Source organism: Arthrobacter glacialis, assembly GCF_002909415.1.
GTDB lineage: Bacteria > Actinomycetota > Actinomycetes > Actinomycetales > Micrococcaceae > Specibacter > Specibacter glacialis.
Window position 1 is genome coordinate 55,292 of the sequence record NZ_PPXB01000008.1, and the last position, 57,671, is coordinate 112,962.

44 protein-coding genes, 2 tRNA genes and 1 pseudogene are annotated in these 57,671 nt (G+C 62.7%); 26 read left to right on the top strand and 21 right to left on the bottom strand.

What is annotated here, in order from left to right; genetic code table 11:
- Positions 1 to 22: 22 nt before the first annotated feature.
- From CVS28_RS11230 to CVS28_RS11240, 4 genes are all read right to left on the bottom strand, one after another.
- The gene (locus CVS28_RS11230; RefSeq protein ID WP_103466964.1) at positions 23 to 760 is read right to left on the bottom strand and encodes an amino acid ABC transporter ATP-binding protein; all 738 of its coding nucleotides are present in this window, start codon (positions 758 to 760) and stop codon (positions 23 to 25) included.
- A 3-nt stretch (positions 761 to 763) separates the two neighbouring features.
- Positions 764 to 1,522: an amino acid ABC transporter permease gene (locus tag CVS28_RS19925; RefSeq protein ID WP_103466965.1), complete on the bottom strand. Its 759-nt coding sequence runs from the start codon at positions 1,520 to 1,522 to the stop codon at positions 764 to 766.
- Positions 1,523 to 1,525: 3 nt separating this feature from the next.
- Positions 1,526 to 2,461, bottom strand: coding sequence for an ABC transporter substrate-binding protein (locus CVS28_RS19930; protein WP_103466966.1), 936 nt, complete (start codon positions 2,459 to 2,461; stop codon positions 1,526 to 1,528).
- 365 nt (positions 2,462 to 2,826) lie between these two features.
- Complete coding sequence (locus tag CVS28_RS11240; RefSeq protein ID WP_103481563.1) at positions 2,827 to 3,513, bottom strand: 3'-5' exonuclease; 687 nt, start codon at positions 3,511 to 3,513, stop codon at positions 2,827 to 2,829.
- A gap of 68 nt (positions 3,514 to 3,581) precedes the next feature.
- Here CVS28_RS11240 and CVS28_RS11245 point away from each other — a divergent pair, with 68 nt between their 5' ends.
- The 3 genes from CVS28_RS11245 to CVS28_RS11255 are packed head-to-tail and all read left to right on the top strand — an operon-like array spanning position 3,582 to position 10,818.
- Complete coding sequence (locus tag CVS28_RS11245; RefSeq protein WP_103481564.1) at positions 3,582 to 4,022, top strand: MGMT family protein; 441 nt, start codon at positions 3,582 to 3,584, stop codon at positions 4,020 to 4,022.
- Positions 4,019 to 7,357 (top strand): ATP-dependent helicase, encoded by a 3,339-nt coding sequence (locus CVS28_RS11250; RefSeq protein WP_103481565.1) that lies wholly within the window; start codon positions 4,019 to 4,021, stop codon positions 7,355 to 7,357. The genes CVS28_RS11245 and CVS28_RS11250 overlap by 4 nt, the downstream gene beginning before the upstream one ends.
- A complete protein-coding gene (locus CVS28_RS11255; RefSeq protein ID WP_103481566.1) occupies positions 7,354 to 10,818 on the top strand; it encodes an ATP-dependent helicase in 3,465 nt (1,154 codons plus the stop codon). Before CVS28_RS11250 ends, CVS28_RS11255 begins: the two co-directional genes overlap by 4 nt.
- A gap of 10 nt (positions 10,819 to 10,828) precedes the next feature.
- On the opposite strand, the gene CVS28_RS11260 is transcribed toward CVS28_RS11255, so the two are convergent.
- Positions 10,829 to 12,169, bottom strand: coding sequence for a macrolide 2'-phosphotransferase (locus tag CVS28_RS11260; RefSeq protein ID WP_103481567.1), 1,341 nt, complete (start codon positions 12,167 to 12,169; stop codon positions 10,829 to 10,831).
- 152 nt (positions 12,170 to 12,321) lie between these two features.
- On the opposite strand from CVS28_RS11260, the gene nudC reads away from it, so the two are divergent.
- Together nudC and CVS28_RS11270 are read left to right on the top strand one after the other, a co-directional pair.
- Entirely contained in the window at positions 12,322 to 13,287 is a 966-nt protein-coding gene (gene nudC, locus CVS28_RS11265) for an NAD(+) diphosphatase (protein WP_103481568.1), read from the top strand.
- Between the two features lie 32 nt (positions 13,288 to 13,319).
- On the top strand, positions 13,320 to 15,431 hold the full coding sequence (locus tag CVS28_RS11270) for an ATP-dependent DNA helicase UvrD2 (protein ID WP_103481569.1): 2,112 nt from the start codon (positions 13,320 to 13,322) through the stop codon (positions 15,429 to 15,431).
- Here the strand turns inward: CVS28_RS11270 and CVS28_RS11275 are convergent.
- A complete protein-coding gene (locus CVS28_RS11275) occupies positions 15,392 to 16,486 on the bottom strand; it encodes a TOMM precursor leader peptide-binding protein (protein ID WP_103466974.1) in 1,095 nt (364 codons plus the stop codon). The genes CVS28_RS11270 and CVS28_RS11275 overlap by 40 nt on opposite strands.
- Positions 16,487 to 16,655: 169 nt before the next feature.
- Here CVS28_RS11275 and CVS28_RS11280 point away from each other — a divergent pair, with 169 nt between their 5' ends.
- Positions 16,656 to 17,312: a M48 metallopeptidase family protein gene (locus tag CVS28_RS11280; protein ID WP_103481570.1), complete on the top strand. Its 657-nt coding sequence runs from the start codon at positions 16,656 to 16,658 to the stop codon at positions 17,310 to 17,312.
- 145 nt (positions 17,313 to 17,457) lie between these two features.
- Here the strand turns inward: CVS28_RS11280 and CVS28_RS11285 are convergent.
- A pseudogene (locus tag CVS28_RS11285) lies at positions 17,458 to 18,780 on the bottom strand (zinc-dependent metalloprotease); the annotation flags it as partial.
- Between the two features lie 319 nt (positions 18,781 to 19,099).
- Here CVS28_RS11285 and CVS28_RS11290 point away from each other — a divergent pair.
- The 3 genes from CVS28_RS11290 (at position 19,100) to CVS28_RS11300 (ending at position 23,481) form a co-directional block, all read left to right on the top strand.
- Entirely contained in the window at positions 19,100 to 20,128 is a 1,029-nt protein-coding gene (locus CVS28_RS11290; protein ID WP_243399844.1) for a YlbL family protein, read from the top strand.
- Positions 20,129 to 20,239: 111 nt separating this feature from the next.
- The gene (locus tag CVS28_RS11295) at positions 20,240 to 23,230 is read left to right on the top strand and encodes a UPF0182 family membrane protein (protein ID WP_243399845.1); all 2,991 of its coding nucleotides are present in this window, start codon (positions 20,240 to 20,242) and stop codon (positions 23,228 to 23,230) included.
- A gap of 174 nt (positions 23,231 to 23,404) precedes the next feature.
- Positions 23,405 to 23,481 (top strand) — tRNA-Met (locus CVS28_RS11300).
- 147 nt (positions 23,482 to 23,628) lie between these two features.
- On the opposite strand, the gene CVS28_RS11305 is transcribed toward CVS28_RS11300, so the two are convergent.
- A complete protein-coding gene (locus CVS28_RS11305) occupies positions 23,629 to 25,437 on the bottom strand; it encodes an SLC13 family permease (RefSeq protein WP_103481573.1) in 1,809 nt (602 codons plus the stop codon).
- A gap of 199 nt (positions 25,438 to 25,636) precedes the next feature.
- Between CVS28_RS11305 and CVS28_RS11310 the strand changes: the two genes are divergently transcribed.
- The 4 genes from CVS28_RS11310 (at position 25,637) to cls (ending at position 30,705) form a co-directional block, all read left to right on the top strand.
- Positions 25,637 to 26,014 carry an SHOCT domain-containing protein gene (locus tag CVS28_RS11310; protein ID WP_103466979.1) on the top strand — a complete coding sequence of 126 codons (378 nt, stop codon included), beginning with the start codon at positions 25,637 to 25,639 and terminating at the stop codon, positions 26,012 to 26,014.
- Between the two features lie 31 nt (positions 26,015 to 26,045).
- Entirely contained in the window at positions 26,046 to 27,599 is a 1,554-nt protein-coding gene (locus CVS28_RS11315; protein ID WP_243399846.1) for an AbgT family transporter, read from the top strand.
- 36 nt (positions 27,600 to 27,635) lie between these two features.
- On the top strand, positions 27,636 to 29,138 hold the full coding sequence (locus CVS28_RS11320) for a leucyl aminopeptidase (RefSeq protein WP_243399847.1): 1,503 nt from the start codon (positions 27,636 to 27,638) through the stop codon (positions 29,136 to 29,138).
- A 100-nt stretch (positions 29,139 to 29,238) separates the two neighbouring features.
- Positions 29,239 to 30,705 carry a cardiolipin synthase gene (cls, locus tag CVS28_RS11325; RefSeq protein WP_103481632.1) on the top strand — a complete coding sequence of 489 codons (1,467 nt, stop codon included), beginning with the start codon at positions 29,239 to 29,241 and terminating at the stop codon, positions 30,703 to 30,705.
- 208 nt (positions 30,706 to 30,913) lie between these two features.
- On the opposite strand, the gene CVS28_RS11330 is transcribed toward cls, so the two are convergent.
- The 3 genes from CVS28_RS11330 to CVS28_RS11340 form a co-directional block, all read right to left on the bottom strand.
- A complete protein-coding gene (locus CVS28_RS11330) occupies positions 30,914 to 32,077 on the bottom strand; it encodes an AI-2E family transporter (protein ID WP_103467632.1) in 1,164 nt (387 codons plus the stop codon).
- A 468-nt stretch (positions 32,078 to 32,545) separates the two neighbouring features.
- Positions 32,546 to 33,214 (bottom strand): TetR/AcrR family transcriptional regulator, encoded by a 669-nt coding sequence (locus CVS28_RS11335; RefSeq protein WP_207767605.1) that lies wholly within the window; start codon positions 33,212 to 33,214, stop codon positions 32,546 to 32,548.
- On the bottom strand, positions 33,211 to 34,071 hold the full coding sequence (locus CVS28_RS11340; protein ID WP_207797197.1) for an enoyl-CoA hydratase-related protein: 861 nt from the start codon (positions 34,069 to 34,071) through the stop codon (positions 33,211 to 33,213). Before CVS28_RS11340 ends, CVS28_RS11335 begins: the two co-directional genes overlap by 4 nt.
- 79 nt (positions 34,072 to 34,150) lie before the next feature.
- Here CVS28_RS11340 and CVS28_RS11345 point away from each other — a divergent pair, with 79 nt between their 5' ends.
- The 5 genes from CVS28_RS11345 to CVS28_RS11365 all read left to right on the top strand — a co-directional run bounded on the left by CVS28_RS11345 (position 34,151) and on the right by CVS28_RS11365 (position 39,809).
- Positions 34,151 to 34,333, top strand: coding sequence for a hypothetical protein (locus tag CVS28_RS11345; protein WP_103481576.1), 183 nt, complete (start codon positions 34,151 to 34,153; stop codon positions 34,331 to 34,333).
- Between the two features lie 99 nt (positions 34,334 to 34,432).
- Positions 34,433 to 35,650: an acetyl-CoA C-acetyltransferase gene (locus CVS28_RS11350; RefSeq protein ID WP_103481577.1), complete on the top strand. Its 1,218-nt coding sequence runs from the start codon at positions 34,433 to 34,435 to the stop codon at positions 35,648 to 35,650.
- A 3-nt stretch (positions 35,651 to 35,653) separates the two neighbouring features.
- Positions 35,654 to 37,822 (top strand): 3-hydroxyacyl-CoA dehydrogenase NAD-binding domain-containing protein, encoded by a 2,169-nt coding sequence (locus CVS28_RS11355; RefSeq protein WP_103481578.1) that lies wholly within the window; start codon positions 35,654 to 35,656, stop codon positions 37,820 to 37,822.
- Positions 37,822 to 38,682: a crotonase/enoyl-CoA hydratase family protein gene (locus CVS28_RS11360; protein ID WP_103481579.1), complete on the top strand. Its 861-nt coding sequence runs from the start codon at positions 37,822 to 37,824 to the stop codon at positions 38,680 to 38,682. Before CVS28_RS11355 ends, CVS28_RS11360 begins: the two co-directional genes overlap by 1 nt.
- Positions 38,683 to 38,756: 74 nt before the next feature.
- Positions 38,757 to 39,809 carry an MBL fold metallo-hydrolase gene (locus CVS28_RS11365; RefSeq protein WP_103481580.1) on the top strand — a complete coding sequence of 351 codons (1,053 nt, stop codon included), beginning with the start codon at positions 38,757 to 38,759 and terminating at the stop codon, positions 39,807 to 39,809.
- Positions 39,810 to 39,977: 168 nt separating this feature from the next.
- Here CVS28_RS11365 and CVS28_RS11370 read toward each other — a convergent pair whose 3' ends face one another.
- Positions 39,978 to 40,514: a MarR family winged helix-turn-helix transcriptional regulator gene (locus tag CVS28_RS11370; protein WP_243399848.1), complete on the bottom strand. Its 537-nt coding sequence runs from the start codon at positions 40,512 to 40,514 to the stop codon at positions 39,978 to 39,980.
- 259 nt (positions 40,515 to 40,773) lie between these two features.
- Here CVS28_RS11370 and CVS28_RS11375 point away from each other — a divergent pair, with 259 nt between their 5' ends.
- The 7 genes from CVS28_RS11375 to CVS28_RS11405 all read left to right on the top strand — a co-directional run bounded on the left by CVS28_RS11375 (position 40,774) and on the right by CVS28_RS11405 (position 47,315).
- On the top strand, positions 40,774 to 41,727 hold the full coding sequence (locus CVS28_RS11375; RefSeq protein ID WP_103481581.1) for a cytochrome b/b6 domain-containing protein: 954 nt from the start codon (positions 40,774 to 40,776) through the stop codon (positions 41,725 to 41,727).
- Between the two features lie 37 nt (positions 41,728 to 41,764).
- Positions 41,765 to 42,901: an acyl-CoA dehydrogenase family protein gene (locus tag CVS28_RS11380; protein WP_103464725.1), complete on the top strand. Its 1,137-nt coding sequence runs from the start codon at positions 41,765 to 41,767 to the stop codon at positions 42,899 to 42,901.
- An 18-nt stretch (positions 42,902 to 42,919) separates the two neighbouring features.
- Entirely contained in the window at positions 42,920 to 43,963 is a 1,044-nt protein-coding gene (locus tag CVS28_RS11385; protein WP_243399849.1) for an enoyl-CoA hydratase/isomerase family protein, read from the top strand.
- 64 nt (positions 43,964 to 44,027) lie between these two features.
- On the top strand, positions 44,028 to 44,966 hold the full coding sequence (gene mmsB / locus CVS28_RS11390; protein WP_207767449.1) for a 3-hydroxyisobutyrate dehydrogenase: 939 nt from the start codon (positions 44,028 to 44,030) through the stop codon (positions 44,964 to 44,966).
- Positions 44,967 to 45,027: 61 nt separating this feature from the next.
- A complete protein-coding gene (locus CVS28_RS11395) occupies positions 45,028 to 45,804 on the top strand; it encodes an enoyl-CoA hydratase (RefSeq protein WP_103481583.1) in 777 nt (258 codons plus the stop codon).
- Between the two features lie 172 nt (positions 45,805 to 45,976).
- Positions 45,977 to 46,053, top strand: a tRNA-Met gene (locus tag CVS28_RS11400).
- 164 nt (positions 46,054 to 46,217) lie between these two features.
- Positions 46,218 to 47,315, top strand: coding sequence for a pyridoxal-phosphate-dependent aminotransferase family protein (locus tag CVS28_RS11405; RefSeq protein ID WP_103481584.1), 1,098 nt, complete (start codon positions 46,218 to 46,220; stop codon positions 47,313 to 47,315).
- Positions 47,316 to 47,325: 10 nt separating this feature from the next.
- Here CVS28_RS11405 and CVS28_RS11410 read toward each other — a convergent pair whose 3' ends face one another.
- The 7 genes from CVS28_RS11410 to CVS28_RS11440 all read right to left on the bottom strand — a co-directional run bounded on the left by CVS28_RS11410 (position 47,326) and on the right by CVS28_RS11440 (position 53,432).
- Positions 47,326 to 48,387 carry a sulfate/molybdate ABC transporter ATP-binding protein gene (locus CVS28_RS11410; protein WP_103481585.1) on the bottom strand — a complete coding sequence of 354 codons (1,062 nt, stop codon included), beginning with the start codon at positions 48,385 to 48,387 and terminating at the stop codon, positions 47,326 to 47,328.
- Positions 48,384 to 49,241, bottom strand: a complete 858-nt coding sequence (locus CVS28_RS11415) for an ABC transporter permease (protein WP_103464710.1) — start codon at positions 49,239 to 49,241, stop codon at positions 48,384 to 48,386. Before CVS28_RS11415 ends, CVS28_RS11410 begins: the two co-directional genes overlap by 4 nt.
- Positions 49,219 to 50,034, bottom strand: coding sequence for a molybdate ABC transporter substrate-binding protein (gene modA / locus CVS28_RS11420; RefSeq protein ID WP_103481633.1), 816 nt, complete (start codon positions 50,032 to 50,034; stop codon positions 49,219 to 49,221). The genes CVS28_RS11415 and modA overlap by 23 nt, the downstream gene beginning before the upstream one ends.
- Positions 50,035 to 50,090: 56 nt before the next feature.
- Positions 50,091 to 50,501 (bottom strand): TOBE domain-containing protein, encoded by a 411-nt coding sequence (locus tag CVS28_RS11425; RefSeq protein WP_103481586.1) that lies wholly within the window; start codon positions 50,499 to 50,501, stop codon positions 50,091 to 50,093.
- Between the two features lie 80 nt (positions 50,502 to 50,581).
- Positions 50,582 to 51,589, bottom strand: a complete 1,008-nt coding sequence (locus CVS28_RS11430) for an NAD-dependent epimerase/dehydratase family protein (RefSeq protein WP_423716399.1) — start codon at positions 51,587 to 51,589, stop codon at positions 50,582 to 50,584.
- Positions 51,583 to 52,554, bottom strand: a complete 972-nt coding sequence (locus CVS28_RS11435) for an aldo/keto reductase (RefSeq protein ID WP_103464708.1) — start codon at positions 52,552 to 52,554, stop codon at positions 51,583 to 51,585. Before CVS28_RS11435 ends, CVS28_RS11430 begins: the two co-directional genes overlap by 7 nt.
- A 2-nt stretch (positions 52,555 to 52,556) precedes the next feature.
- The gene (locus CVS28_RS11440) at positions 52,557 to 53,432 is read right to left on the bottom strand and encodes a helix-turn-helix transcriptional regulator (RefSeq protein ID WP_103481587.1); all 876 of its coding nucleotides are present in this window, start codon (positions 53,430 to 53,432) and stop codon (positions 52,557 to 52,559) included.
- A 191-nt stretch (positions 53,433 to 53,623) separates the two neighbouring features.
- Between CVS28_RS11440 and CVS28_RS11445 the strand changes: the two genes are divergently transcribed.
- On the top strand, positions 53,624 to 54,445 hold the full coding sequence (locus tag CVS28_RS11445; protein ID WP_103481635.1) for an aldo/keto reductase: 822 nt from the start codon (positions 53,624 to 53,626) through the stop codon (positions 54,443 to 54,445).
- Positions 54,446 to 54,497: 52 nt separating this feature from the next.
- Here CVS28_RS11445 and CVS28_RS11450 read toward each other — a convergent pair whose 3' ends face one another.
- Positions 54,498 to 55,274 (bottom strand): PspA/IM30 family protein, encoded by a 777-nt coding sequence (locus CVS28_RS11450; protein WP_103464706.1) that lies wholly within the window; start codon positions 55,272 to 55,274, stop codon positions 54,498 to 54,500.
- Between the two features lie 214 nt (positions 55,275 to 55,488).
- The gene (locus CVS28_RS11455) at positions 55,489 to 57,507 is read right to left on the bottom strand and encodes a TPM domain-containing protein (RefSeq protein WP_103481588.1); all 2,019 of its coding nucleotides are present in this window, start codon (positions 57,505 to 57,507) and stop codon (positions 55,489 to 55,491) included.
- Positions 57,508 to 57,671 lie beyond the last annotated feature (164 nt).

Here is a 57,671-nt window from a genome sequence, read left to right on the forward strand (position 1 = left end):
TCTGCGGGTCAGTTGGAAATGATTAGAGGACGTCCGAGAGGAAGCCCTTCAGACGGTCCGTCTTCGGCTCGGTGAAGAGCTGGTCGGGCGGTCCGGTTTCAACCACCACGCCGCCGTCCATAAACGTCACGGTGTCGGAGACGTTGCGGGAGAAGCCCATCTCGTGGGTGACCACAACCATGGTCATGCCACCCTTGGACAGGTCAGTCATCAACGCCAGCACACCCTTGACCAGTTCCGGGTCCAGGGCGCTGGTGGCCTCGTCAAAGAACATCACCTCAGGTTCCATCGCCAGTGCGCGGGCAATGGCCACGCGCTGTTGCTGGCCACCGGAAAGGTTGCCGGGGCGGGCGTCGGCTTTGTGCTTGAGGCCAACAAGGTCCAGCTGCTCCAGGGCCTTGGCGTGAGCCTGGTCCTTGGGCATTTTGCGGATCTTGCTCAGCGCCAGAGAAACGTTCTGGACCACCGTCTTGTGCGGGAACAAGTTGAACTGCTGGAAGACCATGCCAATACGACGGCGTAGCTCATCCGGGTTGTCCTTCAAGACTGAGCGGTCATCGAGGAAGATGTCGCCCTGATCCGGTTCGATCAGCCGGTTCATGACCCGCAACAGCGTTGACTTGCCCGATCCCGAGGGGCCGATCACTGACGCTGTGGTGCCCTTGGGCACGTGCAGGTCAATGCCACGCAAAACGTGGTTGGAACCAAAAGACAGGTGGATGTTCTTGGCGGTCAGGGTTCCTGAACTAAATTCACTCATGGTTTAGTGTCCCTTTCCAATAATTGCTGCTGCCTCATCGGGTTCAACCTTTTGAGTCTTGCCCTCACGCATGCGCTTGTCCATGAAGTTGACCAAGTGGGTCAGCGGTACCGTCAAGCACAGGTACAGCAAGCCGGCAGCAACCAGGGGGGACAGGTTTCCGGTGGTGGCGGCCTGGTCGTTGCCGATACGGAAGATCTCCCGTTGACTGGCCAGCAGGCCCAGCATGTAGATCAAAGAAGAGTCCTTGATCAAGGAGATTAGCTGGTTGACAAGTGCCGGCAGAACCCGGCGGATGCCCTGAGGAATAACAATCAGCACCATGGCGGCGCTGTAGCTGAACCCCAGGGCGCGCGATGCCTCTAGCTGTCCGCTTTCAACGCTTTGAATGCCCGAACGGAAGATTTCGCCGATGTAGGCTGCAGCCATCAAGGACAACGCCAAAATACCCAAGGGGTAGGGATTGGTGCTTCCGGTCAGGATGCGAACCACGGGACCCAGTCCAAGACCAATCAACAGGATGGTCAAAATGGCGGGCAGGCCACGGAAAATATCTGTATAGATCCTGGCGATCCAGCGTGGAATGGGATTCCGTGAAATGCCCATCACTGCCAGGATCATGCCCAGGACGCACCCGAAGAAGGCCGAGGAAACGGCCAAAATCAAAGTATTGGGCAAACCAACTGTGAGCATGGCGGGAATTACTTCCGCCATGGCCTCCCAGTCAAGGAACGTTTTTGCGAGCTGCTCGAGAACATCCATAGATTAGGCCTTGGGAACCGTTACTGCCTTGGAGCCCGGGGTCCAGTCTTCGGGCATGGGACGGGTCGGGTACCATTCCTTGGTCAGCTTGGACCAGGTGCCGTCGGCGATGACTGCATCCAAGGCAGAGTTCAATGCGTCAGTCAGTGCCTTGTTCTCGGAATTCACGGCGTAAGCGGTGAAGTTCTGGGTGTTGACAACTTCTTCGGCGATGGTAGTTCCGTCGCCGTCCTTCACCTGGCCGGTGGCCTGCTGGGAAGGAGCAACCCAGGCGTCAACCTGGCCGTTCTTCAAGTTGGCGTACGCCGTGTTGTAGTCGGCGAAGCGCACGGGCTCAATCTTCAAAGTATTGCTGACGTAGTCATCCTGGACGGTGCCGGTGACAACTGCAATGCGGGTGTCGGCCTTCAGATCGGCAAAGCCCTTGATGGCTGAATCGGTCTTGGCAACAACAGCCATGTAGCCGAAGTCGTAACCGTTGGTGAAGCCAACGTTCTTACGGCGTGCGTCGGTGGTGGAGATGGAGGAGGATCCGACGTCGAACTGCTTGTTCTCAACCTGAGCCAACAGCGCGGAGAAATCGGTGGACTTGAATTCAACCTTCAGGCCCAGCTTCTCGCCCATGGCGCGCAACAGCTCGTTGTCGTAACCGGTGAACACGCCGTCCTTCAAGAAGATGTTGGGCGGGGCATCGGAGAGCGTGCCAACAGAGATGGTGCCGGCAGTGACCAGGCCGAGGGCAGCCTTGTCGATCTTGTCGAGGGGAACAACGTCCGCTGTTGTGTACTTGTCCAGTGACACCTGGTCGCTGCCAGCCAGGGCATCCGTGGGCTTGGCCGAGCCGGAGTCAGTGGCAGCTCCGCCGCAGGCTGCCAGTGAGAAAGCCAGTGCAACGGCAACAGGGACCGTGGTGAGCCACTTGAGGGCTGAATTCTTCATCAAACATTCACTTTCATTGCAGGTGCCCAGCCCGAAAGACGCATCGGGCAGGGTAAGCGTAGCGTGGCGAGCGATGAAGAAACTCACAGGAGTTTCGTAGCAGAACTCGAGCCACAAAACTAAATTATGTCACCCGGCCACAAAATGTGGCAGATACGAATATATGATTGCCCTAACCAGAATATTGCAGAACAATCTGCGATCAATGCTGTTTTTGCGACTGGCGCGGGACGCTGGCAGGGTCACATCGCTGCACGACTGACGCACCACTACGTGTCAAGTGCCGCGCTATCGATACTGTGATATAGATCATGCCTACTGTCAATGCCTCGTACGTCCTCCGTCGTTGAGGGAAGCACTGGAGTTTAGGGCAGTACCGGCCAATCGCCCTCAATGACTGCTGCCGGATCCTTGACCCGGCGCAGATATCCCTGGAAATCAGCTGCCTGCTCCAAGGCCCAGGAGACCTGTAACGTGTGGAGATCCATGACATCAATGCGCAGCGCGCTGTATTTGGCAGCCAGGGCGTCGGCCAGCCGCAGCGAGGCTTCAGCGTCGGCGGCCGAGGTGTGGGCGGCGTCGAGCTTAATCCCGTATTCCTCGCAGAGGGCAACCAGTGTCCGGCTGCCCTTGCGGAATTTATCCAAGTGCTTGTTGCAGATAAAGGGATCAATGACGGGAGCTGCTGTGATCTGCTCCAGCCCATGCCGGCGGGCCTCATTGGCCAAGACCGTGAAGTCGTAGCTGGCATTAAAGGCAATCACGGGAATGTTGTTGGCAAAGAGTGTGGCCAGGACGGCGCCCACCTCGGCAGCCACAACAGCCGCCGGGCGCCCATGCTCGCGGGCGTGCTCGGTGCTGACCCCGTGAATGGCTGCCGCTTCCTCGGGAATCTCCATGCCCGGATCCGCAAGCCATTCATGGACGTCAACCACTGCGCCGGTCTCATCGACCACCACAATGGAGGCTGTCACAATCCGGGCGGTGCGGGGGTCCTTGCCTGTGGTTTCCAAGTCAAACGCGGCCCGGGGGTGCATGCTCCAGCTAGTCATGCTCCAACGCTACCCGCTAGGGCGGACATCCGGGCGCGCGGGCCGCTGCGGCGAACTACGCTTGAAGCATGCGTGAGCAGTATGTTGAGGCAGTTTTGGCCGTGGCCGAGGTGATCCCCGCGGGCAGTGTTTTGTCCTATGGGGACATTGCGGCGTTGCTGGAAAGCGGCGGCCCGCGGCAGGTGGGTGCGGCCATGTCCGTCGACGGCGGAGCTGTGCCGTGGTGGCGGGTGATCCGCGCCAGTGGCATGGCCCCGCAGGGCCACGAGGCACGGGCACTGGGCCACTACCGCCACGAGGGGACTGCGCTGCGAGGAGATCCGGATGAAGAGCCAGTGCCCGGCCGTGCCCCCAGATGGAGGGTGGATATGAGGACGGCCCGGTGGAATCCTCGAGAGCCGGATTTTGTGCTCATTGACGCCATCGCGGAACGGTTGCACGCCGCGGATCAGCTGCCCTCCGCGGACACTGCGCCAATGTCAGTGCCTCGTGATGGACTGGGTGCATGAGCACGCAAGCAAAGCAGGAGCCGCAGCCACGGTCCAACCAGACCGTGCCGGTACAGGCGCTGCCCAAACTCACGCTGGTGGCGCCCGCCCAGAGTGAGGTCACCGCTCCGGCATTGAGCCCCGACCAGCAGGCCGTGGTTGACCTCAGCCCCGGAACCGGACCAGTGCTGATCTGGGGCGCCCCCGGCACGGGCAAATCCACAGTGCTGATTGAGGCGGCCGTGAAGCGGATCGAGCACGACGCCGTTGATCCAGCAGGTGCCCTGCTGCTGGCGCCGTCGCGACTGGCTGCCGCGCGGCTGCGCAACGGCTTCAGTGCCCGGTTAAGCAGAAGTTTGAGCACATCCCCCGCCAGAACCTGGTCATCCTATGCCTTCGACCTGTTGCGCCGGGCCAAGGTGGAGGGCCGCATGCCGCACCTTGACGGCCCCCCGCGGCTCATGAGCGGCCCCGAACAGGATCTCATCATCAGGGACCTTCTTGCCGGTCACAGGATGGGGCTGGGCACCGCCCCGCAATGGCCGGCGGAACTTGCCGAGGCCTTGGACACCCGCGGGTTTCGCCAGGAGATCCGCCAGCTCTTTGACAGGGTCATTGAGTACGGATTGGCCCCCGAGGACCTGGCGGAGCTGGGAGCTGCCAACCAGCGCCCCGATTGGGTTGCCGCAGCTTCGCTCTATGGCGAATACCGGGATGTGGTGGATTGGGGCAAGTCGGGCTCCTTTGACCCCGCAGGCATCATCACCGCAGCAACAACCCTGCTGCGCATCGACCCCGAATTTTTGGCCCAGGAACGCCAGCGGCTTGCCTTGATTGTGGTTGACGACATCCAGGAAGCCAACAAGGCGGTGCACGAGCTTTTGCAGTTGGTGGGCCACGGCAAGGACGTGCTGGTGGCCGCTTCCCCTGACACGGTGGTGCAGGGTTTCCGTGGTGCCCGCCCGGACCTGGTGGCCCCGCTGGGCGAATCCTTGGGCACCGGAGACTTGCCCCTGCGGCAGTTCACGCTGTCCACCTCGCACCGGATGAGCCGGCAGCTGGCTGCGGCTTGGTCCGGGGTGGCTGAGCGCATCTTCCAGATCCGTGGCGGTCACAAGGCGCGTGAACTCAGCTGGCCCCAAGTTAGTGAGGCGAACCCCGAATCCTGTGTCAGCGCCCATGTTGTGGCCTCCGAGGTTCATGAGCTGCGCCTGGTGGCCGAACGCATATTGCACCTGCAGCACCTGGGCGGGCACGGTCTCAATGAGATTGCTGTCATTGTGCGCACAGGGTCGGCGCTTGCCGCGCTGCAACGGTACTTGAGCGGGCAGGGCATTGCCGTGAAGGTTCCCGTGGCGGAGAACCCTGTGCGCGATGAGCCAGCCGTGCGGCCCCTGCTTGAGGCTTTTGCCGTGGCACTGGCTCCTGAAACGTTCGACGCCGAGGCAGCCGTTGCGCTGTTGACGTCCCGGCTGGGGCGTTCCACCGCCTTGCAATTGCGGCGTTTGCGCCAGGCATTACGGCAGCAGGAACTGCATGCCGGCGGGGGACGCGCCAGCGACGAACTGTTGGTGGAGGCGCTGCTGAATCCAGAAAAGCTGGCCGGGCTGGGCTGGGAGGCAGCCAACGCCACCCGGCTTGCCGCCATGCTCGCAGCCGGCCACGAGGCCGTGGCCCAGCCGGGCGCCAACGCCGAAACAGTGCTCTGGGCCCTGTGGGATGCCTGCGACAGTTCCGGGACCTGGGAATCCCAGGCCTTGCGAGGCGGGCCCACGGGCATCCGCGCCGACAGGGATCTTGACGCCGTCATGGCCCTGTTCCAAACGGCCGAGCGGTACGTTGACCAGTTGCCCGGGTCCAGTCCACAGCAGTTCCTTGACTATTTGATGAGCCAGGAGCTGCCCATGGACACCTTGGCGGCGCGTGCACAACGCACTGACGCGGTGGAAATCCTGACGCCCGCCAGTGCTGCCGGCAGGGAATGGCCGGTGGTCATTGTGGCCGGCCTGCAGGAGGGGGTCTGGCCCAACACCCGCCTGCGCGGTGAGCTGCTGGGCAGCCAACTGTTGGTGGACGTGTTGGAAAGGGGCGGCCAGGCTGCCCGCCAAATTGAGCCGGCGGCCCGCTTGCGGGACATCCGGTATGACGAACTCCGCAGCTTTGCCGCGGCCATGTCGCGGGCCAGCGAGAAACTCATTCTCACGGCAGCTGCCGGCCATGACCTGCAGCCCTCCCAGTTCATTGACTTGGCAGCCCCTTACATCCCGGTCACGGATTCCGGCGGTGAATCCCAGTACCCTGTGCGCCCCATTGAACACGTGCCACGACCCATGACCCTGCGGTCCCTGGTGGCTGAGCTGCGGCAGGAATCGGAGATGCATGCCGATCCGGAGGCGGCCAGAATGCTGGCGGTGCTGGCACAAAGGAGCATTGCCGGTGCTGATCCGCACCAGTGGTGGGGTCTTCTGCCCGTGAGCACGGAGGCGCCCATTATTGCGCCGGGCGAGCCGGTGACCGTCTCGCCGTCGAAGGTTGAAGAAGTGCTGAAATCCCCGCTGAACTGGTTTATCAAGGCAGCCGGCGGGGAAGCCACCACAGACTTTGCCCGCAGCCTTGGCACGCTGATCCACGCCATTGCCCAGGACATTCCCAACGGGGCAGGCCACGAATATCTGGCTGAACTGGACAAACGGTGGCCGTCGTTGGGGCTTCCGGAGTCGTGGGAAAGCGATGTGGACTACCGCCGCGCCCAGGAGATGCTGGGCAAATTGGCCCAATATGTCATCACCGCCCGCCAGGACGGCCGCACCCTGTTGGGAGTTGAGCAGAACTTCAGCGTTGAACTGGGTGAGCTGCCTGCCGGCGAGAGCGCTGTGGACATTTCCGACGCCGCAGGCACTCCAGTTGCGGAACGGACGGTTGTTTTGCGCGGCCAGGTGGACAGATTGGAGGCCGATGCAGACGGCAGGCTGATTGTTGTGGACATCAAAACCGGGCGCAGCAAACCCACCAAGGATCAAGTTGCGGCGCATCCGCAGCTTGGCGCCTACCAGGTGGCTGTGACCGCTGGAGGATTCGCTGAACTAGCTGCGGCCGCCGGCTTGGCTGGTGCGGCCTCCGGCGGGGCTGCCCTGCTGCCGTTGGGGGATGGCACCAAGTCGGTAAAAACCCAGGACCAGACACCCATGGTTGCCGGCAGCGAGAACGACCCCACCCACAAGGTCATGGAAGCCGCATTGCTGATGGCCCAGTCTGTGTTCCCCGCCCGCCACGGCGCCGATTGGTCCGAACGCAATGGCTGCCCCCTGCCCACTATTTGCCCGCTGTGCCCGGAAGGGAAACAAATCACCGAATGAGCCTTTCACCGCTTCTGAGCCCTTATGAACTCGCTGAGCTGTTGGAACAGCGCCCGCCAACAGAGGAGCAGGCAGCCATTATTTGTGCCCCGCTGGAACCGCTGCTGGTCATTGCCGGGGCCGGATCGGGAAAGACCACCACCATGGCCGACCGTGTGGTGTGGCTGGTGGCCAACGGACTGGTGCTGCCCGAGGAAATTCTTGGCGTCACCTTCACCCGCAAGGCTGCAGGGGAGCTGGCGGCCAGGATCCGGGGACAACTTGCCAAATTGGGCACCTTGGCCCGCTCCGGCCAGGTGGAACTGGCGCCAGCGGCTGCGGCCCGGGACGCGCTGGAGCCCAAGGTGTCCACTTACCACTCCTACGCCAGCGGCATTGTCACCGACTATGGTCTGCGCCTGGGCATTGAACGGGACGCGGTGGTCATGGGTGCCGCTGAGGCCTGGCAGCTGGCCAGCGAGGTGGTGGAGGCCCATGACGGCGCCCACGAACACTTCACGGCCGCCAAGTCCACCTTGATCCAGTCGGTCATGGATTTGGCCGGTGAATGTGCCGAGCACCTGCAGGATCCTGCCCACGTGAAGAACGTGATTGAGGACTACGTCAGCAGTTTTGAGGCACTGCCCTACATTGCCGAGACCGCCAAGCCGGCCACGGCCACCGTCAAGAAGCAGCTGGACGTGTTGCGCACGCGCGCATCCGTGACAGCCCTGGTGCAGAGCTACGCGGAGGCCAAACGCCGTCGCAACGTCCTGGACTATGGGGACCTGGTGGCCCTGGCAGCCAGAATTGCCCAGGACGTTCCGCACGCGGGGGAGATGGAACGCCAACGCTACAAAGTGGTGCTGCTGGATGAATTCCAGGACACCTCGCACGCACAATTGCAGCTTTTTGCGCAGCTCTTTGGCGGCGGGCACCCCGTCACGGCCGTGGGCGATCCGCACCAGTCCATCTACGGCTTCCGGGGCGCCTCCGCGGGCCAGCTGTTCCGGTTCCCGGAGATTTTCCTCAAGTCCGACGGCGGGTACGCACCCACTGCCGAGCTCACCATCGCCTGGCGCAACTCTGCCCATATTTTGGCCGCCGCCAACGTCATGTCGGCAGAACTGGCCCAGGCCCAGATCCGGAAGGCCAACGCCACGTTGGCGGCAGGACTTTCCGAGGCGGAGCGTGCAGCGGCCGGACCCAACGTGGTGGTTTCGCCCCTGCGGGAAAAGCCGAACGCACAGGCCGGGGAAGTGGTGCTGGCCCGGTACGAAACAGAACTGGTGCAAGCAGAAGCCATTGCCGATCAAATTTCGGCTCGCAAGGGCGACTTCAGCCACCGAGGAGGCGCCCAAGGTGCCATGACAGTGGCGGTTTTGTGCCGCCGTCGGGCACAATTTCCGCGCCTGCAGTCGGTGTTTGAGGCTCGTGGAATTCCCTACGAGATTGTCGGTTTGGGCGGGCTGCTGGGCACCCCTGAAATTGTGGACCTGGTGGCCACCTTGCGGGTCATTGCCGACCCCGGCCGTTCGGACGCCCTGATGCGCCTGCTGACAGGTGCCAGGTGGCGGATTGGTCCGGCCGACTTGATGGCTTTTGCCGACTGGGCCCGGTACCTGGCCAGGCGCCGCCACTGGGCGGCCACGCACAAAGTGGACTTTGACGCAGCCGTGCGGGTCGATGCCGGGACGGGCGAAAATCTACAAACCCGCGGCTCGCAGCAAGGTCCTCTGGATGAAGTTGAAGAAACCGTGGTGACCGCCGATTTGGTGGATTCATCGTCCTTGATTGAGGCCTTGGATTACCTCAGCGCTGACTATTGGCCCGAGGCGGCGCGCCCGCTCAGTGACGTTGCCCGAACACGCCTTCTGGCGTTGCGGGACGAGCTGCGGGTGCTGCGAACCTTTGTGGGGGAGGACCTGGGCAATCTGCTCGGTGTGGTGGAGCGGACCATGCTCCTGGACATTGAGCTGGCGGCAAAACCCGGATCCAGCATCCACCATGCCCGGCGCAACCTGGATGCCTTTGCCGATGCCGCGGCAACGTTCATGCAGGCCGCCCAGAGGGTTGATCTGGATGCCTTCCTCGGCTGGCTGGAAACGGCGGAGTCGGAGGAGGGCGGGCTTGAGATGACGCCCACCGAGAGCAATCCGGACGCCGTGGCGCTGCTGACGGTGCACGCTTCCAAGGGGCTGGAGTGGGATGTGGTGTTTGTGCCGAGCATGAATTCCGGCGCCTTTCCCAGCACCCGGGCGGACCGCTGGAGCACGGGTGCCAAATCCCTGCCCTGGCCATTGCGCGGGGACAAGGAGGACTTGCCCGAATGGGACCTCAACGTCTCGGATCTGAAAACGTTGATGGAGAACGAGAAATTGTTCGCCGACGACGTTCTGCTCCACGGCGAACAGGAGGAACGGCGGTTGGCCTATGTTGCGTTCACCCGGGCCCGCGACTTCCTCATGTGCTCGGGCACCGTTTGGGGCACCGGGAAGAAACCGCTGCCACCGTCAAAGTTCCTGGAGGAACTACTGCCGCTCACCGAGGGTGCCGCGCATACAGCAGAAATTCTGCAGTGGTTTGAGGATCCCGAGGAGGACGCGGAGAACCCCGTGAGTGCTGGTGCTGAAAGCGCCCAGTGGCCCTACGATCCGCTCAATGGGCCCGTCATTGTGGGCCGGTCCGGCGTTGCGGCGCGGCTGGGGCGGCGCGAGAACGCCGAACGCTCGGCAGCAGCGGTCCACGCGGCACGGCTGCAGTTGTCCGCTGCCGGTGCGGCGGCGCTGGAATCTGAGGAGTTCTTTGCACTCAATCCCCACTGGGGCAAGGAATTGGCTGTCCTGCTGGCCCAGGAACACAGGGAATCGGATCAACTCCGGGTGGAACTGCCACCCCATATTTCCGCGTCACGGCTGGTGGCTCTCGGTGAGGATCCGGAAAAGGTCACCCGTGCCATGCGCCGGCCCGTACCCACCAAGCCCGGCATGGCGGCAAGGAAGGGAACGGCCTTCCACAGCTGGATTGAAGATTACTTTGGGACTAGCGGCCAGCTGGACTTTGATGAGGTTCCCGGCGCCGACGCTTACGTTGACGAGGCCTATGGGCTTGCCGACATGCAAGAAACGTTTAAGAACTCTGCCTGGGCCACCCGCATCCCGGCCGAACTGGAGGTGCCCATAGAGACCAGGGTTGCCGGGGTTGTGGTGCGCGGTCGCATTGACGCGATCTTCCGCGACGACGACGGCGGCTGGGACCTGATCGACTGGAAAACCGGGAAAGTTCCTTCGAAGGCGCAGCTGGCGGTGCGTGGTGTGCAGCTGGCCGTGTACCGGCTTGCCTGGTCGCGACTGAAGGACGTGCCGCTGGAGCAGGTTCGCGCGGCGTTCTACTATGTGGGCCAGGACAAACTCATCCGTCCCGTGGACCTGGCGGGCCAGGATGAACTGGAGGCAATCGTCACGAACGCCTACTCCGCCTAACGCCTGCCACCTACTTGTGGAGGGGGATGACCTTCAAGGAAGCAGTGGCCGGTTCCGTTGCGGATCCAGCATCTGCGTCGGCCGGTTCCGTTGTTTCTGCCTCGCCTGTCTCGTCAGCGCTAGCTGCGTCAGCCGAGCTGCTGGGTTCAGTTTCGCCTGCGCTGCCATCGGCATCCGCTCCGCTTCCGCCAGTGTTCTCGGCGGCGCTCTCGCTGGGTTTTTCGACAGCTGCGGGCGCAACAACTGGCACAGCCGAGGTGACGGGGCTGGCCGGGTCCGCCTGTTTGGCCGGACCTGCTTTGGCCGGGCCTGCTTTGGCCGCAGCAGCAGCTGAAGCAGGCCCGGCCTGCTTCAGTGGCGCGGCGTGGGCGGGCGCAGCCGGATTCACCGGGGCGGCAGAGGCGGCAGGAACCACTGTGGCTTCAACGCTGATGGGCTGCCCGCCATGTTCGGCAATATCAGCCTCCAAGGTGCGCAGCATGGTTTCGGCATCTTCCACCATGCGTGCGCTGTCCGCCGCATAGCCCTTGACCAGCCATTGGGCCAGCGCAAATTCGGCGCTCAGGGCGGCACGGCGCAGCAGATGAGGATCGGGAGTCTCATTGCGGGCTGCAGCATAGGCAGCCATCACGGAGTCCACAAAGGTGGAATCGTTCACGGCCACCAGCCAGGCAAAATCATCGGCGGGGTCGCCCACGCGCAGATCGGTCCAGCCAATCACGGCGGTGACCTGATCGCCGTCGAGCAATATATTGTCTTCATGCAGGTCGCCATGGACCACGCACGCATTAAAACGCCAGAGGGCAACGTCCTCCATGGCATGTTCCCAACGGCGCAACAGGGCTGGGGGGATCTTGCCGGTGGTGGCCGACTGGTCCAACTCGTTGAGTTTTCGCTGACGGAATTCATTGGCCGTGTAGCTGGGCAGGTCATAGGTGGTGACAAGGTCGTGCGGCAGATCATGGATGGCGGCGATGGCGGCGCCAATCTCCAACGCCATCGCGGTGCTTCCTGTTGCCAATTCATCCACGGTTGCGGCCCGGCCGGCAATGTGGGAGTAAACAAAAGTGGTGAGCTCGCCCTGGCGCACCGTCCCGGCAACGGTGGGCAGCAGGAATGGCAATTCGGCGCGGATGGCCGGCGGGAACGCCCTCAGCACCTGGCGTTCGGTCTCCAGGCGCGTGCTTGCCTCGGCATGCCGCGGTGAACGCACACGCCAACGCCGTTTGTCCGAGTCAACGAGCAATGCTGAGCAGAAATCGGCAGTGTCATCTGGTTCCGGGCCAAAGGCAGTGACGTTGAGTCCGGGCACGGCAGCGCTGGCAATGGCGGCCAATTCGATTGCAGTCATTCTTCTCACACCTCTACCGTAGAACGCTATTGCGCCAACGCCGCGCCGTTGCGGCGGCGAGTCGTGAGAAGTAGTGGACAAGCTGGTCAACTTGTCCACAATCACGCGAGTGTGGAATGTAAAAACTTGCTGCGGATGCGTACGGTAGAACCATGACCACATCCAAGCCCTCTGCCGAAACAGTTCTTGACAGGGCGTGCGAGCAGCGTACTGAACCCGGCTACTTGGAGGCCGTGCAGCGCGATCCCTCCCACCGGGTGGTGCTCCTGCACCAGGGCAAGGCCCTGATGAGCGGCGGTGCGCTGAGCTACTTGGACCCTGCCGACCTCCCCGCGGTGCTTCCGGCCGGGACGGTCACAGTGTTTTTGGGCAAGGTCAACGATGACCATGACCATAAGCTGCCTGCCACGACGTCCCTGGTGCTGCAGGTTCTCCCGTACGACGCCGGTCTCCCGGAGCAGGCGCACGTGCCGGCCTGGGTGCCTGCTGGCGCCGGCTTTGTCACGTACCGTGAGGCCGCCGCGCACCTGCATCCTGCTGATGCGGAAGTGTTTATCCAGGCTGCCGCCGTGGCCAATTGGCACACCACCCACCCGTGCTGCCCGCGTTGCGGAAACCTGACTGAGGTTGCCTCCGCCGGGTGGATGCGCCGCTGCCCGGTGGATGCCTCCGAACACTTTCCTCGCACCGATCCGGCCATCATCGTGGCCATTGTGGGTGCCGACCAGCGGATCCTGCTGGCCAACAACTTCGCGTGGGACCTCCACAGGTACTCCACAGTGGCCGGGTTTGCCGAGGCGGGGGAGAGCGCCGAACAGGCTGCAGTGCGCGAGATCGCTGAAGAGGTGGGCGTTCACCTGCATTCATTGGAATACTCTGGCTCCCAAGCCTGGCCCTTCCCACGCTCCTTGATGCTGGGCTTCATTGGCTACACGGATGATGTGGTGCCAACACCAGACAACGTTGAGGTCAGGGAAGCCAGATGGTTTAGCCGGGACGAACTGCAAACCGCCGTGCTCAACGGTGACGTGGCCATTTCACACAGGCAGTCCATTGCCCGGTCCTTGATTGAGCAGTGGTACGGCGGTCCCATCCTGGACGTTGGGGAGCAGCAATGAGTTTTGATCCGCGGCTTACAGGGTTGCCGGTCATGGATGAGAGAACCGCCGAGGAACGCATCCTGGCCGGACTGGATGAGGAACAACGCACAGTGGCAACAACACTGAGCGGACCCTTGTGTGTTCTGGCGGGTGCCGGCACAGGTAAAACCCGGGCCATCACGCACCGCATTGCCTACGGTGTACACACGGGTGTCTACAATCCCAACAGGCTCCTGGCAGTGACGTTTACAGCACGCGCGGCCGCGGAGATGCGCACTCGTTTGCGGGACCTGGGTGTTGGCACCGTGCAGGCCCGCACCTTCCACGCCGCAGCGTTGCGGCAGCTGCAGTATTTCTGGCCGCACGCCGTCGGCGGTCAGCTCCCGGGCTTGCTGGAACACAAGGCGACCATCATTGGTGAGGCCGCGCGTCGGCTGCGCCTGCCCGCCGACAGGGCATCCATCCGTGACCTGGCGGCGGAAATTGAGTGGGCCAAGGTTTCCATGCTGACGCCTGAGACGTACCTTTTGAAAGCCGTTGACCGCGGCGAGCCCGGCGGCTTGGACAAAGTGGCTGTGGGTCGGCTTTTCCAGGGCTATGAGGACGTCAAGGCGGATCGGAACCTCATTGATTTTGAGGATGTGCTGCTCATAACTGTGGGCATCCTGCAGGAGGACCCGCGGGTGGCGGCCACCGTCCGGGACCAGTACCGGCATTTTGTGGTGGACGAGTACCAGGATGTGTCCCCGCTGCAGCAACGCATGCTTGATTTGTGGCTGGGTGGTCGTGACGAACTGTGTGTGGTGGGCGATGCCAGCCAGACTATCTACTCCTTTACTGGTGCCACGCCGCGGCATCTGCTGGACTTCCCCAAGCGTTTCCCCGCCGCCAACGTGGTGAAACTGGTGCGCGACTACCGTTCCACCCCGCAGGTGGTGGGGCTGGCCAACTCGCTGCTGGGCAATCGACGCAGTGGTGGCCTGAGCGCTGATGCCCTGTGGTCGGCACCGCTGGAGTTGGTGGCTCAGCGCCCCGGCGGCCCGGCGCCGGAATTTTTGGAGTGCAGCGACGACGAAGCCGAGGCGGCGGCGGTTGCCGCCCGGATCAAGATCCTGATTGAGCACGGAACACCGGCCAGCGAAATTGCCGTGCTGTTCCGCACCAACGGACAATCCGAAGCCTACGAGCAGGCGCTCACGGGTGCGGGCGTCGGCTATCAATTGCGGGGAGGCGAAAGGTTCTTTGCCCGCAAGGAAGTACGCGATGCCATGCTGCAGTTGCGCGCGGCCTCGCGCGCGGCCGAGGACGAGCCCTTGGGGCAGCTGGTACGGGATGTGCTCAAAAACCTGGGCTACCAGGCTGAGGCGCCCAACACTGGCGGGGCGGTGCGCGAACGCTGGGAGTCACTCTCAGCACTCGTGGCCCTTGCCGATGAACTGGTAGTTTCACGCAGCACACCCGAGCACGTTTTTACCCTGGTGGACTTCGTGGCCGAACTGCAGGACCGTGCCTCGGCACAGCACGCACCCACCGTTCAGGGCGTCACCTTGGCGTCCCTGCACTCGGCCAAGGGCCTCGAATGGGATGCGGTGTTCCTGGTGGGGCTCAGTGAAGGGCTCATGCCCATCTCCTTCGCGGACACCCCGGAAACCGTCGATGAGGAACGCAGGCTGCTGTATGTGGGGATCACCCGTGCCCGGGAATTCTTGAACTTCTCCTGGTCAACAGCCCGGACCCCGGGCGGCCGGGCCAACCGCAGGCCCTCGAGATTCCTTGATGGGTTGCGGCCCAGCTCAGTGGGTGGCGCACCCACCGGTCCCCGCCAGCCCGCCGCGAAGAAGTCACGCAAGGTGGCCGGTCCTTCTGTATGCCGGGTCTGCGGGAAAATCCTGAACACCGGTGCCGAACGGAAGGTTGGTCGCTGCCCCGATTGCCCGCCGGGCTACGATGAAGCAATTTTTGAACAATTGCGTCAGTGGCGTTTGAAGGAATCCGCAGCCGCGGAAGTCCCGGCTTTTGTGGTGTTTACGGATGCCACACTCATGGCTATTGCGGAGGCAGCCCCACAGGACCTTGATGCCTTGGCATCGCTGCCCGGGGTGGGCCCGGCCAAACTGGAACGCTATGGGGAAGCTGTGCTGGAGATTGTGGCCAGCGACTGATTCTGCCACTGGCAGCCGCACTCGGGGTGGGCGCTGAATTCTTGCTGCGTCCACCGCCCATTGTCCGGGTGAAACGTCAGCACGGATGACCACGAGGCTGGCTGGTTAACCGCGTCGAGGAACAAGAGGGCGTGCTGCGCAGCAGTTCCGGCCAGCGTGACGGCCATGGCCGCGTTCTCCAACAAATGCGCAGTGCGCCTGCGGCCGGTGGCGGATTGCTGGCTCCTTGCCAGTTGGCCGCACACCTCCAACCATTGTGGATCGTGGATGCTGCGGTGCCGTTCCACACACTCGGCACACGCGGTTTCGCCCGGCACCACCAGCGGACCCACCACGCCGTCCTGTTCACGCAGGAGCACAAACAGGTGGGGCCGCTCCGCACCCATGAAACGGGCAGAGGTTGACGCGTGCACCACGTCGTGGCCCACCACTACGGCAAGATCAAGGTACCGCAGGCTGGGACCTCCGGTCCCGCCGTCGTGCACAATATGGGCGTTGCTGCTGGGATCTAGCCGCAACAGATGCCGGCGCACAGCCACCGATCGGGCCAAGCCAATGTCGGCCAGCAGGAAAGACCCGGGGCTGACGTCGGTGGCGATCACGGCCCTGTCATCCTCGAGCAGAAGCGTCCCCACACCGGCGCTGACCAACACCGCGGCCAGTGCTGCTCCGGTGCGGCCCAAGCCCACTACGTGCACCACGGCATGTTCGCGCCGGGTCATGTAGTCCTGGCTCGGCGCCCGGTACAAACTCAGCAGGGCTGCGCGTTCAGGCAGGAGCCGTTCGCCGCGAAAACCTTGGGTAGTCAGCTCGGAATCGCTGAACAGCAGCTCCGAAATCTTCGCGCAGATATCCAGGGCACGGGCCGGCTCCACACCGAGCGCTGCGGCCTGCACGAACACCTCGCCATCAGTGATGCCCTGCCCCAAGGCGGTGACGAACGCCAGATCGGACTCCGCCAAACCGTCCAGAATAACCCCGCCCGGGCCCAGACCTATCTGGATGCTGTGGCTGCTGCGCCGCACCATGCGAAGCCCCGGGTTGATAGTTGTCATGACGACCTCCTTGCGGATTTCCCTCGGGCTGGCTGGCGGCAACAGCACTACTTACCGATCATGGCACTTTGCGCCCCAGCGTGCGCAGAGTTATCCACACCTTGAAACTTGTCCACAATCTGGCGCCGCCGAGTTTAGAACTGGAGCAACCTCGCTGTACCGTCGAAGCATGGCAGCAGCATTGGATCCGCGCAGGCGGCCCATCGGCAAGGGGACACCCGGGCCGCTGGGAGACTCGTACTCAGCACACCGGCGCAGCAACGGGGAAGCCGTGGTGGTCCGGCGGACGGCCCGGCGAAAGACCGGACTGGCTGCGTTTTGGGAAGGCCCCCAAGCAGTCATAGCCGTGCCGGCCCGGCTGAGCCTTGAGGACGAACAGTATTGGGTGCCGCACATGGTGGCGAAGCTTGAGGCCAGCCTCAGGGGCGGCAAGCGCCGGCTGCAGCCCAGCGACGACGCCCTGATGCAGCGCTGCCTGTTCCTGTCCGGAAAGTATCTGGGCTCCCGCGCCGTGCCCGAATCGGTGCGGTGGGTGAGTAACCAAAATGGCCGTTGGGGATCGGCCACGCCGGCCAGGAAATCCATTCGCATCTCCCACCATGTGCAGGGCATGCCCGAGTGGGTGGTGGACTATGTGCTCCTGCACGAGCTCTCACACTTGATCCACCCCAACCACAGCCCGGCCTTCTGGGCAGAGATGGCAGGTTTTGCCGAGCTGGACAGGGCCAAGGCGTTCCTTGACGGTGCCTCGTTTGCCGCCAACCGCAAGATTCACGGCATGAACAATGATCTTGACGGCGACCTCGACACCGTTGGCGGGCCTTAACTGAATCCGGCGGTCGATGTGGTTTTTCGCTGGTGATATATCACCAGCGAAAAACCACATCGACCGCCGGAGCGGAAAACGAGGCGCTTACTTGTCCGTATCGGGTTCGGCGTCGCCCGAGGGGGTGTCGTCAAAGCCGCCGTCNGCCGTCAAGGAGTTTGGCCAGTGCCGCATCAACATCTGACTCGGAGGCGTCTTCGAGACTGCGGCGGGCACTGAAGCCCGCCGCGTCATCCAAGTCAGTTGCCGTGGGGAGCAGATCCGGGTGGGCCCAAATGGCGTCACGGCCGGCAATGCCGCGCTGTTCCTTCAGTGAAGCCCACAGGGCAGCTGCCTCACGGAGCCTGCGGGGTCGCAGCTCCAAACCAACCAGCGAGCCGAAAGCGTGCTCGGCCGGGCCGCCCGTGGCGCGACGGCGGCGAATGGTTTCGCGGATGGCCGCGGCGGCCGGAAGGTTCGCGGCAGCCTCAAAGCTGAGCTCGTCAACCCAGCCCTCAACCAGAGCCAGTGCGGTCTCCAGCTTGGCCAGGGCAGCATCCTGTTCGGGTGTGCGGGCCGGCATGAACACACCCTGGGAGAGTGCATCCTGCATGGCTTCCGGATTGGACGGATCGAGGTTCTGGGCCAGGTCCTCAATTCGGGACATGTCGATGTGGATGCCGCGGGCGTAGGACTCGATGGCTCCCAGCAGGTGCCCGCGCAGCCAAGGGACTTGCACAAACAAGCGGGCGTGGGCGGCCTCGCGCAGGGCCAAGTACAGCAGGATCTCCTGCTCGGGTACTTCAAGCCCTTCGCCAAAGGCCTTGATGTTGGCGGGAATCAGGGCCATCTGCAGATCAGCCAGTGGGATGCCAATGTCAGTGGAGCCGAGCACTTCCTTGGCCAGGGCGCCCACAGCCTGGCCCAGCTGCAAGCCAAACAGGGCCCCGCCCATGTTCTGCATCATCGATGCAGCGCCGCCCATGGCCGACTTCATTTCCTCGGGGAGTTGTTCATTCATGGCCTTGGAGATCGCGAAGGCGATGCTGTTGGCCACCGGCTCCGTCAACCGCTGCCAGGTGCCAAGGGTTTCCTCAACCCACTCCGCCCGAGACCATGCGCGGCCAATGATGGCTGTTGCGGCCAGATCCGTCACAGGGTCCAACCACATTTCGGCCAAGCGCAGTGCTTCATCCACGGCCTGCTGCTGGGCGGCGGTCACGGAAGGATCATCACCGGCTGCTGCCTTGCGGGCGGCGTCGCGCGCCAGATCCCAGTTGACGGGGGTGTCCGAGGAGCCGCTCATCATGGCCTGAACCTGGGAGAACATTTGCGCCAGCGCGTTGGGATCGGAGGGCAGCCCGGCTGCCTTGGCCAGTTCGGCAGGGTCAAAGCCTTCCATGCCCTTGCCGCCCAAGAGGTTGGCGAGCATTTCCTGAAGCGGATCCTTCGGGGTGTCGTCGTCGTTATTGGCTGGTGTGGAAGACATGATGGCCCGTTCGTTGGCGTGGACGCTGAATACTTTTACGTTACCGCCGCAGCGTTGAGTTGTCGCCCCGTGGCAGGCGCCTGTTCGCTACAGGCAAAGGGTTTTTGGCCCTTGGCCACGGACGGAACTATTCACTGCGTGCTCTCAGCTTGGGCACATGGGCAGCACAATTAGACACAGTAAGCTTAGTGGTTGGCGCCTGATTTCTGACGGGTTCCAGCGAGGCCCAAAAGAGCTTGGAAAGGTCACAGCTTTGAGCCAGGAGATACTAGAGACAGCCACGTCACCGAGCACCGGTCGGGACAAAAGATTCCCCCTCATGCTTGTCTCCGGGGCCCTGTCGGTGGTGCTGGCGGTGGCAGCCATGACCATCCCGGTCCCGTATGTTGTTGAGTCGCCGGGCCCCGCCATCAATACGATCGGCACCTTTAACGGCAAACCCATCATCACCATCTCGGGCCACGAAAACTTCCCCGCCACCTCCGGCAGCCTGGACCTCACCACTGTCCACCTCACCGGCGGCCTGCCCGACAGCCGGATCAGCTTCTTCGACGCGCTCCAGTCGTGGCTCACGCCGTCGCACACCCTCTACCCTGCCGAGCTTATCTACGCCCCGGGGGTCAGCCAGGAAACTGTCAACAGTGAGAATTCCGCCGCCATGACGGGTTCCCAGGAAAATGCCACGGCCGCAGCACTGACGGCCCTGAGCATCCCTTTCGAATCCAGTTTGACAGTGGCGTCGATCCCGGCCGATGGTGCCGCCTCGGGCATCCTGAAGCCCGACGACGTCCTGCTCACCGTAGGGGGGCGGAAATTCACTGACCTGTCAGTGGTGCAGGAGGTGCTCGCCGAGGGCAAGGGCGCCCCTGTGGAGCTGACTGTGTTGCGGGACGGGGTGGAGAAGACTGTCTCTGTGACACCAAAACTCGGTGAGGCCGGCAAGTACTTGTTGGGCATCTCCACGCAAAACACGTTCAAGTTTCCCTTCGAGGTCAAGATTTCCCTGGAAAACGTTGGCGGACCCAGTGCGGGCATGATTTTTGCGCTCGGCATCATGGACAATCTGACACCCGGGGAGCTCACGGGCGGCAAGAAGTTTGCCGGCACGGGCACCATCGACCCGGCAGGCAAGGTCGGCGGCATTGGCGGGATCGCCCAAAAAATGGTGGGCGCCCAGCAAAACGGGGCCGACTACTTCCTGGCGCCGGGCGCCAACTGTGGCGATGTTGTGGGGCATATTCCCAACGGGCTGCAGGTTATCAAGGTCGATACGCTTGAAGAAGCCTATGACGCGGTCTCCCTGATTGGTTCGGGCAAAGACGGTTCGGCGCTGCCGAGCTGCACGTAACAATTGCGCATCATATGGAACTTTGATTGTGAGCTGTTCGTGGCAACAAGAGAGAGTACTAAGTAGTAGCACCTGCATTTTCAGTTCCACCACTTGAGTTAGAGGTAGAGAGTGACATCCCGCCCAGCCCCGCCGCCGAGTAATTCCGTCCGGCCCAAGCGCCGCAGCGCCCTACTACCAACCATCATTGTGGTGGCGGCGCTGGTGGTTGGTGTTGTGCTTTTCTCCGGCGTCTACACCGATCTGCTCTGGTTCGGTCAGATCGGATATTCCGAAGTTTTCTGGACTGAGCGCATTGCCAAGTTGGTGATCTTCTTCGCAGGCTTCCTCATCATGGCGCTGGCGGTGTTCTTCTCCATCCGCGTGGCATACCGGGCCCGGCCCATCTACGCCCCGGACAGTGCCCGTGAGGACAACCTCAACCGCTACCAAATGCAGCTGGAACCCATCCGCCGCGTGGTGATGATTGGCATTCCTGTGGTCTTTGGTTTGTTCGCCGGGACCGCAGCCATGGCCCAGTGGGAAAAGGTCATGCTTTTCCTGTACCAGGTGCCATTTGGCAGCACTGACCCCCAGTTCGGCATGGACATCAGCTTCTACACCAACACGCTGCCTTTCCTTGGCTTTGCTGTGGGGATGCTCATTAGCGCCACCGTCATAGCCTTCATTGCCGGGCTGCTGACGCACTACCTCTATGGTGCAATCCGCCTCACCGAGCGTGGCATCTTCACCTCCCGCGCCGCCCAGATCCACATTGCCGTCATGGTGGGAATCTTCCTGATCCTGCTGGGCGTCAACTTCTGGTTGGGCCGTTTCGCCACGTTGCAGGACAACGGCGGCTACCGTGCAGGTGCCATGTTCACTGATGTGAATGCCGTAATCCCCACCAAAGCGATCTTGGCTGCCGCCGCCATCATTGTTGCGATCTTGTTTATTGTGGCCGCGTTCATCGGCAAGTGGAAGCTTCCTCTCATTGGCGCCGGCATGCTGGCCGTAACGGCCATTGTGGCTGGCGGAATCTACCCCTTGGCCGTTCAGGAATGGCAGGTGAAGCCTTCCGAAGGTGACGTGGAACTGCCGTACATTGCGCGCAACATTGAGATGACCCGCAACGCGTATGGACTCGCCGACATGGAAGTCACCCCTTACAACGCAACCACGACGGCGGAGGCTGGTGCCCTGCGCAAGGACGCCGACACTGCTGCCAACATCCGCTTGCTTGACCCGAACCTGATGTCCTCCACCTTTGCCCAGCTGGAACAGTTCCGCCCGTACTACAAGTTCCCCAAGACCTTGAATGTGGACAGGTACACCGTTGACGGCAAGGTCCAGGACGCAGTTATTGCTGTGCGTGAACTGAACCCCCAGGGCATCAACCCCAACCAGCAGAGCTGGTACAACCAACATTTGGTGTACACCCACGGCTACGGCATGGTGGCAGCCTATGCCAACAGGGCTACATCTGATGGCAAACCCGATTTCATGCAGTCCGGAGTGCCTTCCACTGGCGTGCTCGGTACTGACACCAGCTACCAGCCGCGCATCTACTTTGGCCAGTCAACCACCGACTACTCCATTGTGGGCGCGCCAGATGGAACCGCTCCCATTGAACTGGACCGCCCGCAGGGAAGTTCAACAACCACCGGAAGCGACGATCCTGCCTCCGAGGCGCTGACAACCTTCACCGGCGACGCCGGCCCCAATCTGGGCAACTGGTTCAACCGCCTGATGTACGCCTTGAAGTTCCAGTCAACGGATTTACTGCTAACCAATGGTGTCAATGAGAAGTCGCAGATCCTCTACGACAGGACCCCGGCAGAACGTGTTGCCAAGGTTGCCCCGTACCTGACCCTGGACAGCAACCCGTACCCGGCCATCGTTGACGGCAAGGTTAAGTGGATTGTGGATGGCTACACCACCAGCTCCTACTACCCGTACTCGCAGCAGCAGCAACTTCAGGAGGCCACCACTGACTCCCTGACGGCTGCCAACGGCGTGGCCCCGCTGCCCAACGCCTCGGTCAACTACATCCGCAACTCGGTTAAAGCCACAGTGGATGCTTATGACGGTTCGGTGGAGCTGTTTGCTTGGGATGCGCAGGATCCCATCCTGAAGTCCTGGCAGAACGTTTTCCCCACCACTGTTAAGCCGTTCTCGGAAATGTCCGGGGACCTGATGGCCCACGTGCGCTACCCGGAGGACCTCTTCAAGGTCCAGCGTGAGCTCATGGGCCGCTACCACGTCACCGATGCCAGGGACTTCTTCAAGAACACGCTGGCGTGGAGCGTGCCGGATGACCCCACCACGCCAGCCAAAGACAAGCAGCCGCCGTACTACATGTCCTTGAAGATGCCAGGGAAAGACAAGACAGCGTTCTCGCTGACCACCGACTTCATCCCGCAGGAAGTTCAAAACACGGACTCCCGCAACATTCTCTACGGTTTCATGGCGGCCAACGGTGATGCCGGCAATGTCAAGGGCGTCAAGAGCCCCGACTATGGCAAGTTGCAATTGCTTGAACTTCCGGACGCTACCCAGGTGCCAGGGCCGGGCCAGGTTCAAAATACCTTCCAATCAAATACCGAGGTATCGGAGCAGTTGAACGTGCTCAAGCTGGGCCAGTCGGATGTCATCAACGGCAACCTGCTGACCCTCCCCATGGGTGGCGGCATGCTCTACGTGCAGCCCGTGTATGTGAAATCCACGGGATCCACCTCTTACCCCACCTTGCAGAAGGTTCTGGTGGCCTTCGGTAACAGCATTGGGTATGCGGACACTCTCAACGAGGCATTGGACAAACTCTTTGGAGGTGACTCCGGTGCCACCGCAGGTGACGCCGGCATTGACAAGGGCACAGGTTCAGGCGGAAGCTCCACTGGTACGGGCACGCCCTCGAGTACCAACCCCGCACTGACCAAGGCCCTCAACGACGCAAACGCCGCCCTGAAGGCAGGCCAGGCAGCGTTGGCCAAGGGTGACTTTGCAGCCTACGGCGAAGCCCAGAAGACTCTGGAGGCTGCACTCACTGCGGCCCTGGCAGCTGAGGGTGTGTCCGGAACGCCTGTACCGGCTCCCACGGCTACGCCGAGTGCAGCACCCTAGCTCCGGCGTCGAAGGTTCATGAGAAAGGCCCTGTCACTTGTGGTGACGGGGCTTTTTTCTGTGCCCTTGCCGGGTGAAATCTGCGTAAACACGGGGCAAACCGGAGGGGAGACGAAGGTCACGTGCTTTCAGTTTGGCACCCGGGGCGGGGGCAGCGTAAAGTAATAATCACATCGCGGGGTGGAGCAGTTCGGTAGCTCGCCGGGCTCATAACCCGGAGGTCACAGGTTCAAATCCTGTCCCCGCAACCATGGAAAAGAAAGTCCCTGATCTTCGGATCGGGGACTTTCTTGTTTCCCCACCGTCTATGACGCAGTAGTTGCATTGGAAAGCGCATTCCGATGGGAAATTGCTGCACCTACTGCGTCATAGACGGGGCCGGAATCCGACGGGCGGAATCAGAAGGGCCAGAAGACTGGCACCAGGAACACCGCCACAGCCACGTACAAGGACATGATGACCAGGCCAAACTTCCAATAGTCGCCAAACTTGTACCCCGCCGGGCGCATGATCATCATGTTGGCGGGGGTGGCAATGGGTGTCAGCAGGGCCGCTGCCGAGGCCACGCTGACGCACATCAATACGGTGAGCGCGGACAAACCGGCCTCGTTGGCCACTGACAAGGCGATCGGGATGATGATCAGGGCAGTGGCCGTGTTGCTAATGAGCTGGCCCAAGACGGCTGTGACAACAAAAATGCCGAGCAACAGCAGATAGGGGCTGCTGCCACCGGTGAGGTAGACAATGCCGTTGGCCAACATTTCCGCCGTACCAGTCTTGGTGATGGCCGCTGAGAGCGGGATCATGCCTGCGACCAGAATCAGGGTTTGCCAAGACATGGACCTGTGCGCCTGCCCCATGGTGACCACACGGGTCAGGACCATGGCCATGGCGGCCAAGAGTGCTGCCACTGATGCCGGGACAATGTTGGTGGTCATCATCACCACCATGGCTGCCAGGATGATGAGCGCGGGAATGGCGCCAGGACCCAACGGCACCGTTTGCCGGCGGATGGCGTCGGGGGAGTCAACCAGCAACACGTTTTGGTCGCGGGTGTGCTGATCCAATGAGTTCCAGCTTCCCTGCAGCAGCAAGGTGTCGCCAGCTTTGACTTGGTTTGCGCCGGACTCCGGGGACTTGCCGGCTCGCTGGTGCGCCAAGACCACCAAGGAACCACTCTCAGTGACCATGCCCGGGTAAACACTTGTGTCAATCAAATTTGAGCGGGGCGCCACCAAGACTTCAGCCACTCCGAACGACTTGCTCACCAAGCCGCACGCAACGTCACTTCCATGGGTGGTATCCACTGCCATCTCGTGTTCCAGCGCAAAATCGGCAATGTCGCTTGCCGTGCCGCGCACCACGAGGTAGTTACCGGCACCCAACACATCTGAAGAGAGCGGCTTGCCGGCTGCGTTTTGCACGCTGAGCAGGTGCACCCCGCCGCGGGTGGCGGGCAGCACCCCGGCTATCTTGTCGCCAACGTGGCCGCTTCCCACCGGAACCAGAAGACGCACCAGTTCATGCTCGGCTGGCCAGTAGTGTCCCAACAGAACCCGTGGATGGTCACTGAGGTCCTTGGGTGAGTCCTCGGGAACCCGTTGCGGCAGGAGTTTGGGCCCCAAATAGATAGCCACCACAATGGTGCCTATCAGCAAGGGCAAGCCAACAAGTGCAAACTCGAAGAAGCCAATACCCCGGCCGGTGGAGTCGATGGCTGCTTCCAGAATCAAAATATTCACAGGAGAACCAGTCAAGACAAGCAAGGAGCCAGCGTGGGCGGCGAAGGCCATGGGCATGAGCAATTGGCCAGGCTCCCGGCCCAGTCGCACAGCCAAAACCACCACCATGGGCAGCAGGGCGGCAACCGCGCCATTCACACTGATAATTGCTGTGAGAAGCGCCGTAAACAGCATGATCAGGGCAATGAGGCGGGGCCTGCTGTCGCCGGCGAACTTCACCAGCAAGCCACCCATCCAGGTGGTGATTCCGGCAGCATCAATGGATTCAGCAACCACGAAGAGCGCCGCAATCAGAATGACTGTCTGAGAACCGAAGCCTGAAAATGCGTCATCAATTCCAATGATTCCTGTGGCGAAGAGAATCAACGCAACACCGATGGCCACTATCTCCACGGGGATTTTGTTCCATACGAATATGACAACGGTGATTGCCAGAATTGTCAGCATGACAGCGATTTCGCTCATAGGCACAGGCTAACTTCTTTGGTGGGCGCATAACAATTTTAACGCCGCCCCAAACCGTTGAGACATTGTGATCTGACAATGAACTTCACCGGCCCATCAACTGCTAATCTAACAAAGAAACGCGGCTCTTTGAGCGTCGTGAATTACTTTCTGGACACCAATAGTGTGCCCATTCCGTTCTACCAATATTGGGGTAACAATGAACTTCCTTGAAACACTTTGGTCCATCATTATCTTCTTCTTGTTCTTGTCCTACCTCATACTGCTGTTCCAGATTGTCGCCGACCTTTTCCGTGACTCCAAGCTTTCCGGCTGGATGAAGGTTGTGTGGATCATTGGTCTGGTTGTGCTGCCGTTCCTGACCGCACTGGTTTACATCATCGCCCGTGGCCAGGGCATGACTGAGCGCAGCATCGCCCAGGTGAACCAGGCGCAGAAGGAAACTGAGGAGTACGTTCGCCGCGTGGCTCACACCCAGAGCCCCGCCGAGCAGATCGCCGCTGCGAAGGCATTGCTAGACGCCGGAACCATCACGGAGGGCGAGTACGCACAGCTCAAGGCCAAGGCTCTGGTCTAAGCAACATAGTAAGGATTGGGGAGAACACATCATGGCCGAAAAGATGGCGGAACTTAAACCGCAAAAAAAGTCATTTCTTGAGAAGTTTCTGACAGGTGTGGAAGTAGTGGGAGATAAAGTCCCGCATCCTGCCGTCATCTTTTTGATCCTTATTGGCTTGGTCATGGTGTTGTCGGTGATCTTCTCCTGGGCCGGTGCCAGCGCCACGTTCCAGAGCGCCAACATCGTCACAGGAGAGATCGACGACGTCACCACCAAGGTGCGCAGCCTTCTGGACGCCGATGGAATCCGTTTCCTTTTCACCTCCATGGTCACCAACTTCACCAACTTTGGTGTTGTCGGCGTGATCTTGGTGGCGATGCTCGGTGTGGGCCTCGCTGAGGAAGCCGGACTGATTTCCGCCCTGATCCGCAAATTGGTGCTGGTCACGCACCCAAGCATGATCACCTTTGTGATTGTGCTTCTGGGTGTCATCTCCAGCATTGCCACCGATGCCGGCTACATGGTGCTGATCCCGCTGGGTGCAGCGATCTACCACTCCTTGGGCAGGCATCCGCTGGCCGGCCTTGCCGCAGCGTTCTCCGGTGTCGCTGCGGGCTTTGGTGTCAACGTTTTGATCACCCCGCTCGATGGCATGCTCACGGAGGTCACCAACGAGGCCATCCACATGATGGACCCGGCCCGGAACCTGGATGTAACGGCGAACCTGTACTTCAGCATCGCCTCCACCATTCTGGTAACCATCGTTTGCACCGTGCTGACGGACAAATTCGTGGAACCCCGCCTGGGTGTCTATGAAGGTCCGTCAGCCGGGCACGAGGACGGTGCACTTGACCCTGCGGAGAAGAAGGGCCTGACATGGGCCATGTTCACAGGTCTTGGCATCGCCGCCGTCGTGCTTCTGCTCTCGCTGCCGTCCTGGGGACCGCTGCGCAACCCGGAGACAGGCTCCTTGATTGTTGCCGCACCCTTGATGGACAGCATCATCTTCCTCGTCATGATCGTCTTCCTTGGCTGCGGCATCGCCTACGGCTTGGGCGCTGGCACCATCAAAAACAGCATGGACATCATCAACCCGATTGTGAAGACCTTTGCCAATCTTGCGGGCCTGATCTTCTTGCTGCTGGTCATCGCCCAGTTCATCGCCTACTTTGCCTACACAAACCTGGCAACAGTGGGTGCCGTGGGCATGGCCGACTGGTTGGAAACTTCCGGCTTTGGACCGGTTCCGCTGTTGATCGGCTTTGTTATTGTGGCCCTGATCATCGACATTCTGATGCCCGGCGGGCTGCCCGCCTGGGCCATTCTTGCCCCGATCTTCGTACCCCTGTTCATGCGCCTGGGCATTGAGCCCGAGGCCGTGCTGGCCGCCTACCGCGTGGGCGATTCACCCATGAACATCGTCACACCGCTCATGCCATACTTCGCTATGATCGTGGTGTTCGCCCAAAAGTACCGCCCCAAGTCAGGCGTTGGCACCATTGTGGCCATGATGCTGCCCTACACAGTGGTCTTGATTGTGGTGTGGACGACGTTCCTGGTGCTCTGGTTTGTCACAGGCATCCCCTGGGGCCCCGCAAGCTAGCAAGCGTTTCATTACGAGAGAAAAGGTTTTCCCCTGGTGCATACGCCCATTAAATTGATTCCCGAATCGTACAACCCGGCCCCCTCGCTGCAGCTTGATCCGGCCGTGTCTGCCCCGGATGCGCCTGCTGACGCCACAACCGCCGTCGGATACTTTGTGTCCACTGACGGTGACGCACCTGCCGAACTTGGCTTGGGCAAGGAGGCCCTGGCAGCTGCCGGGTTCACCGGCGCAGCTGGCCAGACACTGGTCATTCCCCGTGCAGATGCGACGGCGGCAGTTGCGGTGGGTGCCGGAGCCGGTGCCACCCGCACGGCCGACGAGCTGCGCGACGCTGCCGCCGCGTTCGCCCGTGCCGCGGCCCGCCATGCCAAGCTGGCCCTGATCCTCCCGGCTGGCCACGGGCTCGACGGCGCACTGGCCGCCCAGGTTGTCGTGGAAGGCGCCCTGCTGGCCCGGTACCGTTTCAATGCCCTGCAGACGGCTCCCAAGGATGTCACCGTCGAGAGCCTTGACGTGGTGGGCGCCGGCGACGGCGCAGCAGCCGGTGCGGCCCGCGGAAAGGTGCTGGCCCGTTCTGCCGCTCTGGCCCGCGATCTGGCCAACAACCCGCCCGGGCACCTCACGGCCACCGAATATGCTGACTTTGCCACGGAGCAGGGCCCCTCGTTTGGGCTGACGGTGGAAACGTTCGACAAAGCTGCGCTCATTGAACTCGGTTGCGGCGGGCTGCTCGGCGTGAATGCCGGCAGCTTCGAGGAACCGCGCATGATTGTGCTGCGGTACAAACCGGCGGGTGTCCCCACAGCCCACCTGGCCCTGGTGGGCAAAGGCATCATGTATGACTCCGGCGGAATCAGCCTGAAGCCATCAGATCCTATGCACCTGGCCATGAAAATGGACATGGCAGGTTCCGCTGCGGTGCTGGCCGCCATGACGGGGCTGCGCGATCTGGGTGCCACCGCCGAGGTCAGCGCCTGGTTGATGTGCACCGACAACATGCCCTCCGGCACGGCAACCAAGCTCGGCGACGTGCTCACAGCCCGCAATGGCAAAACGGTTGAGGTCAAGAACACCGACGCCGAAGGCCGCCTGGTCATGATGGATGCCCTGTGCCTGGCCATGGAAGAAACCCCTGACGCCATTGTGGATGTCGCCACGCTAACCGGTGCCGCCATGGCTGCCCTGGGCACCTTGGTGGGTGCTGTCATTGGCAACAGCCAGGACTTGGTGGACCAGGTCACGGCGTCGGCGCAGGCAACGGGGGAGTCGGCGTGGCAGCTGCCGCTGGAGACACGGTACCTGCCCCAGCTGAAATCGGACATTGCCGATATCTCCAACATGGGCGGCCCCACAGCCGGGGCCATCACCGCGGCGCTGTTCCTGTCCGAATTCGTCAAGGGCACGCCCTGGGCGCACCTGGACATTGCCGGGACCATGAAGAGCGACACCGACGATTCCTGGCGCCCCCGCGGCGCAACAGGGTATGGCACACGGCTGTTGAGCGATTTGATGCTGAATTTCGCCAAGGTTTCCTAACCGGCTTGCCCTAGACTGCTAGAACCATTGAGGAGCAACGGCGGACTCGCATGAGTCCGCCGTTGCTCGTTTTTCATGAGGGAGATACCTGTTCGTGAGCATCCTGGATTGGTTCAGCGACGCCAATCATCTTGCCTGGGTCCTGCTAGCCCTGCACGTGATTCTTGGCGCCGTGGCAGTTGCCTATATTTCCGCACGACGCCGGCCGGCAACTGCCATCGCGTGGATGCTGACCATCATCTTCATCCCTTTCATCGGGATCATCGCCTTTTTTCTGGTGGGCTACAACCGGCTGCCCAGGGCCCGTCGCGACAAGCAAAAGCATGTCAACGAGCTGATCCTGGACCGTACCGAGGGGTTTGACCAGCTCAGCCATCGGGAGGACTGGCCGCACGGCCTGGGCACCCTTGTGACCCTCAACAACACCTTGGGTGCGCTGCCCATGGTGGGAGGCAACGGCGTCGAACTTCTCCCCGACTATCACGGCTCGATCGCCGCCATGGCCAAGGAAATCGACGCCGCCCAAAGCTACGTGCACGTGGAGTTTTACATTCTGGTGCACGACGCGGCGACCAAGCCGTTCTTTGATGCGCTGGAACGGGCCTGCCTGCGCGGGGTGAAAGTGCGGGTGCTCAGCGACCATCTGGCGGCCGTCATGAACCCGGGCCGGAAGGAAACGCTGGCCGTGCTGGCCGCCATGGGTGCCGAATACCATGCCATGCTGCCGCTGCGGCCGTGGCGGGGCCAATGGCAGCGGATCGATCTGCGCAACCACCGGAAATTGCTCGTGGTTGACGGGGTGGTGGGCTTCACCGGATCGCAAAACCTGGTCCACGAGAGCTACAACAAGAAGAAGAACATTGCGCGCGGGCTGCGCTGGCACGAGTTGATGATGCGCGTGCACGGGCCAGTGGTGCGCGAGCTCGACGCCGTGTTCGTCACCGACTGGTTCAGCGAGACCGAGGTTTTATTGGAGCTGGACACCTCACCCGTTGTCATGGACCCGGCCCCGCACCTGGTGGATGCGCAGGTGGTTCCCAGCGGGCCGAGCTTTGAGAATGACAACAACCTGAAACTCTTTGTCTCCATGATCCACCAGGCCACCGAACGGGTCAGCATCACCAGCCCGTACTTTGTGCCGGAGGACTCGGTGCTGCTGGCCATCATCACAGCGGCCGGGCGCGGCCTGGACGTGGAGCTGTTTGTGTCGGAGATTGGCGACCAGGCCATGGTCTACCATGCGCAGCGATCGTACTACGAGGCGCTGCTGCGGGCCGGGGTGAAAATTTACCTGTACAAGGCCCCGGAGGTGCTGCATTCCAAGCATTTCAGCATTGACTCCGATGTTGCAGTGATTGGCTCCTCCAACATGGATATTCGATCTTTCTCGTTGAACATGGAGATCTCCGTGTTGATCCACAGTGCCTCCTTTGTGACGCAAATGCGTGCCGTGGAGGACGGCTACCGGGCCAACAGCCGGCAGCTGGAACTCGCAGACTGGGTCAAGCGCCCGTCGTGGGAGAAGTTCTGGGACAGTGCGGCCCGACTGACGTCAAACCTGCAATAGTCCCCAGACGCTGCCACTCCTCCCTCCCTTCAGGCGCTCCTTCACATATGGGGGTCGTTTTCGGCAACGCTCCTTCACATACGGGGTGGTTTTCGGGATCGCTCGCTCGCTCGGGGCGAGAGCGTTCGTGGAAATGGCCCCGTTGCTGAGCGAGGGTTGCCAGAAAGGGCCCCGGAAGTGAAGGAGCGTCTGTTGTGGGCGGGAGGGGTCAGACGCCGGGGGACTCCTGGCCGGACTTCCTTGCCTTTTCTCCCTTGGCGACCTTGGCTGTTTTCGCCGCAGCCCGTTGGGCCGCCAGCATGGCCTTTGACTCGGTCACATCGCCGATGAAGGGCCGCAACCAGGCGGATTGCGGGTGCGAGTCAATCAGGATCGCCCGCGCGAACAGCGACAACGGCACGGCCATCAACGCGCCCAGCGGTCCCAGCAGGGCAGACCAGAAGATGACTGACAGGAACGTCAGGGTCATGTTCAGATTCACTGAGCCGGAGACGAACTTGGGCTGGATGATGGACTGGATGAGCGAGTTGATGACCCCGTAAAAGGCCACCACAGCTATGAAGGACGGCAGCCCGCCAGCCAGCAGGGCCATGATGGCTGCCGGGACCAGACTGATCCAAAACCCAATGAACGGTATGAATCCGCAGACAAAGGCCAGCAGCGCCCACAGACCTGCCCCCGGCACGCCCAGTGCCAGCAACAAAATGAGGTTCAGCACGGCCACAATGGCCCCGAAAATGGTGGTCATGACCATGAAGGAACGGGACAGCTTGGCGAAGTTTCCCAACGCTTCAACCACGGGAGCCCGTTTTTCCTTCACCACGGCAAGGATGGTGGGGAAATAGGTGGCGTCAATGCTCATGAACATCACCAGCAGCAACAAGAAAACAGTCCCGGAGCCAACATTCATGACACTGCCAAGCAAGCTGTATGCGGTATCCAGCAAAACCCGCAGATCAACGGATTCCACCAGTGCGCGGACCTGGTCGTTGCCAATGCCCAAGGTGTCGTGCAGGAACACCATCAAGTCACCGCGCAGCTCGGTGATTTGCGGTGCGAACTGGGGCAGCAGTTGGGTCAACTGCACTGCTGAAACCCAGAGCGAGGCAACAAGGGCGCCAATCATGGCGTACACAGCCAAAATGGTGGAGACGGTGGCCACTGCGGCGGGGACCCCGCGAAGAACGAGGCGTTGTTTAAGCGGATAGACACAAATGGTCAAAACAATCGCCAAAAACACGGGGCCAACAATGGAGGAAATGCGGCTCAGGCCAAAAAGGACAATGACGGCAGCAGCCAAACTTATGAGGACCTTTGTCCCCGATGAATCTTTTTCGGCAACGGGGGTCTCTATCCCACGTGATTCACTCATTGATTATCCATTTCGACACAGCCTCCGCAATACCCCAATGGCATTGAAATGATCTTATCGGGTGGCCGCGGGAACAGTTCCTCCAGCACGATTCTTGGGCAATAATTTGTTCCATTCCCCGCCCATAAGTGAGAGTCGGCTGATGCGCAGACCTCGAAACGAGTGTGGCGCATACACCCCATTCAGGACGCGCTGTCCTTGGCTATGCGCTTCGCTGGCAGCCAGCGGGGCGCAGCTGTGTCACGGGCGCCACGCTAGGTATCAGCAGTGCGCAGAGCCAAGCGAACTCAGGGCATGCGCCACGCCAACCCCCAAGCGGGCGCATAGGCCAACAAATCCCACAGACGGCCACAGATAACCCGAAGGACCCCTTTTAGAGCGCGTTAGGCGGCTTGGATACGAGGCCGCATTCACCCAACTGTTCAACTCACCCTGATTGCGTAGTCGTTGAGGCAGTTGCAGGGATGGCTAGACGGCCGGGACTGCCTTCTCCACAATCACGGCCAGGGTGCTGGCCAGCAGCGCGTGCACCTGTGGACGCGTCAGGGTTTTGCGCAACAGCCATTCGCGTCCGCCGCTGCGGGCTAGCTGCGCATAAATCCGGAACATGGCGCGGATCTGCTCGCGCCCCTCCGTGCGACCGGCCAGTCCGCACGCCTCGATGAGCAGCTCAATGGAATCGTTCTCTGCCGCGATCAGGATGGTCTCCAAATCCGGATCCCGGCCCATGCTCCCGGAACCCAGCGCCAGCCAGGACGTGCCGGATTTCTCCAGCGAATCCAGGAACCAGTCCACTGCCAGGTCAATGCGTTCCTCGAGCGATCCCTCCGGCAGCCGGGCCACGGCAACCGCCGAAACCGTTGAACTGATGCGGATGACCTCCAAATACAGGTTCCGTTTGTTGCCAAAATAGTGGTTGATCAGGCCGCGGGCCACCCCCGCCGCCGCGGCAATGTCGGTTGCCGAGACATCCTCGTAGGGGTTCTCGTTGAACAGTTTTTGGGCACACACAAAGATTTGTTGGCGCCGCTCGTCGGGGTTCAGGCGTTGCCGCCGCATCTGGTGAAGGTCGACGCCGGACACGGCCTTTGCTGCGGACGCCTCGGTTGGCTGCGGGGCTGGGCTGGGTTCGTTCACGGTGTTTGCCCCGCTTCCAGCCAAGGCAGCCATGGCGGCAGGTCTTGCGGGACCTGCAGCGGGAAACGGGGTGGGCGCTTTTCCAGGAATGAGGTGACCCCTTCAACGGCGTCACCGTGTCCGGGGAGCCCAGCAATCAGCTTCGAATCGAGGGCGTGGACGGGGAGGGGGGAGTCCAGGCCGCTGAGGTGGTTGAGCATTTGCTTGATGACTGCGGTGGAAACCGCTGACGTGTTCGCAATGATGTCCCGGGCCAGCGAGTAAGCGGCTTCCAGGACATCCTCGGGTGGGTGCAGGGAGGTGACCAGTCCGGCGTCGAGCGCTTCCTGGGCATCAAAGAGCCGCCCCGTCAGCATCCAGTCGGTGGCCCGGGACATGCCCACCAGGCGCGGCAGGTACCAGACGCTGGCGCCCTCGGGGAAGATACCGCGGCGGCTGAACGGGAAGGAGAAGCGTGAATCATGGGCGGCCAGGCGGAAGTCGCAGGACAGTGTGATGGTGATGCCGCCTCCCACCGAGACGCCGCGCAACGCTGCGATGACCGGCTTGTTCAGCCCAAAGATGGTTTTGGAGCAGCGTCCGGCCGGCTCCTGCCAATCGCCGGCGGGGCTGGCTGGCATGATGGCGTCAAAGCCGCCGCCGCTGAGGTCCGCGCCCACGGAAAAGTCCCTGCCCACGCAACTGAGAACCACCACGGCAACGTCCGGATCGGCGTCGGCGGTGGAGAGTGCATGTTCGAGCTCATGGGCCATGGCCAAGGTGTAGCCGTTGCGGGCCTCGGGACGGTTCAGGCAGAGCGTGGCAATGCCCTCGGCCACCGCATACGTGATGGCTGAATATGTTCCGGAGCTATCCATGGTCATCGCCTTCAAAGAGGAAAGTAAAGACATGCGCCAGCTATTGACACGTTGTCAATAGTCCTGAACTATTGGCGGTATGTCAACAACTAAGTTTTCGTCTGGCTGGATCGATGAAGATCTTCGCGACGGCGACGACCACCCGGTAACGGGTTCCAAAATCTACATCTCCAACGGCCAATCCTGCGACCTGGCGGATCGGTGCCAGCACTTGGCCAGCGCCACTGAGGTCGTGAAGGAACTCATCGCCCGCTCGCTCTAGTCCCCACTGCTCGCAAGTCCCCAGCCGCGAGGGTCCAACATCAAGTTCTGCCACCGCCCTGCCCACACGGGCAGGGACGTCAACGGAAGGAAAGCTCACGTGAGCGAACAACCCGAAGCATTCATCTTTGATGCCATCCGCACCCCGCGCGGCCGCGGGAAGAAGGGCGCACTGCGCGGCACCAAGCCCATCGACCTGGTGGTTGGCCTGATCGACGCCCTGCGGGAGCGGCATCCGGGCTTGGATGAAAATTTGATTGATGACCTGATCCTCGGTGTTGTCTCACCCGTGGGCGATCAGGGCGCCGTCATTGCCCGCACGGCGGTCATCGCCGCCGGATTGCCGGACACCGTGGGCGGTGTGCAGATCAACCGGTTCTGCGCCTCAGGCCTGGAAGCCGTCAATATGGCGGCCCAGAAGGTGCGTTCCGGCTGGGACCAGCTCATCATCGCCGGCGGGGTGGAATCCATGTCCCGCGTGCCCATCGGATCCGACGGCGGCGCCTGGGCCATGGACCCGGCCACCAACTACGACTCCTACTTTGTGCCGCAGGGCGTTGGCGCCGACCTCATTGCCACCATGGAAGGCTTCAGCCGCGAGGACGTGGACGCCTATGCGGTGCGCTCGCAGCAACTCGCCGCACAGGCCTGGGCCCAGGGCCGCTTCGCCAATTCGGTGATCCCGGTCAAGGACCAGAACGGCCTGGTGGTCCTGGCCGTCGATGAGCACATGCGCCCGGAGTCAACGCCGGAATCGCAGGCAACGCTGCGCCCCGCCTTTGCCGTCATGGGCGAGGCTGGCGGCTTTGACGCCGTCGCACTTCAAAAGTTCCATGCCGTGGAGACCATCGATCACGTCCACACGGCGGCGAATTCTTCCGGGATTGTCGACGGCGCGGCCTTGGTTTTGCTGGGCAGCGCCGAGGTTGGTGAGGCGCTGGGCTTGACGCCGCGGGCCCGGATTGTTGCCACGGCCACCTCGGGTGCGGATCCCACCATCATGCTCACAGGCCCCACACCGGCAACCCACAAGCTGCTGGCAACGGCAGGTCTGGGCGTGGCAGACATCGACTTGTTTGAGATCAACGAAGCCTTCGCCTCGGTGGTTTTGAAATACCAAAAAGACTTAGGCATTCCCGATGAGAAGCTCAACGTCAATGGTGGTGCCATCGCCATGGGCCACCCGCTGGGCGCAACGGGGGCCATGATTCTGGGCACCGTGCTGGATGAACTGGAGCGCACCGACAAGCACAGGGCTGTCATCACCTTGTGCATTGGCGGCGGCATGGGTGTAGCAACGTTGATCGAGAGGGTCTAAGCAATGAACCAGAACACGAACACCATTCTTTGGGAGCAGGACGCGGACGGCGTTGTCATCTTGACCATGGACGACCCGAACCAGTCGGCCAACACCATGAACGCCGCCTACACCTCCTCCATGCAGTCAGTGGTGGAGCGCCTGGTGGCGGAAAAGGACTCCATCAGCGGTGTCATTGTGACCTCGGCCAAAAAGACGTTCTTCGCCGGCGGCGAGCTCAAGGACCTGGTGGCAGCCACCCCGGCAGATGCGGAAAAGATCTTTAATCTGGGCCAGCAGATCAAGTCCCAGCTGCGCAGCCTGGAAACCCTTGGCAAGCCAGTGGTGGCCGCCATCAATGGTGCCGCCCTGGGTGGCGGACTGGAAATTGCTTTGGCTACCCACCACAGGATTGCCGCAGACACCGAGGGCTCGGTGCTTGGCCTGCCGGAGGTGACGCTGGGCCTGCTGCCCGGCGGTGGCGGCATTGTCCGCACGGTGCGCCTCATGGGCATTGCCGACGCCACCATGAAGGTGCTCCTGCAGGGGCAGAAGTACAAGCCCCGCAAGGCACTGGAGGTTGGCCTGGTCCACCAGGTGGTGGACACGGTTCAGGAACTGATCCCGGCAGCCAAGGCCTGGATCAAGGCCAACCCGGAGGCCGTCCAGCCCTGGGATGTGCCCAAGTACAGGATTCCCGGCGGCACGCCCAGCACCCCGGCCTTCGCCGCAAATCTTCCCGCATTCCCGGCCAACTTGCGCAAGCAGCTCAAGGGTGCCAACTACCCGGCCCCACGCGCCATCCTGGCCGCCGCCGTCGAAAGTACCCAGGTGGACTTTGACACGGCGCTGGAGATTGAGTCGCGCTACTTTGTGGAGTTGGTGACCGGGCAGGTTTCCACCAACATGATCAAGGCCTTCTTCTTCGACATGGGCCACATCAGCGCAGGCGGCAGCCGCCCTGCAGGCTACCCGAAGTACACGGCCAAGAAGGTTGCCGTGCTGGGGGCCGGCATGATGGGTGCGGGCATTGCCTATGTGTGCGCCCGCGGCGGCATGGACGTGATGCTCAAGGACGTCTCCCTCGAGGCAGCCCAGCGCGGCAAGAACTACTCCAAGACCCTCACGGACAAAGCCGTGGCCAGGGGCCAGTCCAGCCAGGAACAAGCAGATGCCTTGCTGGCCAAAATCACCCCCACCTCCGAGGCCACAGAGCTGGCCGGCTGTGACCTGGTGATTGAGGCAGTCTTTGAAAACGTTGACGTGAAACAAAAGGCCTTCCAGGAAATCCAGGACATTGTTGTAGCGGGTGCGGTGCTTGGTTCCAACACCTCGACCCTGCCCATCACTGCGCTCGCAGAAGGGGTGTGTGCGCAGGAGAACTTCATTGGCCTGCACTTCTTCTCTCCCGTGGACAAGATGCCGCTGCTGGAAATTATCGCCGGCAAAAACACCTCGGATGAGACCCTGGCCAAGGCCTTCGACATCGCGGTGCAGATTCGCAAGACCCCGATTGTTGTCAACGACAGCCGCGGCTTCTTCACCAGCCGCGTCATCGGCACGTTCATGAACGAGGCCATCGCCATGCTGGGCGAGGGCATTGGAGCACCCTCCATCGAACAGGCCGGGCTGCAAGCCGGTTACCCGGCGGCGCCGCTGCAGCTGGCCGATGAGCTGAACCTCACCCTGATGGCCAAGATCCAGAAGGAAACCAAGGCCGGTTTGGAGGCCGACGGCGGTGTGCAAAAGTACCAGCACCATGCGGCCACGGACGTCGTGAACACCATGGTCGACGAGTTCGGGCGCAAAGGCAAGCTCGGCGGTGCAGGTTTTTACAACTACGCCGACGGGCACCGCACCGGACTCTGGGAGGGCCTGAAGGAAACGTATGGCGGCACCGCCGAGATCCCCTTTACGGACATGAAGGAGCGCATGCTTTTTGCCGAGTCCCTAGAAACCGTCAAGTGCCTGGATGAAGGGGTGCTGCGCAGTGTGGAGGATGCGAATATTGGCTCCATCCTGGGCATTGGCTTCCCGGCCTGGACCGGCGGGGTGCTCCAGTACATGAACGGGTACGACGGCGGCCTGGCCGGTTTCGTGGCCAGGTCACGTGAGCTTGCGGCAAGCTATGGCGAGCACTTCCTGCCCCCTGCATCGCTGGTGGCCAAAGCCGAAAACGGTGAGACGTACTGATGGGAAACTCGTCAGGCACCGCCTTCACCCAACCCTGGACGGCGTTCACGGTGGAGCAGGCACCCACGCCGGGTGTCGCCGTCGTCCATCTGACAGGGCCCGGGCGCGGGAACATGATGGGGTTGGCCTTTTGGGCTGAGCTGCCCCAGGTTTTTGCCGCCCTGGACGCTGATGACAGCGTGCGGGCCGTGGTGCTCGCCGGGGTCGGAAGCACTTTCAGCACGGGCTTGGATGTGCAGGAGGTGCTGGGCGGCTGGTTGGGCAGGCTGGGGTCCGGCGCCACGGCGCAGGCTGCCCAGCGCACGGAACTGCTGGGCGTCATCAGGTCGCTGCAGGACGGCGTCACTGCCGTGGCCCGCTGCCGCAAACCGGTGATTGCCGCCATCCACGGCTGGTGCATTGGCGGGGGTGTCGACTTGATCAGCGCCGCGGACGTGCGCCTCGCCTGCGAGGATGCCACGTTCAGTGTCCGGGAGACGCGGCTGGCGATCGTGGCCGACGTCGGAAGCCTGCAGAGATTGCGCGGCATCATTGGCGAGGGTGCGCTGCGCGAGTTGGCGCTGACCGGCAAGGACATCACAGCCGCCAGGGCAGAGAAGATTGGCCTGGTCAATGACGTGTACCCGGATCATGAAACGCTCATGGCGGCTGCCCTGGAAATGGCCGCGGAGATTGCCGCAAACTCGCCGTTGGCGGTGGCTGGAACCAAGGCCGTGCTGAACGAGGACCGAGAAGAAGATGTTGCCCGAGGGCTGAGGCATGTGGCGTTGTGGAACGCGGCGTTCCTGCACAGTGAGGACCTGTTGGAGGCCGTGGCGGCGTTGGGTGAGCGTCGGCCCGGCGTGTTCCACGGCAAGTAAGTTACAGGACAGGGCCGACCCTGCCCGCCGGGCGCCGACACCGACGTTGCAACCATTCTTGAATTCTGGAAGGCATGATGATCACCGTTACAGGGCAGGAACAATTCAAGGCCTGGAAACACAAGGTGCTACCGGCGGTGGAGGAGGTGCGCCCCGGCGTCTGGTCCATTCCCGTGCCGTTCATCAACAACCCCATGCGCTACACCTTGGCCTACTTGTTGGTGGGCGACGGCGAGGCCGCCCTGGTTGACCCGGGCTGGGATTCCGAGGAGGGCTGGGAAATCCTTCAGGCAGGGCTGGCTGCTGCGGGCCTGCAACCGGCGGACATCACCGGGATAGTCGTCACCCACTTCCACCCCGACCATTTGGGCATGGCTGCACGGCTGCGGGCCGCCTCCGGAGCCTGGGTGGCACTGGGTGCTGATGAGCCTCTGGCCGTGCAGTGGCGCGGTGATCCGCAACGGTTTGTGGCCGCGGACAGGGTGCAGTTTGCTGCGTGGGGAGTGCCTGCGGAATTCCTCAATGAGGTCACCTTCAACACTGACACCTGGGCGCAGCTGACAAGTGTTGACCAACCGCAGCGCCGGTTGGCTGATGGGGAACTGCTGCCCATTGCCGGGCTGCGCGTTCGCGTGCTGGCCACCCCGGGCCACACGCCCGGACATATTTGCCTGGTGGATGAGGCCAATCAGCTCATCCTCACGGGTGACCATGTACTGCCGCGCATCACCCCGCATGTTTCCCTCGAGGCCCAAATCCATGCGAATCCGCTGGCCGACTACCTCCAGTCACTGCAGGTCATGGCCGTGGGGGCGGAGACGGAAGTGCTGCCAGCCCACGAGTACAGATTCAGGGGCCTGCCGGAACGTGTGGCTGAGTTGCAAGATCACACCCTTGAGCGCTCCCGCGAAGTGATTGCAGTGTTGGAGTCAGGAACTGCGGCGACGGTCTGGGATGTGTCCAAACAGCTGGGCTGGTCACGAGGATTTGCATCGCTGCGCGGGTTCACCCTCCGTCTGGCGCTCGCCGAAACCGCCAGCCACCTGGTGTATTTGAGTGGGCAGGGGATGGCGGTGGACATCGAAGTCTCCCGTGGCGCCCCGTCCTTGAAGCCGTCCTTGAAATAAGCAGCCCTCAAACAACGCCCGCTCACATACGGGGCGTTATTTCCGAACGCTCGCGCAGCAGCTGTGAGGCGTTTGCCGTGCTCTGCCCGCTTCTGAGCGAGCGTTTGCCGAATTACCCCCGTATGTGAGCGGGCGTTGCTGGGAAAGGCCCCGGATGTGAGCGGGCGTCTAGAGGGGGTCTGGGTATTGGACTGGGGCGGTGAAGTCCCCGGAGGCCTGGCGGAAACGGGCCAGGATTTGTGTCATCTGCACAAGGTCGGCCTGCGGGATCCCGGGCTGGGTAAAAACCTCTGCATTCAGCGCCGCCGTGGCTTCCTCAACCCGCGTCCGCCCGGCGACTGTCAGGACCACCAAGGTTGCCCGGCCGTCGGTTGGATGGGCCTCGCGCCGCACCAGCAGGTCCTTTTCCAGCCTGTCCACAACGCTTGTCACGGAGGTTGGGTGGACCTGGAGCCGGGCGCTGGCACTTGCCATCGGCAGGGCGCCGTCGCGCGTGAAGGACAGCAGGCGCAGCAGCTCGAGCCGAGCGTAGGAAAGACCCAGCGGTTTCAGCACGGAATCAACCCGGCTGTACATGATCTGGTGGGCCCGCATCACGGAGGAAAAGGCCGCCATGGCGTCGGCCGCATCAGCCCAGCCGTGGGCAATCCACTGACGCTTAGCTTCGGCAATGGGATCCATGGGCAGCGGAGAGGCGGGGGACACTGGGTCCTTTCGGGCTGTCGGAACGGATGGGGTGCGGCCACAATCAACCGTCACAACAATTTACTTGGGATACCTAGTAAATGCTAGTACTCCCTAGTACTCTGGGGATTGGCCGCACCTGGCTGGATCTACTGTTACAGCCAATAGCAACATCATTCCCTTCACCTGTTACAAATAGAGACTGTTGCAAACGCAGGATAGTGAAACCGCCCAAGTGGCGGTGGTCCCTTGGAAGTTCTTGAAAGAGGTTTTTTAGACCATGTCGACACCCATCAATAAGCAGGCCAACGGCATTTCGGCACGGTGGAAGGCCCTGGGTCTGTGGGCCAAGGCTGCCGTGGTGGCTGCCGTTTTGGTGCTGGCCCTGCTGGTGGTGGTCCTGGCTGCACGCTGGTTGACCGGCATGGATTCGGTGAAGTCGTTCATGACCACCTACCCGGGGCAATCGGTATTGCCTGAAACAGCACCCGTGGGTATCCCGGCATGGCTGGGCTGGCAGCACTTCTTGAACATGTTCTTCCTGCTGCTGATTATCCGCTCAGGCTGGCAGGTCCGCACCACCAAGCGCCCAACCGCGCATTGGGTGCGCAACAACAAGGGCCTGATCAAAACCAAGAACGCCCCCACCAAAATCAGCCTCGATTTGTGGTTCCACCTGACACTTGATGCGCTGTGGGTGCTCAACGGCTTCATCTTCATTGTGGTGCTGTTTGCCACGGGCCAGTGGATGCGTATTGTGCCCACCAGCTGGGACATCTTCCCCAACGCCATCTCCGCAGCCTTGCAGTACATGTCCCTGGATTGGCCCACCGAGCACGGCTGGGTCAACTACAACGCCCTGCAGCTGCTCACGTACTTCGTCACGGTCTTCATCGCCGCCCCGCTCGCCATCGCCACCGGCATCCGCATGTCAGGGGCCTGGCCCAAGAATGCCCGCACGCTGAACAAGATCTACCCCATCCAGGCGGCACGGGCCATCCACTTCCCGGTCATGCTCTACTTTGTGGCCTTCATCATTGTTCACGTCACGCTGGTTTTGGCCACAGGCGCCTTGCGCAACCTGAACCACATGTACACCTCCAGCGACGTTGTGAACTGGTGGGGATTTGGCATCTTTGCCTTGTCCCTGCTCGTCATGGCGGGCGCCTGGTTTGCCGCACGCCCACTCTTCCTTCGCCCCATCGCATCCCTGATGGGCAAGGTCACCAAATAAGCCAAACCCCCACCGGGGCAACGCATCAGGAGGCACCATGTACCAGCTCACGTCCGATCAAGAGGCGGTGGTGGAAATGGTGCGCGATTTTGCCACCACGGCCCTGGCCCCGCACACGGCCGATTGGGATGAAAACAAACACTTCCCCGTGGACGTGCTGGCCGAGGCTGGTGCCTTGGGCATGGGCGGGATTTATGTGGGCGAGGAGCACGGGGGCTCGGCACTGAGCCGCGCCGACGCCGTGCTGATCTTTGAAGAGCTGGCAGCCGTGGACCCCACCATCGCCGCCTACATCTCCATCCACAACATGGTGGCCTGGATGATCGATGCCTTCGGCAATGACACCCAGCGGGCCACGTGGCTGCCGGGCATCACCGCCATGACGGAGCTGACCAGCTACTGCCTTTCCGAACCGGGGGTTGGCTCCGATGCCGCGGCCATCACCACCTCAGCCGTGCTCGACGGCGAAGATTACGTTCTCAACGGCACCAAACAGTTCATTTCCGGGGCCGGGGCTGCCGCGTGGTACCTGGTCATGGTTCGCACAGCAGATCGAGGCAGCCGCGGGATCACCGCCGTCGTTGTTCCCCATGACGCACCCGGTCTGTCCTTCGGGGCCAATGAAAAGAAGATGGGCTGGCGGGCGCAACCCACCCGTCAGGTGGTGTTTAAGGATGTGCGGATTCCCGTGGCGAACCGGCTGGGGGCCGAGGGCGACGGTTTCGGCATTGCCATGAAGGGCCTCAATGGAGGCCGGGTCAACATTGGGGCCTGCTCCCTGGGTGGTGGCCGGGCGGCGCTGGAAAAGTCCATCGCCTATTTGAAGGAACGGCAGGCATTTGGCGGTCCGCTCATCGAAAAGCAGCACCTGCTCTTTGAAATTGCCCAGATGGACACCGATCTGGAAGTCTCCCGCACCATGCTCATGCGGGCCGCAGACGCCCTGGACACCGGCGCACCGGACACCGTCAAACTGTGCGCCATGGCCAAATTGGTGGCCACCGATGCCGGCTTCCAGGTGGCCAACCAGGCCCTTCAACTCCACGGCGGGTACGGATACCTGAGCGAGTACGGGCTGGAGAAACTGGTCAGGGACTTGCGGGTCCACCAGATCCTTGAGGGCAGCAATGAAATCATGCGCTTGATCGTGGGTCGTCTGGCCGTGGAGCGCTAAGCAATGGAGGATAGGTACATGGAGCACAATGACGTTCTACACCAGCAAACTGGCCAGCTGGGGCACCTGATTCTCAACCGCCCCGAGGCCATGAATGCGCTCAATCCGGCCATGATTTCCACCCTTGCCCAGTGCCTGGATGAGTGGGAGGCTGACGACGCCGTTTCAACAGTTCTCATTTCCGGTGCCGGTGAGCGGGGCTTGTGCGCCGGCGGGGACATCGTCTCCATCTATCACGACGCCCGTACCGGCGGGGACACCAGCGAAACGTTTTGGCGCGATGAATACCATCTCAATGCCCGCATCAAACGCTACCCAAAACCCATTGTGACGTTCATGGACGGGGTGGTGCTGGGCGGGGGTGTGGGCATTTCGGCCCACGCGTCCCACCGGATTGTCACCGAGCGCTCCCGAATTGGCATGCCGGAGACCGGGATCGGCTTCGTCCCCGATGTGGGCGGCACGTATCTGCTCTCCCGCGCCCCCGGCGAACTGGGCACCCACGCGGCCCTGACCGCTGCCATGGTCAACGGCGCCGACGCCATCGCGATGGGTCTGGCCAGCCACTTTGTGGAATCGGCGTCGCTGGCCACGCTGGTGGACGAGCTGGCCGAGCGTAACGCAAGCTCCGCCGTCGCACGCTGGGGCCAAGCCGCACCGGAGTCCGCTTTGGCGCAGCAGCGCTGGTGGATTGATGAGGCGTACGCCCCTGATCGCGTGGAGACCATCCTTGCGCGCTTGTCCCGCGTGGGCGATCCGGCGGCGGATGCAGCGGCTGCCGCGATTGCTGCGAAGTCGCCCACGGCCGTGAGTGTCGCCCTTGCGGCGCTGCGGCGGGCGCGGGCACTGGGGACTTTGGAGGAGGCGTTGAACCAGGAGTTCAGGGTCTCGTTGCGGGCACTGCGCTGGCCGGATTTTGCCGAGGGCATCCGGGCGCAGCTGGTGGACAAGGACAGGAACCCGGCCTGGTCCCCGGCAGCCCTGGCGGACGTGCCGGAAGACGTGGTGGCGGAGGCGTTTGCCAGCCTGGGTGAGCGGGAACTGGGCTTGCTGGCGCCCTAGCTGGTTTTGGCACTGAACTTTTGGCACTGATTTTTCGGCAGGGATGACAAGAAAGGAAACAACCATGAGCGAGGAATCGATGGCGGGACGTGATGCCAAGGTTGCCTTCATTGGGCTGGGGCACATGGGCGGGCCCATGGCGGCAAATTTGGTGGCTGCGGGCTATCCGGTGACCGGCTTTGATGTGGTGCCGGCAGCGCTTGCCGCGGCGCACACAGCCGGTGTCGTGGTGGCCTCATCCGCTTCCGGGGCGGCGCTCGGGGCCGATGTCATCATCACCATGCTGCCCGCCGGCAAGCATGTATTTGCCGCTTTTGAGGGGGAGGGGCCCGGCGGTGGTTTGCTGGCGGCTGCCAAACCCGGGGCGTTGTTTTTGGAATGCTCCACCATCTCGGTGGAGGACGCCCGCACGGCCCACGAGATGGTGGTGGCCAGCGGGCACCGGGGCCTGGATGCGCCGGTTTCCGGCGGTGTTGTGGGGGCCGAGGCCGGGACACTGACGTTCATGGTGGGCGGTTCCGAGGAAGATTTCGCGGCCGCCGGCCCGATCCTCGAGGTCATGGGCAGGCGCATTGTGCTGTGCGGCGGGCCCGGCTCCGGCCAGGCTGCCAAGGTGTGCAACAACATGATCCTGGGCGTGTCCATGATCGCCGTGAGTGAAGCATTTGTGCTGGGCGAAAAGTTGGGCCTGAGCCACCAGGCGTTGTTCGATGTGGCGGCCAACGCCTCCGGCCAATGTTGGTCGCTGACCACCAACTGCCCCGTCCCCGGCCCCGTTCCAACAAGCCCCGCCAACCGCGACTATCAACCCGGGTTCGCCGGTGCCCTCATGGCTAAGGACCTGGGGCTGGCCGTTGAAGCGCTCAATGCCACGGGAGTGGACGCGGTGCTGGGCAGGGCTGCCGAGGAAATCTACCGTGAATTCGCCCTAGGTGGCGGGGCCGGAACCGACTTTTCCGGCATCATCAACACCATCAGGGACGCCACCGGCGGCGTTGACTGAGGTCCACGCCGGCCTGCTCTTTGCTTTTCAAACCATGTGAACTGAACGGAACCCCTCCACCATGACCCAGCACTCCTTGATCCTGACCGAACAACACGGCCGCGTGGGACTGATAACGCTCAACCGGCCCGAGGCCCTGAACGCCCTGAGCGATGCCATGGGCCATGAAATACTGGCCGCCGCCCGTGCGTTCGACGCCGATCCCGGCATTGGTGCCATGGTCATCACCGGCTCCTCCCGCGCCTTTGCTGCCGGGGCTGACATCAAGGAGATGGCAGAAAAGTCATCCGTGGAGATGTACCAGTCCAACTGGTTCTCCGTATGGGATGAGTTGGCACGGGTCCGCACCCCCATGATTGCCGCCGTGGCGGGCCACGCCCTGGGCGGCGGTTGTGAGCTCGCCATGATTGCTGATTTCATCATTGCCGCCGACAACGCCAAGTTTGGCCAACCCGAAATCAAGTTGGGCGTGATCCCCGGCATGGGCGGTTCGCAGCGGCTCACCCGCGCCATTGGCAAGGCCAAGGCCATGGAAATGGTGCTGACGGGCCGTGTCATGGGTGCTGTGGAGGCCGAACAGGCGGGCCTAGTGGCCCGGGTGGTGCCCGTGGACTCGCTGCTGGAGGATGCGCTGGCCACGGCCGCTGTCATCGCCGGCATGTCCAAGCCCGTAGCCATGATCGCCAAGGAAGCCGTCAATGCGGCTTTCGAGACCACCCTCGCCGAAGGCGTCGTGCGCGAGCGGCGGGGCATTTACGCCTGCTTCGCCACGGAGGACCAAAAGGAAGGCATGGCGGCGTTCACCGAGAAGCGCGCCGCCGAGTTCAAGCACCGCTAAGCCGGCGCCGGAACCGGCATTTTCCGGCGACTATCCGACGCGTCGGCCGCGGGCGGCCTTTGGCGTCTCCTTTACGTCGCCTACAAAAATACCGACTCCGGCGCCTCTCATGTGGGTCGGTAGCCTCTCGAGTTGGTGTTTGGGCCAAACACATGTACTGTTGAGGACGCAACGCGGGGTGGAGCAGTTCGGTAGCTCGCCGGGCTCATAACCCGGAGGTCACAGGTTCAAATCCTGTCCCCGCAACCAGATGAGGAAAACCCTCGGCCTAACGGCCGGGGGTTTTTCGTTTTCCCGGCCCAGAGGCCCGCCAATCAGCAGCGGCCGGACACACGGATCCCGCGAGATGCCACACGAAACCGCCACGGACGTACCCTTGGAGTGAGTGATCCGCCACCCCATGAGGAGTTGCCATGTCCCGCCCGCTGACTTTCCGCCATCTGTTCGGCCCCGGCCCCAGCAATTGTTACCCGGAGGCCATTGAGGCGCTGGGCCATCCTGTGCTGGGGCACCTGGATCCGTTGTTCCTTGAGGTGCTGGACAACACCTGCGCCGGGCTGCGCCAAGTCTGGGGCACGAACAACGCCCGCACCCTGCCGCTGAGCGGGACCGGTTCGGCCGGCATGGAGGCGGCGTTCGTGAACACAGTGGGTGCCGGGGATGTTGCCGTGGTGGCCGTCAACGGACTCTTTGGTGAGCGCATGTGCGAGGTGGCGCGGCGCACCGGGGCCGAGGTGGTTCGGGTGGACCACGAATGGGGCCAGCCCATCGACCCCGAGCGTGTGGCCGCTGCTCACCCAAACCCCAAAGTCATTGCTGCAGTCCATGCAGAGACATCCACGGGCGTGCGCTCCGACATTGCCGCGCTGGGCCGGCTCAAGGGCGACGCCCTGCTCGTCACCGACGCCGTCACCTCCATCGGGGGCCTGGAACTGCTCGCCGACGACTGGGGCATCGACGTGGGCTACGCCGGCACGCAAAAATGCCTAGGCGTGGCGCCGGGCCTGTCCCCGTTCACCATTTCCGACGCCGCGTTTGAGCGACGCATCAAGGACCCGCAGTCCTGGTACCTGGATCTGGGCCTGCTCGGCGGCTACGTGGGGACTGCCAGCGGCAGCCAGCGAACGTACCACCACACGGCCCCGGTGCCCATGATTGCCAGCTTGCAGGCCGGCCTTGCCAGGGTGCTGGGGGAGGGGCTCGACGCCGTCCGGGCCCGGCACGCCACAGCAGGCCTGGCGCTCCAGGACGGTCTGGAGGAAATGGGCCTGGAACTGTTCGCTGCCGAGGGTTTCCGGCTGCCGTCGCTGACCACTGTCCGCGTGCCCGAGGGGGTTGATTCCGCCGCCGTGCGCGCCTACCTGCTGAAGAACTTCAGCATGGAAATCGGTGCCGGCGTGGGCCAATTCGCCTCTTCGGTGTGGCGCATTGGCATGATGGGCCCCAACGCCAACAACGCTTCAGTGGTGTTCGTCCTCGCGGCGCTCAAGGAAGCCATCGCGAAGGTGTAGCGGCTAAGAGCTAGGCCGGGTACAGGACTACTTCTGCGGCCTTGACCACGAAGAACACCTCGGAGCCCGGCTCGAGGACCAGCTCGGCCGTGGCCGCGGCTGAAATGTCGGCGGACAAGCGAGCTGCCCTGACCCGGATGTGATCCCCGTGCGGCTCCAGCTCGGTCACACGGACCTTAAAAACATTACGCGGGCTCCCGTGGGGCGGGGTCAGGAACACTGACACGGACGACGGCGGGAACGCGGCCATGCCGTCCTGCCCGCCCACCGATGGGGGTACCGGGGGCACGGAGCTGGGGCGTCCGGTGACCAGCACGCCGTCGTCCATGAGGAGCGAGGGACCGTTGAGGGTTCCCTGCAGCACGTTCAGGCCGGCCAGGGACGCGGCAAAGGCGCTGCGGGGGTGGGCCAGGACCGTAGAGGTGGTGCCGGACTCAACGATGCGCCCGCCATCCATCACCACTATCCGGTCCGCGAGCAGAAGGGCATCCAGCACACTGTGGGTCACGATGATCGCGCGGCGGCCGGCCAGTACGCGCTTGAGCAGGCTGCGCAGGAACGGTGCGTGGTTGACATCCAGGGCCGCCATGGGCTCATCGAGCAGCAGCAGCTCGGGGTCGGTGGCCAGTGCCCTGGCCAGGGCCACCCGTTGCGCCTGCCCGCCGGAGAGCTGGGCGGGCAGCCGGGAGGACAGCTCCATGGCGCCCACTTCGCCAAGCCAATGCCGGGCGGCTTCCCGGCTTGCCACCTTGCCCAGGCCTTGGCTGCGCGGGCCAAAGGCGACGTTGTCCAAGACGCTTAGGTGTGGAAACAGCAGGGGATCCTGGGCCAGAACGCCCAGCCCGCGTGCATGCGGTGGCAGCCAGGTGGTGCCGGGGGAGAGCTCGAACAAGGACCGCCCGTCCAGTGTGGCGTGGCCGGAATCGGGCTTGAGCAGCCCCGCCAGAACCTGAAGCACGGAGGATTTCCCCGCACCATTGGGACCCATCACGGCAACGGTTTCCGTGGGCCCCAGCGTGAGGGACACGTCCATGGTCCGGGCGGCGAGGGCGGCCCTGAACTCCAGCGTCATGACGCCGGCCCGGCCAGCAGCGCGCGAAGCGGTGATTTCGGCACGCGGTAGGTCACAGTCACCACAACGGCGGCCACGGCGATGAGCAGGAAGGACAGGGCCACAGCAGCCTCCGGATCCGTTTCTCGCTGCAGGTATATCTCCAAGGGAAGCGTGCGGGTGACGCCCTGCAAACTCCCCGCAAAGGTCAAGGTCGCACCAAATTCACCCAGGCTGCGGGCAAACGCCAACACCGCACCGGAGACCAGACCAGGCAGCACCAGGGGCAGTGTGATGCGGCGCAGGACAGTGCTGGGCCGTGCACCGAGGGTGGCGGCAACCGCCTCATACTTTTGCCCTGCCGTGCGCAGCGTGCCTTCCAGACTCAGCACCAGAAAGGGCAGGGCCACGAACGTCTGAGCCATGACAACGGCGGCCGTGGAAAACGCAATCTCAATGCCCAAAACCTGCAGGGACTGCCCCAGCAAGCCCTGCCGACCAAAGGTGTAGAGCAGCGCCAGTCCACCCACCACGGGCGGCACCACCAGGGGAAGCAAAATCAAGGCCCGCAAAACACGCTGCCCAACAAACTGCGCCCGCGCCAACACCAGAGCCAGGGGAACACCAAAAATAATGCACAGGGAAGTGCTGGCGGTGGCCGTCTTCAAGCTCAGAAGCAGCGCAGCCAGTGACGACTCCGAGCTGATAAGCGCCAGAAACTGGCCCCACTTGACTTGGGACACCATGCCCATCAGCGGCAGCAGAATGAACAAGGCACCGACTGCCGCCACCGCGTAGATCCAGCGCGGGACTGCCGTGTAGCCCCACGAACGCCGCCGCTGAGCGGCCGGCCTAGGGGGCGCCAAAGCCGGCATCCTGGAGCACCTTTTGCCCCTGCGCACCCGTCACCAGGGCGATAAATCCCTGTGCCAGCTGCCCTGCCTTGGAAGATTCGACGGCGGCAATGGGGTAATGGTTGACGGTGGGCTTGGGCAGGTCCAAGGGAATGCTCAGGACTTTTGCTCCGGCAGCCTTGGCGTCCGTGACATAGACCAGTCCGGCGTCGGCCTCCCCGGAGGTGACCTTGCCCAGGACACCTGTCACGGAAAGCTCCTCGCTGACAGGCTTGAGCATCAATCCGGCACTGGCGGCATCAGAGGTGCTGGCGGCGCCGCAGGGAACCTTGGGTGCGCAAACCACCAGTTTCACGCCCGGCTTGGCAACGTCGGCAAAGCTGTTGATGTTGGCCGGATTGCCCGGCGGCACCACAAGGGTCAGGACGTTGCTGGCAAAGTCCACAGGGGAGCCCTGGGCCAGTCCGGCATCGCTGAGCTTGGTCATGGTCGCCGTATCCGCCGAGGCGAAAACATCCGCCGGTGCGCCCTGGCTGATTTGCGTGACAAGGGTGGAGGAGCCGTCAAAGCTCAAAGAAACCTCGACCTTGGGATGCTGGGCCTGGAACTGGGCAGCCAATTCCGTGAAGGTTTCCTTCAAGGAAGCAGCGGCATAGACGTTCAGGGTGCCGGAAAGTTCCGAGACGACCGGAGTGCTGCCGGCCCCCGAGGTTGTGTCTGTCCCGGGCGGTCCTGCCGGGGCGCAGCCGGCCAGGCCCAGGGCCAGTGGGGCAAGGGCCAGCAGGGCAACCGCTGCCCCAAGGCGCAGCCTCATGCGCAGGCAGTTCGCACCCAGAACGTTCGGGCCAGCGGATTCCATGGCGAAAAGCTTCATGATTCGCTCCCTGGGTGAGGCACTTCAAGGATGACATTGGTGGATTTCACCACGGCCGTCGCCACTGAACCAGGCTCAAGTTTCAAGTCCCTGACAGCTTCGCTGCTCATGAGGGAGACCACCCGGAACGGGCCGCATTGAAGTTCCACCTGGGCCATGACCTTGTCCATGACAATGTTGGTCACCAGCCCCACAAAGCGGTTGCGGGCTGAGCTGCCGATCCCCGTGGGGTCCTGCGGCAGTTGGGCCTGCTTTTTGGCCAATGCGGCCAGCTCCACTCCATCCACCACCATGCGCCCCTGCTGGTCCTTGCTGCCGTGCAGCGTGCCGTTCTCGAGCCAGCGGCGCACGGTGTCGTCACTGACGCCCAGGAACCGGGCCGCCTCGGAAACGCGTATGAGAGTCATGACCGCAGTCTATATCCTCATTTGCGGATTGAAAGGGGTAATGGCTCCGCAAATTCGTCTCATGCGTGGCCCGGATCCTGCTACAACCCTGCCAGCCTGTCCGAGAGCGCCATGAATTCCTGGCTAACCACACGGGCTTCAGGGTGCGCGTCATGCCATGCCAGGGTCGCCCGGACGGCATCGGCGAAGCGGATCCGGGTGGTGAAAGACGGCACAAGGGACTTGATCCTGGCGTTGTCGAAGATGGCCGGATGGGACTTGTCGCCCAGCAGCCCCGGCCCCAGCTCCGGTGCGAGGGCGGCAATGCGGTCGCTGGCCACATGCACCAGCTGGGGTTCAGGCGCGCCGGCGGCCGCCGCCACACTGCGGTACACGGCGTCCCACAGCAGCACGTCGTCGGAGGTGATGGTGAATGCTTCGCCGGCCACGGGGAGGCCGAACAGCCCCACAAAGCCCACAGCGAAGTCCGCAGCATGCGTCAGGGTCCACGGAGTGGTGCCGTCACCGTGCACCACCACCGGCAAGCCTTCGCGCATGCGGTGCACATCCGTCCACCCAAAAAGCAGCGGCAGCCTGGTGTGGTCGTAGGTGGAGGACGGCCGCACCATGGTGACCGGGAATCCGTCCTCCCGGTACGCCGCCGTGAAAACGTCCTCGCAGGCAATCTTGTCCCGTGAATACTGCCAGTAGGGGTTTCGCAGCGGCGTCGATTCGGTGATGGGAAGGCGGGCCGGCGGTTTCTGGTAGGCCGATGCGGTGCTGATGAACAGGTACTGCCCGGTCCGGCCACGGAACATTTCCACGGCAGCCCGTGCCTGCTCCGGCAGGTACGTAATGAAGTCGGCAACAACGTCGAAAGTCCGGGTGCCCAAGGCTGCGGCAACGGCCGCGGTGTCCCGGGCATCAGCCACCAGGAGCTCGACGCCGGCCGGCACCGGACGCACGGAACTCGCCGCCCGGTTGAGCACCGTCACCGTGAATCCCTGTGCCACGGCGAGGGCCACGGCGTGCGAGCTGATGATTCCCGTGCCGCCCATGAACAAGACACGGGGACCGGGCACTGCAGGGCCGCCGGCCAGGGTCACCACGCGTAGTCCTCCGGCGCCGTCTTGGGGCCGGGGAAGATTTCATCGAGCCGGGCCAGGGCTGCCGCGTCCAGGGAAACCTCCAGGGCCCGCAGGCCGGCATCCAGCTGGGCGGAGGTGCGTGGCCCAATGATGGGTGCCGTCACGGCCGGTTGGTGCAGCAGCCACGCGAGCGCCACGTCTCCTGGGGCATGGCCCAGTTCCGCGGCAAATGATTCAAAGGCGGCAATGGCGTCACGTGACTTCTCCAATGCCTCGGCGGCGCGGCCCGCTAACCTGCGTACGCCGTCGGACTCCTTTTGCAAAACCCCGCCCAGCAATCCGCCGTGCAGGGGTGACCACGGGAGCAGGCCCAGCCCGTAGTGCTCGGCGGCCGGAATGACCTCCCGTTCCACGCTGCGCTGCAACAAGTTGTAGATGGACTGCTCGCTGACCAGGCCCGTGATGGGGCGGCGCGCCGCAGCCTCCTGCGCCGCGGCCAGGTGCCAGCCGGCAAAGTTGGAACTGCCCGCGTACAGGACTTTGCCCTGTTGGATGGCAACATCCATGGCCTGCCAAATCTCATCCCACGGTGTGTCCCTGTCCACGTGGTGAAATTGGTACAGGTCAATGTGGTCGGTTTGCATCCGCTTGAGACTTGCATCCAGGGCTCGGCGGATGTTCAGCGCGGACAGTTTTCCCTCATTGGGCCAATCGCCCATGTCGCCGTACAGTTTGGTGGCCAGCACCGTCCGTTCACGCCGCCCGCCGCCCTGGGCAAACCAGCGGCCAAGGATCTCCTCGGTCCAGCCGCGGCGCCCGGAGCCGCCGTAGGCGTTGGCCGTGTCAAAGAAGTTCAGCCCGGCCCCGTGCGCCTGATCCATGATGGCGTGGGCGTCGGCTTCCTCGGTGTGCGGACCAAAATTCATGGTGCCCAGGCACAGCTTGGATACTGACAGGCCGCTGCGGCCCAAATGTGAGTACAACATGCTCAGGTGGTTTCTTCGCTGGAGTTGGAAAGCGGATGGCTCAAGGGTGTGGAACTCTCGCCCCACGAGGAGAGCAGTTTGAGTGCGTCCAGGGTGGGGGAGCCGTTCTTGGCCGTGTAGATGCGCAGGCTCTGATCGGGATCGTCGGGTAATAACAGGTGCTCAAAGTCAATGTCCACGTCCCCCACCACGCCGTGGTGCAGGCCTAGGGTGCCGGAGGATTTGCGGGTCACCGTGTGCCGCGCCCACCACTGGCGGAATTCCTCACTGTTGACGGCAAGTTCGCCCACGAGCGCCGTGGCCGCGGGGTCTCCCGGGTGCCGGCCAATGTCGGCACGCAACGTGGCCACGGCATCCGAGGCTGCCGCGTGCCAGTCCCGGAACAGGACCCGTGCGGCCGGGTCAAGCATGATCCACCGCGTGTAGTTGCGCTGCTCCCGCGCCATGGCGGGGAAGTCGGCAAAGAGCAGGCGGGCCATGCGGTTACTCGCCAGCACGTCAGTTCGCCGTCCCAGCACGACGGCGGGCACGTCACCTACCGCGTCCAACAGCTGGCGCATCGAGGCGCGCACCCGCTGGGCCGGGGGCGGGTTGGTGGCCTGCCCTCCACAGTTCTCCAGGAGGTCGAACATGTGGGCGGATTCGGCGTCGTTCAATTGCAGGGCGCGGGCCACCGACGTCAGCACGGAGCGGGACGGGTGGATGTTGCGGCCCTGCTCAAGCCGCGTGTAGTAGTCGGTGGACACGTCCGCCAGCCGGGCCACCTCCTCGCGGCGCAACCCCGGAACACGGCGGCTTGTGAGGTTGGCCCCCGGCTCCGGCTGCAGCCGGGACCGCATGGCGGAGAGGAACCTGCCGAATTCAATGCTTTGACCCATGCACCCATTCTGCCCCGGCCAGCAGGCGCAATCTAGCACCAGGGTAGGCCTGCTGGTCCTAGGATGGTTTCACACACCCCCGGCGCCGCCTGCGCCGGGCATGCGGGCATAGGCTGTTAAAAAACCGCACGGTTGAAGAAATGTGAAGGAAAGGAACCACTCTCGTGACTGAATATAAAAACATCGCCGCCATTCCGGAGCTGACCCTGAACAACGGGGTGACCATCCCGCAGCTCGGCTTCGGTGTCTTCCAAATACCGCCGGAAGAAACCCGGGTGGCCGTCACGCAAGCCCTGGACGCGGGCTACCGGCACATTGACACGGCCGCGGCGTACCGCAACGAGTCCGGTGTTGGTGCGGCCATTGCCCATTCAGGACTGGCCCGTGAAGATCTGTTCATCACCACCAAGCTGCGCAACGGGGAACAGGGCAGTCCGCGCGCAGCCTTCGAGGCCAGCCGGAAGGCGCTCGGCGTGGACTGGGTTGACCTGTACCTGATCCACTGGCCAGTGCCCTCGCAGGGTCTGTACACCCAGGCTTGGAAGGAGCTTGAATCTCTCTATGCTCAGGGCCTGATCCGCGCGATTGGGGTTTCCAATTTCCTGCCGGAGCATCTTGATGAGCTGTTGTCCAAGTCAACGGTGATCCCGGCCGTGAACCAGATCGAGGCGCACCCCACCTTTCAACAGGCCGGGCTGGCGCAGAAGAGCCGCAGCCATGGCATGGCCGTTGAGGCTTACAGCCCGCTGGGCCAGGGTCGCGACCTTGAGAACCAGGTTGTTGCCGAGCTGGCGGCCCAGTACGGCGCTACGCCCGCTCAAGTGGTGCTGGCCTGGCACCTGGGTCTGGGCAATATTGTGATCCCCAAAACTGTCTCGCCGGAGCGCATGCGTGAAAACCTGGCTGCTGCACAGATCAAGCTCAGTGGCCCGGATTTGGCCCGGATCTCGGCGCTGGAGTCCGGCACGCGCATTGGCGCGGACCCGGCCCTGGCAGCATTCACCCAGCTCTAACAACAAAAAAAGGGGGCCACATCGCCTAGCGATGCGGCCCCCTTCGCGCCGCCTAGAGGTTGTCGAACTCCGACTCATCCAGTTTTGTGGGGGCCGCAATCGCGGCCGCCGTCGGTGTGCCGCCAGCCTTCAGGGCTGCCAGACGGGCTTCCACCTCTGTCTGCTCACCCAAGTCCTCCAGGGAGTTGAACTGGGCGTCCAGGCTGGAAGCGGCAAGCTCATTCTGTCCGCGGACTTTAGATTCTTCCCGACGAATCTTCTCTTCGAAGCGGCTGACTTCGCTGGTGGGATCCATGATGTCGATGCTCTTGAGCGCATCGTTGACCTGGGTCTGAGCGGCGGCAGTCTTGGACCGGGCAATGAGCTCGTTGCGCTTGTTGGCCAGCTCGTTGAGCTTGCCCTCCATTTGGGTCAGGCCGGTCTTGAGCTTGTCCACAACCTCGTTCTGGGCGGCGATGGTGGGCTCTGCGGAGCGGGCCTCGTTCTCGGCGGTGATTTGGCGCTGCAGGGCAACCTTTGCCAGATTGTCGAACTTCTGCGCGTCGGTTGCATTGCCGGCGCCACGGAATTCGTCGGCCTTTCGGCTGGCGGCGAGTGCCTTCGAGCCCCAGTCCTGGGAAGCCTTGACGTCCTCGTTGTAGTCGTCTTCGAGCATGCGCAGGTTGCCAATGGTCTGGGCAACAGCGCCTTGAGCTTCGGTGATGTTGGCCTTGTAGTCGCGCACCATCTGGTCAAGCATCTTCTGCGGATCTTCAGCCGAATCCAGCAACGCATTAATGTTGGCCTTGGCCAGCTGTGCGATCCGACCAAAAATTGACTGCTTTGCCATTCTTTTCCCCTTATTGTGCTGTTGTACATCCAATAAAACGTGAACAGGTCGTGCCAGAAGTGCCCGGTAAAGATTCGAGCCTATGGTGCCTTCCCTCATTCTTGCCACAAGTTACTCTCCAGTGCAATGCCATCATGGCACGACGCCGGATTCCCCAGCCGGTGCCGCCCGTAGTGTTGCGCGGTGGGCAAACCCTGCAAGGGGCGGGGGCAGGCTAGAAGTTGCCGCCGCTTCCACCGAAGCCGCCACCGCCGCCTCCACCGCCTCCACCGAACCCGCCGCCGCCTCCACCACCGAACCCGCCACCGCCAAAACCGCCGCCGCCTCCGCCGGAGAGCAAGCCACCAATGATGCCGCCAAGAATTGCCCCGCCCATGCCGCCGCCCATGGAACCACCGCCACCTCCACGACCGCCGCCACTAAAACTGTCAACGTCATTTTGGGCGTATTGGATGGCTTGTTTGGCCAGTTCCTGGGCCTGTTGTGCGTAGGTCAAGGCGTTGCTGGGGTCCGATTCAGAAATGGAGAGTGCGTAGTCAAAGTTTCGCTCAGCCTCGGACAATCGTGTCCGGGCAGCGGATCCAACACCTCCACGGCGGGCTGCAATAAAGTCCTTGGCTGTGGCGATCGTGGCTTGTGCGCCAGCCAGGGTTTGTTGCAGGGCTGCCTGGGCCCGCAAGGATTGCTGCTGTTGGTCGCGGATGCCAGTCAGCAACTCATCGAGCTGGCCGTGGGCCGATTCTACGGCAGTCATCATGGCGAGCGGATCGGGCTTCCCGCTTGCCTTTTGCCTGCGCACATCGTTGAGAACTCCCTCCGCCGCTTGGACGGTGGGGGCGTAGCGGGCAAATTCCTGGGTTCCCACCATGGCCCTGGCTTGCTCCAGGTCGCTTAGGGCTGCCGGAAGGGCCGTTTCCAGCGTCTTTGCGGCGTCCCTTATGGCTGCCTCAGTTTTGGTGATTGCCTCAAGCAAAACACCTGACTGCAACAGACTTTCCTCCGCAGCTTTCACGGAAACGGCTGCAGCAGCGCTCTGCCCGGCCGCAAGCTTGGCGTCAGCGTCGGTGGCCGCCGTGTCCACAAAATCAAGGCGCTCCTTGGCCTGTGCCACATTGTCCCGCACCGGGGCCACAGCCGAATCGGAATATTGCGCGGTCAGGGCGGCCAATTTTTGTTCAGCCGATGCCACAGCTGTTCTGGCCTCCCCGGCTTGGGTGCGGATGCTGCTCAGCACCGCTGGTGCAGTTCGCTCCAGCTCACGTAATTCGTCAAAGGCGGCCTTTTCGGCGTTCAAGGCCGCATTGGCATCTTCGCTGCGCCTGATGATTTCACCCAACCACTGCCGCTGCTGCTCTATGGTGTCGGGAATTTCATCATCGAGTTGCTGCTGGAGTTTGAAGGACTCGGAGAGGTGCGCCTTGGCGCTGTCCAAGGCAGCCTGGAAGGGTTTGACGGCCTCATCGCCGTACGATGCCTGGGCGAAACCAATTTCGTGCTCACTGGTGTTGATGGCGTCGTCGGCGGCAATCAACAGCGATCCGGCCTTTGACCTCAGCTCGGCAATGGACATGCCGGCATGGGGATCCAGGGGTTTCCCGTCGGGCCCGAAGCCCTGGGCAGTGGCCTCAGCGGCCGCCTTCTTGCGTTTGTTGCGAATGTACAGGGCCGTGCCCGCGCCGCCAACCACCACGACGCCGCCAATGCCCAGGGCCACCAGGCCGCCAGTGGGGTCCGGGACGTTGCCCTTGCCGCCGCCGGCGGCGTCGCCCAAGGCGCCCGCTGCATCAATGGCTGCCTGCGCCCAATTGCTGGCTGCCAGCTGGGGCTTGATGGCGCTGGCTTGAATGTTTTGGTTCTTGTCGTCAGGAATCACTGATTTGTCAGCCAGGAGTGCATATTTCCTGTCCTTGACGGCCACCACCAGCAGGGCGTCGTTGGCGCCCAGCTGCTTGGTGTTGGCCACCTCGGTGCCCCAGGCCTCGCCGCTGAGGCTGTCAAAGGAGTCCACGTACACAACAAAGAACGTCAGTCCGTGGTCTTGGGCCAGCTTGTCAATGGCGGATTGGACCTTTGCCTTGTCATTGCCCAGCACATTGGCGTTGTCAACGATGAACGTGCCCGCCGGAATGCTCACAGGGGGTTCAGCCTGGGCAATCCCGGCGGGGACCAGCAGGAAAGCCAGCAATGCCAATGCTGCTAGAAATGGAGAAAATACCTTCAACCGTGAAAACATCGCTCACCTTTTGACGTTGGGCCTTGGTGTGGTTCGGCCTTAATACTTCACACGATACTATGGGGCCGTTTTGTTTGGCGTCCACGATCTTTCGCTCAACGGAAAACTCTGTGAGTCAAGGAGATTGAGCCATAATGGTGCTAGACGAACCTTCACAGCTACCT

What these genes read in the sequence shown, in the direction of transcription:
- CVS28_RS11230 (WP_103466964.1), bottom strand. Translation starts at nt 760, where the DNA reads ATGAGTGAATTTAGTTCAGGAACCCTGACCGCCAAGAACATCCACCTG.
- CVS28_RS19925 (WP_103466965.1), bottom strand. Translation starts at nt 1,522, where the DNA reads ATGGATGTTCTCGAGCAGCTCGCAAAAACGTTCCTTGACTGGGAGGCC.
- CVS28_RS19930 (WP_103466966.1), bottom strand. Translation starts at nt 2,461, where the DNA reads ATGAAGAATTCAGCCCTCAAGTGGCTCACCACGGTCCCTGTTGCCGTT.
- CVS28_RS11240 (WP_103481563.1), bottom strand. Translation starts at nt 3,513, where the DNA reads ATGACTAGCTGGAGCATGCACCCCCGGGCCGCGTTTGACTTGGAAACC.
- CVS28_RS11245 (WP_103481564.1), top strand. Translation starts at nt 3,582, where the DNA reads ATGCGTGAGCAGTATGTTGAGGCAGTTTTGGCCGTGGCCGAGGTGATC.
- CVS28_RS11250 (WP_103481565.1), top strand. Translation starts at nt 4,019, where the DNA reads ATGAGCACGCAAGCAAAGCAGGAGCCGCAGCCACGGTCCAACCAGACC.
- CVS28_RS11255 (WP_103481566.1), top strand. Translation starts at nt 7,354, where the DNA reads ATGAGCCTTTCACCGCTTCTGAGCCCTTATGAACTCGCTGAGCTGTTG.
- CVS28_RS11260 (WP_103481567.1), bottom strand. Translation starts at nt 12,169, where the DNA reads ATGACTGCAATCGAATTGGCCGCCATTGCCAGCGCTGCCGTGCCCGGA.
- nudC (WP_103481568.1), top strand. Translation starts at nt 12,322, where the DNA reads ATGACCACATCCAAGCCCTCTGCCGAAACAGTTCTTGACAGGGCGTGC.
- CVS28_RS11270 (WP_103481569.1), top strand. Translation starts at nt 13,320, where the DNA reads ATGGATGAGAGAACCGCCGAGGAACGCATCCTGGCCGGACTGGATGAG.
- CVS28_RS11275 (WP_103466974.1), bottom strand. Translation starts at nt 16,486, where the DNA reads ATGACAACTATCAACCCGGGGCTTCGCATGGTGCGGCGCAGCAGCCAC.
- CVS28_RS11280 (WP_103481570.1), top strand. Translation starts at nt 16,656, where the DNA reads ATGGCAGCAGCATTGGATCCGCGCAGGCGGCCCATCGGCAAGGGGACA.
- CVS28_RS11290 (WP_243399844.1), top strand. Translation starts at nt 19,100, where the DNA reads ATGCTTGTCTCCGGGGCCCTGTCGGTGGTGCTGGCGGTGGCAGCCATG.
- CVS28_RS11305 (WP_103481573.1), bottom strand. Translation starts at nt 25,437, where the DNA reads ATGAGCGAAATCGCTGTCATGCTGACAATTCTGGCAATCACCGTTGTC.
- CVS28_RS11310 (WP_103466979.1), top strand. Translation starts at nt 25,637, where the DNA reads ATGAACTTCCTTGAAACACTTTGGTCCATCATTATCTTCTTCTTGTTC.
- CVS28_RS11315 (WP_243399846.1), top strand. Translation starts at nt 26,046, where the DNA reads ATGGCCGAAAAGATGGCGGAACTTAAACCGCAAAAAAAGTCATTTCTT.
- CVS28_RS11330 (WP_103467632.1), bottom strand. Translation starts at nt 32,077, where the DNA reads ATGAGTGAATCACGTGGGATAGAGACCCCCGTTGCCGAAAAAGATTCA.
- CVS28_RS11340 (WP_207797197.1), bottom strand. Translation starts at nt 34,071, where the DNA reads ATGGATAGCTCCGGAACATATTCAGCCATCACGTATGCGGTGGCCGAG.
- CVS28_RS11345 (WP_103481576.1), top strand. Translation starts at nt 34,151, where the DNA reads ATGTCAACAACTAAGTTTTCGTCTGGCTGGATCGATGAAGATCTTCGC.
- CVS28_RS11355 (WP_103481578.1), top strand. Translation starts at nt 35,654, where the DNA reads ATGAACCAGAACACGAACACCATTCTTTGGGAGCAGGACGCGGACGGC.
- CVS28_RS11360 (WP_103481579.1), top strand. Translation starts at nt 37,822, where the DNA reads ATGGGAAACTCGTCAGGCACCGCCTTCACCCAACCCTGGACGGCGTTC.
- CVS28_RS11365 (WP_103481580.1), top strand. Translation starts at nt 38,757, where the DNA reads ATGATGATCACCGTTACAGGGCAGGAACAATTCAAGGCCTGGAAACAC.
- CVS28_RS11375 (WP_103481581.1), top strand. Translation starts at nt 40,774, where the DNA reads ATGTCGACACCCATCAATAAGCAGGCCAACGGCATTTCGGCACGGTGG.
- CVS28_RS11380 (WP_103464725.1), top strand. Translation starts at nt 41,765, where the DNA reads ATGTACCAGCTCACGTCCGATCAAGAGGCGGTGGTGGAAATGGTGCGC.
- CVS28_RS11385 (WP_243399849.1), top strand. Translation starts at nt 42,920, where the DNA reads ATGGAGCACAATGACGTTCTACACCAGCAAACTGGCCAGCTGGGGCAC.
- mmsB (WP_207767449.1), top strand. Translation starts at nt 44,028, where the DNA reads ATGAGCGAGGAATCGATGGCGGGACGTGATGCCAAGGTTGCCTTCATT.
- CVS28_RS11395 (WP_103481583.1), top strand. Translation starts at nt 45,028, where the DNA reads ATGACCCAGCACTCCTTGATCCTGACCGAACAACACGGCCGCGTGGGA.
- CVS28_RS11405 (WP_103481584.1), top strand. Translation starts at nt 46,218, where the DNA reads ATGTCCCGCCCGCTGACTTTCCGCCATCTGTTCGGCCCCGGCCCCAGC.
- CVS28_RS11410 (WP_103481585.1), bottom strand. Translation starts at nt 48,387, where the DNA reads ATGACGCTGGAGTTCAGGGCCGCCCTCGCCGCCCGGACCATGGACGTG.
- CVS28_RS11415 (WP_103464710.1), bottom strand. Translation starts at nt 49,241, where the DNA reads ATGCCGGCTTTGGCGCCCCCTAGGCCGGCCGCTCAGCGGCGGCGTTCG.
- modA (WP_103481633.1), bottom strand. Translation starts at nt 50,034, where the DNA reads ATGAGGCTGCGCCTTGGGGCAGCGGTTGCCCTGCTGGCCCTTGCCCCA.
- CVS28_RS11425 (WP_103481586.1), bottom strand. Translation starts at nt 50,501, where the DNA reads ATGACTCTCATACGCGTTTCCGAGGCGGCCCGGTTCCTGGGCGTCAGT.
- CVS28_RS11435 (WP_103464708.1), bottom strand. Translation starts at nt 52,554, where the DNA reads ATGTTGTACTCACATTTGGGCCGCAGCGGCCTGTCAGTATCCAAGCTG.
- CVS28_RS11440 (WP_103481587.1), bottom strand. Translation starts at nt 53,432, where the DNA reads ATGGGTCAAAGCATTGAATTCGGCAGGTTCCTCTCCGCCATGCGGTCC.
- CVS28_RS11450 (WP_103464706.1), bottom strand. Translation starts at nt 55,274, where the DNA reads ATGGCAAAGCAGTCAATTTTTGGTCGGATCGCACAGCTGGCCAAGGCC.
- CVS28_RS11455 (WP_103481588.1), bottom strand. Translation starts at nt 57,507, where the DNA reads ATGTTTTCACGGTTGAAGGTATTTTCTCCATTTCTAGCAGCATTGGCA.